Genomic DNA, 57,354 nt, shown 5'->3' on the forward strand with positions numbered 1-57,354 from the left:
CGCCTTTTCTTTGCCTTCTTTCTTTTGGCGACGCAAAAGAAAGAAGGTGCGCCGCCGGGCGCACATCCCGGCCTCCGACCTTTGCCAACGACAGAGGCAACTACCTCCCAGAAGCGATGCCTTGCGGTATTTCTCAATACCGCGTATGGCTCAACTCAGCAAACAGATCCCCATAGATCCGGTACCGGCTCTCACTGATCCCATCCTCCAGAGGACTGCGCTTCAAGGCCTCGATCACCCCACACCCCGGCTCATGCAGATGCGTGCAGTTGTAGAACTTGCAATCCGTGGCATGCGCCGCGATGTCCGGCATGCAGGCCGCCAGCTGCATGGGCGCGATGTGGTGCAGCCCGAACTCCTGAAAACCCGGTGAATCGATCAGCGCCGTGGTGCGCTCCTTGTCCATCCAGTACCAGTGCGTGCTGGTGGTGGTGTGCTTGCCCGAGTTCAGGGCCTGCGAGATCTCGCCCGTGAGCACGGTGGCGCCGGGCACCAGCAGGTTGATCAGCGTGCTTTTGCCCGAGCCCGAGGGGCCCAGCACCAGCGTGGTCTTGCCGGCCAGGTGCTGCATGAGCAGGGCCCGGTCCACCTCGCTCGACAGGCGCAGCGACAGCGGCAGCACGCCGTAGTGCTGCCCGCCACCCATGTGGCGGTAGGGCAACAGGCGCTCCCAGGCGCGGGCGAAGGGCTCGACCAGGTCGCTTTTGTTGAGCGCGATGATGGGGGTGATCTGCGCGGCCTCGGCCGCGATCAGCGCGCGCGAGAGCTGGCTTTCGGAAAACACCGGCTCGGCGGCGATCAGGATCAGCACCTGGTCCAGGTTGGCCGCGAAGGACTTGGTGCGGATCTCGTCCTGGCGGTAGAACAGGTTGCGCCGTTCTTTGATTTTCTCGATGGTGCCCTCCTCGCCCTGGCCGGGCGGGGGGGCCTGCCAGAGCACCTGGTCGCCCACGACAGCCTGGTTCTTCTTGCCCCGGGGGTGGCAGATGCGGCGCTCGCCGTCGGGCGTTTCCACCACGCAGTGGCGGCCGTGGCTGGACACCACCGTGCCTTCCATCAGGGCGCTGCGCTCAGCCATGGTGGTGTGCTCGCATCATCATCACCACCATCATGCGGTGAGCAGCGCATCGAAGCGCTTGGCGCATTCGAAGTCGGTGAGCGAGATGCCCTTCACGTCGTGCGTGTTCAGGCGCACCACGCAGCGGCCGTAGTGCACCGACAGGTCGGGGTGGTGGTCCTGCACATGGGCCACGTAGGCCACCGCGTTCACGAAGGCCATGGTCTCGTGGTAGTTCGCGAAGCGAAAGGTCTTTTCGATCGCCACGTCGGCCCCGTCGCCGGTCAGGCTCCAGCCATCGAGCTGGGCCAGCTGCGTGACGACCTCGGTCGCGGTCAGCGCGCGGCGCCGGGTGGTGGACCAGTCCTTTTTCGGAAACATGGAGGAGGCGGCAGGGGCGGTGCTCATAGGCTGGGGGCAGGGGTGGTGTGCATGCGCGCCAGCCGTTCGGTGGCGGGCGGGTGCGAGTAGTAGAACGCCACGTAGACCGGATCGGGTGTCAGCGTGGAGGCATTGTCTTCGTACAGCTTGAGCAGGGCCGAGGACAGGTCGGCACCGCTGGCCTGGGCCACGGCATAGGCGTCGGCCTGGAACTCATGGCGGCGCGACTGGCGTGCGAACAGCGGCGAGATGAAGAAGGTGAACACCGGCACGGCCAGCATGAACAGCAGCAGGGCCAGCGCGTCGTTGGGCGCGGCGGCCACGGCCGGGTCGAGCGAGAGGTTGGGCCGCACGCCCAGGCCGGTGTAGAACCAGACCTGGTTGGACAGCCAGCCCAGCAGGGCGAAGCCCACCAGGCTCATGGCGAACATGGCCACGATGCGCTGCACGATGTGGCGGTGCTTGAAATGGCCCAGCTCATGGGCCAGCACGGCCTCGACCTCGCCGGGCGCCAACTGGCGCAGCAGGGTGTCGAAGAACACCACGCGCTTGGCCGCGCCGAAACCCGTGAAGTAGGCGTTGGCGTGCGCGCTGCGGCGGCTGCCATCCATCACGAACAGGCCCTTGGCCGAGAAGCCGCAGCGCTGCATGAGCGCCGTCACGCGCTCCTTGAGCGATTCGTCTTCCAGGGGCTGGAACTTGTTGAACAAGGGGGCGATGAAGGTCGGGTAGATGACCATCAGCAGCAGGTTGAAGCCCATCCAGAAGCACCAGGCCCACAGCCACCACAGGGGGCCGGTGGCGCCCATGATCCACAGGATCAGGGCCACGATGGGCAGACCGATGGCGGCGCCCACCAGCAGGCCCTTGAGCGCGTCGGCCAGCCACAGGCGCCAGGTCATCTTGTTGAAGCCAAAACGCTCTTCCACCACAAAGGTCTGGTAGAGCGACAGTGGCAGGTCGATGAGCCCGCTGATGGCCGCAAAGGCCGTCAGCAGCGCCAGTTGCTGCCACATGCCGCCGCCCAGTGCGGACAGCAGGGCCTGGTTCAGCGCGTCCAGGCCACCGAGCAGGGTCCAGCCCATGAGCACGGCGGCACCCAGTGCCATCTCCAGCATGCCCAGACGGGCCTTGGTGATGGTGTAGTCGGCTGCCTTCTGGTGCGCCGCCAGGGGAATGCGCTCGGCAAAGGCGGGCGGCACGCCGGCACGGTGGCGCGCCACATGGCGGATCTGCCGGCTGGCCAGCCAGAACTTGAGCGCCAGGCCGATGACCAGGGCCGCGGCAAAGGCCAGCGTGAGCAGCATCGAGGGGGAAAAATCGTCGGTATTCGGCATGTACAGGGGAGTTTAGGGGATAGGAGACAATGCCGGCCATGTCAGAAGCCAACACCCCCATCCCCGAAAAGCTTGCCAAGTCGGACCAGAACCTGGTCTGGCTCGACTGCGAAATGACCGGCCTGGAGCCCGACACCGACCGCCTGCTGGAGATTGCTGTCGTCGTGACCGGCCCGAGCCTGCAACCACGCGTCGAAGGCCCGGTGTTCGCCATCCACCAGTCCGATGCACTGCTCAATGGCATGGACGCCTGGAACAAGGGCACACATGGCCGCAGTGGGCTGATCGACAAGGTCAAGGCCTCCACCATCACCGAGGAAGAGGCCGAAGCGCAGATCATCGCCTTCCTGTCCCAGTACGTGCCCAAGGGCACGGCGCCCATGTGCGGCAACAGCATCGGCCAGGACCGGCGCTTCCTGGTGCGCTACATGCCCAAGCTCGAAAAGTTCTTCCACTACCGCAACGTCGATGTCAGCACCTTGAAGGAGCTGGCCAAGCGCTGGAAGCCCGAGGCCTACACCAGCTTCAAGAAGGCGCAAAAGCACACCGCCCTGGCCGACGTGCACGAGTCCATCGACGAGCTGGCGCACTACCGCCAGCACCTGCTCTCGGTCTGAATGGCCCCAGGTTTCCCGCAGTACCCGGCAGCCGTCTCGGGTATTGCGGGGAAACCCTTATCCGTGCCATAATCGCTGGCTGCGCGGGAATGCCCTCGCAGATTGTGCATCTCCCCTCACACACCGGGCTTGCCAGCCGACTGTCTTGGACAGTGCAGGACTGGCGCATAACGCCCACCCGCATCGGCCTGATCTTCCAGAGCCAGCGCAGGTTTCGTTTGATGGTTGATGTTTTTTAACCATTTGACGAAGCCAATCACGGGCAGCGCCCGTGACCGTCTTCGTGAGAGAAAAATTCATGACCGACACCTCTTTGGTGCAGGGCGAATTCGCGCCTGCCGATACCTCCTTTGCTGCCGACGTTTCCGTGCAGCCTTCCTCCCTGGACGCCGTGGTGGCTGCTGCCGCCGCTGAAGGCGATGCCGAAGTGGCCGCCGAGCCCAATGGCTTCGTCGAGCTGGGCCTGGCCCCTGAACTCGTGCGCGCCGTGGCCGACCTGGGCTACACCCAGCCCACCAGCGTGCAGCGCAAGGCCATTCCCCTGGCCATGGGCAGCGATGCCTCCAAGTTCATCGACCTGATGGTCTCCAGCCAGACCGGCAGCGGCAAGACTGCGGCCTTCCTGCTGCCCGTGCTGCACACCCTGATCCAGCAGCAGGCCGTGGCCGAAGCCGAAGAGCGCGCCGCCTTCGAGCGTGCCGTGGCCGAAGCCGCCGAGCGTGGCGAGCCCGCCCCCAAGCGCGCCAAGCGCAAGGACCCCACCAGCTCGCGCAACTTCAAGGCCGCCACCCCCGGCGCCCTGATCCTGTGCCCCACCCGTGAACTGGCCCAGCAGGTGGCGCACGACGCCATCGACCTGGTCAAGCACTGCCGCGGCCTGCGCGTGGCCAACGTGGTGGGCGGCATGCCTTACCAACTGCAGATCGCCAAGCTGCAGAACGCCGACCTCGTGGTCGCCACGCCCGGCCGCCTGCTGGACCTGCAGCGCTCCATGCAGATCAAGCTCGACAAGGTGCAGTTCCTCGTCGTGGACGAAGCCGACCGCATGCTCGACCTGGGCTTCTCGGACGACCTGGCCGAGCTGAACCAGCTGACCAGCCAGCGCAAGCAGACCATGATGTTCAGCGCCACCTTCGCGCCCCGCATCCAGCAACTGGCCATGCGCGTGATGCACGACGGCGGCTCGTCGGTGCAGAAGGTGACCATCGACTCCCCGCAGGAGAAGCACTCCAACATCAAGCAGGTGCTGTACTGGGCCGACAACGCCCAGCACAAGCGCAAGCTGCTGGACCACTGGCTGCGTGACACCTCGATCAACCAGGCCATCGTGTTCGCCAGCACCCAGGTGGAGTGCGACGGCCTGGCCAACGACCTGCAGCAGGACGGCTTCTCGGCCGTGGCCCTGCACGGTGCCCTGAGCCAGGGCCTGCGCAACCGCCGCCTGATGGCGCTGCGCAACGGCCAGGTGCAGATCCTGGTGGCGACCGACGTGGCAGCCCGCGGCATCGACGTGCCCACCATCACCCACGTGTTCAACTTCGGCCTGCCCATGAAGGCCGAGGACTACACCCACCGCATCGGCCGCACCGGCCGTGCCGGCCGCGACGGCCTGGCCGTGACCTTCGCCGAGTTCCGCGATCGCCGCAAGATCTACGACATCGAGAGCTACAGCCGCCAGCAGTTCAAGGCGGAAGTCGTGCCCGGCATGGAGCCCACGCAACGTGCCCCCCAGGCACCCCGTGGCGACTTCGGTGGCCGTGGCGGCCAGGGCCGCTCGTACGACAACCGTGACAACCCATCGCGTGGCCGCTTCGGTGGCAACGGCCGTGGCGGCTTCGGCGGCAACGACCGCGGTGGCGACCGTGGCGGTTTCGGTGGTGGCTTCGGCGGCGGTTTTGCCGGCCGTGGCAACGACAACCGCGGCGGCTTCTCCGGCGGCCGCGACGGTGGCTACCAGGGCGGCAACGGCGGTGGCGGCTATGGCGCGCCCCGTGAAGACCGCGGCTTTGGCGGCGGCGCACCGCGCCGTGATGCCGAAGGCTATGGCCGCAAGGCGGGCTTCGGTGACAGCGGCCAGGGCCGCTTCGCCCCGCGCGGCGATGCCGGCGCACCGCGTGGCGACTTCGCCCCCCGCAAGCCCGCATTTTCCAAGCCTGCAGGCGCAGGTGGCGGCAAGCCTTTCGTGGCCCACGACGCCCGCAAGCGTCCTGCGCGCCCCGCACGCTGATCGCCGATCCCCCTGCTGAAACCCGCCCCTGGCGGGCTTCACCGAAGGGCTGGTACCGCAAGGTGCCAGCCCTTTTTTGCGTCGCCCTGCCACGCCGGCCCCGTTTTCTGCGGCTGTGTCGTCAATAATTGCCCACGGAGGAATTTGTCGTGGTGTCATCTCTATCCTCGGGGGCCGATTACGAGCACATGTTCGAGCTGGCGCCCGTGTCCTTGTGGCTTGAGGACTTCAGCGAGCTCAAACAGCTGTTCGACGGCTGGCGCGCGGAAGGGGTGACCGACATCCGCGCCCACCTGGCCCAGGACCGGGCCCGCCTGCGCCAGTGCAGCGCCGCCCTGCGCGTGCTGCAGGTCAACCGCCGCACGCTGGAGCTGTTTGCCGCCGACAGCCTGGAGCACCTGGTCGCCAACCTCGACAAGGTCTTTCGCGACGACCGGCACGACACGGCCTCGCACGAACTGGCGCAGCTGTGGGATGGGCAGCTGGAGTTCTCCAACCAGACCGTGAACTATGCGCTCGATGGCCGGCGCCTGGATGTGCAGGTGCGTGCGCGCATCCTGCCGGGCCATGAGCACGACTGGAGCCGCGTGCTGGTTTCGCTCGAAGACAACACCGCGCAGTTCAACGATGCGCGCCGCATCCAGCGCAGCGAGCAGTACGCGCGCGACCTGTTCGAGCATTCGCCGGTGTCGCTGTGGGTCGAGGACTTCAGCGCCGTCAAGAACCTGCTGGACGGCGTGCGCGCCCAGGGCATTGGCGACTTCAAGACCTTCCTCAAGGTGCACCCCGACTTCGTGGGCCGCTGCATGCAGGAGATCCGCGTCATCGACGTGAACCAGCAGACCCTGCGCATGTTCGGCGCCTCCAGCAAGGAGATGCTGCTCAACAACATCGGCCGGGTGTTCCGTGGCGAGATGCACGAATCCTTTGCCGAGCAGCTGCAGGACCTGTGGGACGGCAAGACCTTCCAGCAGCGCGAGGTGACCAACTATTCGCTCTCGGGCGACGCGGTCAACATCCACATGCAGTTCTCGGTGCTCGACAGCCACCGGCACGACTGGGGCCTGGTGCTGCTGTCGCTGGTGGACATCACCGCGCGCAAGAAGGCCGAGGCCTACCTCGAATACCTGGGCAAGCACGACGTGCTCACCCAGCTGCGCAACCGCGCCTACTATGCCGAAGAGCTCAACCGCCTCACGCGCAAGGGGCCCTGGCCGCTGTCGGTCATCGCCATCGACCTCAACGGCCTGAAGGTCGTCAACGACGAGCAGGGCCATGCGGCCGGCGACTCCATGCTGCGCCGCGTCGGCGAGGTGCTGGCCAAGGCGGTGGATGCGCCGGCCTGCGCCGCGCGCATCGGCGGCGACGAGTTCACCGTGCTCTTGCCGGGCACCGACGAGCGCGGGGCCCTGGCGCTGCAGGAGCGCATCATCTCCATGCTGGAATTGAACAACCAGTTCTACCCCGGCCAGCACCTGAGCCTGGCCATGGGCATCGCCAGCTGCCAGTCCGGCGATGCGGTGGAAGCCACCATCAACCGTGCCGACCAGGCCATGTACGCGGAAAAGAACCGCTACTACCAGCAAAAGGGCCACGACCGCCGGCAGGCCCCTGACTGAGTCCGTACGGCGCGACAAGGCGCTATACGGTTTCTGGCGCAACGGGCGTGTACCCCCACGCCAGCGCCACCGTGGAACTGGCTTTGCCAGGCCAGGGGTGGCGTCCCCTTGGGGGATGGCGCGAAGCGACTCAGGGGGGCTTACAAATTCACGGGGTTGCGGCCGATGTCGGGCCAGCGGTGGTGCAGGTAGACCCAGGCCACCAGGCCGACACCCATCATCAGCAGCGACGACAGGGCCAGCCACAGGGTGGAATGCATGACCAGCGGCGCGATCACGCCGGCCACCAGGCCGTTGGCCGTGGAGCCCACGAAGGCCTGCATGGACGAGGCCATGCCGCGGCGCTCGGGGTGCAGGTCCAGCACCAGCAGCGTCACCACGGGCACCATCAGCGCCCAGCCGAAGGCGAACACGGCAATCGGCAGCAGCGCCCACGCGGCGTGCGGTGGGAACAGCAGGTTGGCCACCAGGTTGAGCACGGCCACCGTGAACATGATCAGAAAGCCGTGGCGGATCTGGCGCTTGGGCGGAATGCGCCCGGCCAGGCGCCCGCTGAGCCAGGCGCCGCCCATGATGCCCGAGATGGTGAGGACGAAGAACCAGAAGAACTGCGTGGGCGCCAGGCCCAGGTGGTCGCCGAGGAAGGCCGGTGCCGACAGCACGTACAGGAACATGCCGTTGAAGGGCACGCCGCTGGCCAGCGCCAGCAGCACGAAGCGCGCGCTCGAACCCAGCTGCACATAGCCGCGCACCAGGTGGCGCATGTTGAAGGGCTGGCGCTGGTCCACGTGCAGCGTCTCGGGCAGCAGGCGGTAGTTGGTGGTCCACAGCGCCACGCCCACCAGGGTCAGGAACCAGAAGATGCTGTGCCAGCCGGTGTGCACGAACAGCCAGCCGCCCACGATGGGCGCGATGGCCGGCGCCACGCCGAAGTAGATGGTGACCTGGCTCATCACCTTCTGCGCCTGGGCGGGCGGGAACATGTCGCGGATCACCGCGCGCGAGACCACGATGCCGGCACCCGTGGACAGGCCCTGCAGCGCGCGGAAGAACACCAGCTGCCCGATGGTCTGCGACAGCGCGCAGCCGGCCGAGGCCAGCGTGAAGACCGCAATGCCCCAGAGGATCACAGGCCGGCGGCCGAAACTGTCGGCCAGGGCCCCGTGGAACAGGCTCATGAAGGCAAAGCCGAACAGGTAGGCCGACAGGGTCTGCTGCATCTGCACCGGCGTCGCGCCCAGGGCGGCGGCGATGCCCGAGAAGGCCGGGATGTAGGTGTCGATGGAAAACGGCCCCAGCATGCCCAGCACCGCCAGCAGCACCGCCAAGGCCCAGCGGGGCGCTTTCCAGAGCAGATGGGCTTGTGGGTGCATGCGAAGAGGGGGACCGGGTTCGTGGGGAGGGCGCCGCGCGGGGCCCAAAGAAAAGAGCGCACCGGGCAGGCCGGTGCGCCTCACTGCATTATGCGGGAACCCACCCGCTCAGGTGCCGCGCCGGCGCAATCCTTGCACCAACATGGGGCTACTTGCGCGTCTCAATAGGTGTAGGGGATCCACTCGCCATTGCCCGACTTCATCAGGTACTTGCCAGCCGCGTTGCGCATCACGATCACGTCGGCATTTTCCGAGACGAAGGGCGTGGTCTCGGGCGCCTGCAGGCGCTCGGCCAGCGGGCGTGCCGTGGGTGCAAACGGGTTGTCGGCCATCAGGTCGCCCAGCAGCGTGAACAGGCCCAGGTAGCTCATGGGCTGGTTCACCACCACCGGGGCGGTGGGCGCTGCGTCGGGGGCCTTCTTCATGCCCACCAGCTTCACGGCGGCCGGCACCAGCGTGATGCGCGGGCCCGGGATCTCGCGCATGCCCGAGATCTGGATCTTGTCGCCGCGCAGCGAGGCGCCGTGCTCGGGCACCAGCATCACCACCACCGGGCGGCCGGCGCTCTCCAGCTCCGAGATGAACTTGTCGAAGTCGGCCATCAGCTGCACCAGGCGCGGCTTGTAGGTGTCGAGGCTGCTGCGCGAGCTCATGCCCGGCACGCGGTTGCCGTCGTGCAGCGAGATGGTGTTGTAGTACAGGGCCACGGGCGCGCCGCCCTGGGCGCTGCGTTTCTTCCACCACTGCGACAGCAGGGCATGGTCGTTGTAGATCGGCGAGCCGTCGAAGTTCTGCATGTGCACCGGCGCATCCTGGTTGCGCTGCAGCTTGCCGGCCAGGCCCCCGCGCTGCTCCAGCGTGTGGGCGAACTCCTCGTACACGCCGTCGTGGTTGAGCAGGCCTGCGGTCTGGTAGCCCAGCTTCTCCAGGTTGGGGAACACGTAGCACTGCGGATCGATGCCTTCGTAGAGCTTCTTGTGCGGCGTCTGACCGCAGGAGCCGTGCAGCACGCGCAGCGAGGCCGGACCGCTGTAGCTGGCCGCGCTGTTGAAGTTGGTGAACAGCGCGTCAAAGCGCTGCAGCAGCGGGTGGTTGCGCTGGCCGACGAACTCCATGTCGTCCCAGGACAGCGAGCACACATGCAGCAGGATGATGTCGAACGGCGGCGTGCCGCCCGCCGCCGGGGTGAACTGCAGGCGCTTTTGTGCTTCGGCGGTGTAGAACTTCTGCAGCAGGGCGTCGGGGTCCGCGGCATCGGCCGCCTGGCTGCCATCGCCCTGGCTGGCCAGGGTGCCGGCGGCGTTCTCCTCGGCCTTGCGTTCCTGGATCGCGGCGACCAGCGGCACGCTCAGGATGCCGGCCAGCGCAAAGGTGGCAAAGCGCACGCGCCGCGCCAGCGCCGCGTACAGGAACAGGCCGGCAATCGCCACCACCAGGGCCGCAGGGCTCACCAGGCGCCCGGCCAGCTCCAGCCAGTAGTCGGCGCTGAAGCCCGCCAGGGCCTTGAGCTGGGACAGCACCCGCTCCAGCGTGGGCAAATAGGAGTCGTAGTACAGCAGCGCGATGGCGGCCGGCCAGGCCAGCACGGCGCGCGTGCGCCGCGCCAGCCGGTGCCCGATGGGCGGCAGCAGGGCCAGCCACAGCAGCAGGTTCAGCCACCAGTTGAAGCCGATGTAGCCGGTGAAATACAGGCCCACCTTGACCAGGAAATACAGGTTCCAGTAGCTCATGCGCGCAGCCCTTGCGGTGCGCGCTTGCGGCCCCGGGACCAGCGGGCCCGGGTGGCCTCCACCAGCGACTCCCAGAACTTGCGGTAGCCCAGCACACCGAGCTGGGCGATCTCCTGCAGGCCGTGCAGGGGGCGGTCGGTGTCGTGGCTGTCGTTCCACTCGCGCCAGGTATCGGGGCGCGCAAAGGTGCATTGCACCAGGTCGATCTGTTGTTCGCGGGTCATGGGGTCGAATTGCAGGCCCGTGGCGCCCTGGCCCCGGTGCAGCATGATGGTGGCGGGGAAGGTGCACTCGGTATCGCCGCGCCACAGGCCCACCTGGACCCTGTCGCCCACGGCCAGCGGCGTGCCATCCGGCAACTGCAGGCCCAGGCCCGTCATCGAGAAGTCGATGCACACGGCCTGCAGCACGCTGCCGTCATCGAGGTACAGCGTGGCCTGCAGCTGGGTCGCCACGCGGTGCATGCGGCGCACCTGGCGCGCCTCGGAGGCCACGCCCAGTGCGGCGCCCAGCATCAGGATGCTGTAGGTGGTCCACAAGAGGTTCAGCAGCACGGTGGCGGTCTCGTCCGTGTTCCAGAAGAACAGGCGCCCGATGCCCATGGCAAAGGCCGCGAAGTTCAGCAGCACCAGCACGGTGTAAGGGCGCGAGATCACCCAGTCGAAGTACGGCTGCTCCACCAGCCCGCCCTTGGCCGTGACGTTGAACTTGCCCAGGCGCGGGTTGATCAGCGCCACCGTGGTGGGCAGGGCCACGTACCAGGCCAGCACGGTCTCGTAGACCTCGGCCCAGAAGGTGTGGCGGTGCTCGCCCTGCACGTGGGCGTTGGCGATGTTGGACTGCAGGATGTAGGGCAGCACGTACAGCGCGATCATGATGGCGCCCGCGTTGATGATGTGCCACTCGAAGAACAGGAAGGCCATGGGCGCGGTGAGGAACACCAGCCGTGGCAACCCGAAGAAGAAGTGCACCATGGCATTGGCGTAGCAGATGCGCTGCCACAGCGTGAGGCCCTTGCCCAGGAAGGGGTTGTCCACGCGGAAGATCTGCGCCATGCCGCGCGCCCAGCGGATGCGCTGGCCCACGTGGGCCGACAGGCTCTCGGTCGCCAGGCCCGCGGCCTGCGTCTCGTTGATGTAGGCCGTGGTGTAGCCGCGCCGGTGCAGCTTGAGGGCCGTGTGCGCATCCTCGGTCACGGTCTCCACGGCGATGCCGCCCACCTCCAGCAGCGGGCCGCGGCGGATCACGGCGCAGGAGCCGCAGAAGAAGGTGGCGTTCCAGAAGTCGTTGCCGTCCTGGATCAGGCCGTAGAACAGCGCGCCCTCGTTGGGCACTCGGCGGAAGGTGCCCAGGTTGCGCTCGAACGGGTCGGGCGAGAAGAAGTGGTGCGGCGTCTGCAGCATGGCGCACTTCGGGTCGCGCTGGAACCAGCCCACGGCCGTGGTCAGGAAGGAGCGCGTGGGGATGTGGTCGCAGTCGAAGATGGCGACCAGTTCGCCGTCGGTCTTGGTCAGGGCGTGGTTCAGGTTGCCGGCCTTGGCGTGGTTGTTGTCGGGGCGCACGATGTAGCCCACGCCCATGGACTCGGCAAAGGCGCGGAATTCCTCGCGCCGGCCGTCGTCCAGGATGAAGACCTTGACCTTGTCCTCGGGCCAGTCCAGCGCCATGGCGGCCAGCACCGTGGTGCGCACCACGCTCAGCGGCTCGTTGTAGGTGGGGATGTACACGTCCACCGTGGGCCAGGAGGCCGGCATGCCCTGCAGCGCGGCGGGGCGGCGCTGCAGCGGCCAGGCGGTCTGGATGAAGCCCAGCACCACCACCAGCCAGGTGTAGGCCTCGGCCGCCAGCAGGCCGTAGCCCAGGAAGGATTCGATGACGGTGTCGAATTCGATGGACGAGGTCAGGCGCCACCAGGCATAGCGGCCCATGGCCAGCAGGCTGATGGCCGCCAGCGCCAGCGAGGGGTAGCGCCCGGGCAGGCGGCGCAGCACCAGCGACAGGCTCCAGCACAGCAGCATGAACAGGGTCTGGCCGAACCAGTTGAAGGGCGTGGTCATCACCACCAGGCCGGCGAGCATGCCCACGGCCAGCACCACCCAGCGCAGGCCCGGGATCTCCATGGCGGGCGACAGCACCTGGTCGGCCAGGCGCATGCCCTTGGCCACATTGACGTGGGTGGCCACCCGGTCCATGGCGCGCAGGAACAGCCGTACCGGCCAGAACGCGGCGAAGAGCGCCAGCAACAGGCCCTTCCAGCCCCAGCGCAGGGCCCAGCCCAGGGCGGCGAACAGCGCCTGCACCGGCCGCAGCAGCCAGGGCAGCAGGGCGCGGTCGGGCGTGGCGGGCAGCACGAGGCAGCGCCACAGCCACATCCACCAGGGTGCGCCGGGTGCCACTTCGAGCTGGCGTGCGAGCCACGCCTGCGCCAGGCGCAACCAGGCGCGGGCGTCCCGTGCCACGGGGGTGTCGGCGGGCCGGGCCACGCCGGGGGCGGACGGCTCCGTCATGGCCGGCCTGCTCCGGTGGCCAGCATCGATGAGGGGGCCAGGCGGGGGCCGGTGAGCCAGTTGCACACCCCCTGCAGGTCGCGGGCGGACTGCGCCTGGGGCGCGAAACTGCCCACGCACATCGCGCGCGCCAGGGCCCGCGGGATGTTCTCGTCTTCGTGCAGCGTGTAGGGGATCAGCCGCTCGCCCCATTGCGTGCGCAGCGTCTGCAGGGCATCGCGGTGCGAGATCCGGCGCGGGTCGAAGCGTGTCACGAGCACGCCCTGGTCGGCCGGCGCCGCTGCCGCATCGGACAGCATGGCCTGCACGGCTGAGGGGTCGGCGCAGGCGCGGGCCGAGGCTTCCAGGGTCACCAGCACGGCATCGGCGCAGCGCAGTGCGGCATGCGCCAGCGGGGACGGCCAGGCCGGTGTGTCCAGCACCACGGTGCAGGCCTCGGGCACGTCCAGCAGCTCCAGCTGGTCCTGCAACCAGCGCGGCTGCACCTGCAGTTGCCGGTGCAGGGCATCGGCCGCCTCGGGTGGCGCCTTGCCATAGGGCAGCACGCCCACGCCCTCGGTGTTCTCGAAAGCGGCATCGGCCCACCACCGGCCGGCCGCCGCCAGGGGCGCCCAGCCCAGGGCGCTGGGCTCCTGCATCCCGAGGTGCCTGGCCAGCAGGTTCTGGGCGCTCAGCTCCACCGCCAGGCAGGGCTGGCCCTGGCGCGCCAGGAGCGTGGCCAGGTGGGCGGTCAGGGTGGTGCGCCCCGATCCACCGAGCGGCGATACGACGGCAATCACACGCATGCAGGGTCTCTCTTCATTCGGTGGCTCATGGCGCAGACGGCGGGGTCGCTGCACCCGCGGGTGGCAGTGCGGGGCGGTAGGGCTGCACGCAGCGCAGCGGCCGGTGCGCGTGGCGCACGCGGCGCAGCAGCAGCCAGCAGGGCCAGGCCAGCAGGGCGCCCAGCACGATGTAGAACAACAACTCGATCAGGAACTTCATGCCATCGACCTCGGTGAGGGGCGCGGCACGGCACGCCGCGCAATGGGCCGGTGCTGCACGCCCGGTCCGTCGGCCAGGGGCTGCAGCGCGCGGGGCTCGGTGCCGGCGGCCTCGGCCGCCAGGCCGGCTGTGGCCGGCAGGGCCGGCATGCCGGCCGTGCGCGGTGGTGCCGCTGGTGCAGCCTGGGCGGGCACCGCGGTGGGCCTGGGGTTGGCCGCAAGGGCGGCGCTGTAGTCGGGCAGGCCCTTGCGCAGCGACTCCTGCAGTGGTGCCAGCATGGCGCGGATGCCGGTGTCCGTGCTGTCCGTGGCTTCGCTGGCGAACAGCTGGGTCAGGGGCAGGGTGAACAGGCGGTTGAGCGCCAGCTCGACGTCGGGCTCGCGGCAGGCGAACAGGAAGACGTAGACGCCTTCATGGTCGGCCGTGAGCAGGTCGCCGTCGCGCGCCGTGTGGCAGGCGCGCAGCGCGTCCAGGTGCGGGATCTGCGCCAGCACGTTCAGGCGCACCAGGCTGTGCGACAGGCCGATGCCGCGGGTGCGGTCCAGCATGCCGCGCACCAGGGCGCAGAACTGCGCGGGCGGCTGGTAGCCGCGCTCGCGCGCGGGCATGAAGCTGTCCAGCGCCTGTTCGTAGTCGGGGTGCACCTTGCGGGTGTGGCTCTGGGCGTTGATGTCCTGCAGCAGCTGCAGCAGGCGGGAGAAGCCCACCTCCTTGTAGACCACGGTGCTCGCGCCCAGTTGCAGCAGGGCCTGCTCGCTGTGCGTGCGCAGCTTGCCCAGGTTCTCGCGCACCACGATCTTGAGCGTGCGCGGGCGCGACAGGCGCAGCTGGTGCACCAGGCGCGCGCGCGATTCGAAGTCCGAGGCCTGGCCCGCATCGATCAGCACCGTGGCGGCCACGCTCGCGGCGGCGGCCACTTCCAGGTCGGCCAGGCTGTCGACGATGCGCCAGTGGCCGGGCACGCCGCGCTGGCCGTCGACCGAGGCGCGCGTGGCGATCACCTCCGACTGGTCCACGGCCTCGACCAGCTCGCGCACGGCACCGCGGGTGCGCGTGCCGTCGGCGGCCAGGCGGTCCGTGGCGACATCGTGCAGCAGGCCGAAGGCGGTCTGGAACAGGGCGCCGGCGTCCGTGTTCCAGCGCTCCAGGCCCAGGCTCCAGCGGTCGGCCTCGGCGCGCAGCGTGGCGATGTGCATGGACATCTGGCACAGGTTGCGCAGCGCGGGCAACAGCACCTCGGGTTCCAGCGGCGGGAAGAAGCCCAGCACCACCGGGCGCAGGCGCTCGCGGCACAGGGCGCTGAGCTGGCGGCTCACGCGCGCCAGTTCGGCCACGCTCAGGCCATTGAGCAGGCCCTGCGCATCGCAGACGTACAGCGCGTGCCCGGGCTGCAGGCCGGTGCGTTCGAGCTCTTCCAGCAGCGGGGGCAGGCCGTGGCGGCGCACCTCGGCCTGCAGGCCCGGTGCGAGCAGCCACAGCTGCAGGCGCCCGGCGCGGTAGGCGGCCTGCAGCGCCGGGCGCTGCAGCAGCGCGTCGGCCCACGGCGCGCTCGATGCAAGCAGGGCCACCGGGCCGGCGGCGACGGCATCCTCGATCAGGGCCGGGAACCACAGCGCCGCACTGCTGTCGTCGGCGGCTACCAGGGACACCGGCACATGCGGGGGCAGCAGGCCCACGCCATCGGGCAGGCCTTCGATGCCGATGCGCGTGGGCGTGGCGCTGGCGGCCGCGTCCTTGCGCAGTGCAGGCCACAGCCAGCGCGCGGCAGAGCGCAGCAGCCCGGTGGGCGCAGCACCTTTTCGCGGGGAGGAAGAAGCGGAAGACATGTCAGAAACTCGAATAGGGCTGCACCGGGCGTGGGCGGTTTTCCAGCGGCGCGAGCACCGGGTCGAAGCGGTAGCGGCCGTAGACCATGAGGTTGGTGGGCGCGTAGTAGGCCGAGCGGTCCAGCTCCAGCTGGGCACCGAGCGACAGGTTCTTGTTGACCTGGTACTCCAGCACCCCGCGGAACGAGCGGCCGAAGCCCGAGCCCGAACTGCCCGTGTACACCGGCACGCTGCCGCTTTCGGCCAGGCGCGCGCGCGCCAGCGACTGCAGCAGCGCGCTCTGCGGGAAGTAGTCGGTGTCGGCGCTGCTGCTGCGCGAGACCGAGATGGCGCCGCGCGCCAGCCAGGTGAAGGCGCCCTTGCGGCCGCTCCACTCGATGGGCAGCGCGATGGAGGCATAGCTGCGCGGGCTGTAGTAGCCGCCGTGGCCGAAGCTGTACTCCGACAGGTCCTTGCCGTAGTGCCAGGCCGAGAAGGTGATGCCCATGTTGACCACGCTGGTGGTGTCCTTCCAGACATCGCGGTCCACGGCCACGCGCAGCTGGGCGCGGGTGTTGGTTTCCACGTTCTTGCCCGTGAGGGCGGCGAGGTTCAGGCTGGCCGAGGCGCTGTAGGGGCCCAAGTCGGTGGACAGCCGGCCGGCCGCCCCGGTCGCCACCACGCCGCCCCACACCTGGCCGGTGATGGGGTCGCGCGCGCCCGCATAGGACAGCAGGCTGCCCGTGATGGGCCGGCGAAAGGCTTCGAGCTTGTAGCCGTAGCGGCCCAGCGTGCCCGTCCTGGCGACGCCCCCCACGAGGTTGGTCACCGGAAAGGCCACGCCCGTGGCACCGATGTCCCATTGGAAATCATCGCCCACGAAGCCGAAGCCCAGGTTGGTGCCCATGCCGCGCTGGCGCCGGTAGAGCAGGGGCGAGTTGGGCGGCAGCGCCGCGATTTGGCCGAAGTCGGTGAAGTCCGATCCATCGGCCGGCAGCTCGCCCGCGTCGAGCTTGACCCGGTCCACGTGCAGGAAGTAGTGGCCGTCATAGCCGCGCGGCATCCAGGCCACCACGGGCCGCTCCCAGCCGCGCAGGCTGGAGATGCCTTCGGTGGAGTTCTTGCGCAGGCCCGTGTGGGCGGCCTCGATCCAGACCTGGCGGCGTGCCTCGATGGCATCGATCTCGCCCTGGATCTTGGCCACCACGGCCGTGTCCACGGGCAGCGAGAGCGCGTAGCTCTGCTGCAGCTTCAGCGGCGCCTCGGCTTCGGTGGCGTCCTCGGAGGGGGCTGCCGCCGATGGCACGGCGCCGCGTGTCTCCAGCGTGAGTGCGCTGCGGAAAAACACCAGGGCCTGCGCGTAGTTGCGGTTGGCGCGTTCCAGGCGCGCGGCGTGCAGCAGCACATCGCTGTCCTGCGGAAAGTCCTGCAGCAGCCGGGCGGACAGCGCACGGGCTTCGTCCATGCGGCCCACGCGCTGCCAGATGCGCAGCAGCGCCAGTTGCTGGCCTGCATCGGCAGGCGGCAGGTGCTCTTGCAGCCACAGGGCATGCACGGTGGTGGCCTGCGCGTCGCCCAGGCGCGACAGCGCATCCGCCAGGCCCATGCGGATCTCCAGGCTCTCGGGCTGGCTCTGGGCCAGCGGGGCCAGCAAGCGGGCAGCATCGGCGTATTCGCCAGCGGCCAGGAGCAGGCGGGCCTGGGTCTGCGTGCGCTGCTGTGCGGTGGCCGGTGTGTCGGGCAGTTGCAGGGGCTGGCGTGCCAGGCGCAGGGCCTCGCCGAGGCGGCCGGCCTGGCGCTGCTGCTCGATGAGCCGCTCGCGGTGCGCGGTGTACAGGGCCACGAGGCGTGTCTCCTGCTCGGCACTCCAGCCGGGCGACTGCAGCAGCGCGGGCAGGCGGGCTGCCAGGCCCACGTCGTCCTGCGCACGGTTGAGCAGCAGGGCGTGGTCGAGCTGCACCTCCATCGGCAGGCTGGGGCTGCGCGCGGCCAGGCGGTCGAACACGGCCACGCCGCGCGCCGGCTGGGCACGGCGGAACCAGGTGTTGGCCACGGCGTACAGCAGCTCGGCGTCGTTGCCGGCCACTTGCTCGGCCCTGTCGAGCAGGGCCTGGGCCTCTGCCGGGCTGCGGCTGGCGCCGCCCTGGGCCACCAGCGACTTGACCGTGGAACGCTGCACCAGCGCGCGCATGGCATCGGTCTGCGCGGCCGTGGGGATCTGTGCCAGGTCGGAGAGGGCGCCCTGGTCGTCGTCCACCGCCGAGCGGATCAGCGCACGCGCATAGCGCATGGCGCTGCGGTCCTCCGCCGCCATCGATGCGCTGGCCGTGGTGCGTGCAATGCCATCGTCCATCACGCTCAGCGCCTCGCGCGGCAGGTTCAGGCGCAGGTACAGGCGCGCCAGGCGGTGGCGCAGCCAGGCATCGTCGGGCGTGAGCAGCACGGCCGACTCCAGCGTGCGCATGGCGGCGCTCAGGCGCTGGGCCGCCAGGTGCTCGTCGGCCTGGGCGCCGAGGATGTCGGCCCGCGTGCCGACCAGCTTGTCGCCCAGGGCCGCATCGCTGGCAGAGGCTTTTTCCAGCAGCGCCAGGGCTTCGCCCGCGCGGCCCGTGCGTGCATACAGCCCGGCCAATCCCTTGAAGGCCGCGCTGTTGTTGGCCTCGGCCTTGAGGGCGCTCTGGTACAGGGCTTCGGCCTGGGTGCGCTCGCCCTGCAGGTCGCGGATGCTGGCCAGCGTGGTCAGGGCTTCGGCGTTGTTCGGTTGCATGGCCAGGGCCCGGCCTGCGAGGTCGGCGGCCGTGGCCAGTTCGTTCTTCTCCAGCGCCACGTCGGCCTGGCGCAGGTAGCCCCAGAACCGGGCCGTGGCCTGCAGGTCCTTCCACTTGCCCTGGCGCGTGAGCGCGAAGGCCTGGCCGAACAGGTCCTGGGCCTCTCCATGCTGGCCCTGGCGCAGGCGGATCATGCCCAGGTTGCCCAGGCTCTCGCCATCGGAGGGGCGCAACGCCAGCACGGTCTGCAGCTGCTCTTCGGCGCGCTCGGTGTTGCCCTGGTCCAAGGCCACGCGCGCGGCATTGCGCGCGATGTTGGCGGGGTCGCGCGCCGCGCGCTCGGCACGTTCCACGGCCTGCTGCATGGCGGCCAGGCGCTCCACCATGGCCTGGTCACCGGGGTAGCGCTGCAGAAAGCTGCGCACGCGCGGCAGGTTGCCGGCGGTGTTGGGCAGCCGGTCCACGGCGCGGCGCCACAGGTCCTGCAGCTGCTGGGCGTTCACGTCGGGTTGTTTGGAGAGCGCCTCGATCTCCTGCACCACGGCCGTGGGGTTCTCACCGCTGTACATGCGCATCTCCAGCTGGGCCAGGCGGTAGCGCGACTCGCCCGTGTCCTGGTAGAGCTTGCCCAGCTGGCGCACGGACTCGCTGCCCTTGCCGCCCGAGCCGCCCATGATCTGGTGGTATTCGAGCGCCAGGCCGCCGAGTTCGGGCGGGCCCTGCGGGAACAGTTCGCGCGCCAGGTCGGCGGCCTCGGCCTTGCGGCCGGCGCGCGCCATCAGGCGCATCTGCGAGAGTTTTTCGCGCTCGGGGCCGTACACGCGCACCAGGGTTTCGAGTTCCTGCGTGACCTTGTGCTGGGGGTGGCGGGTGCGCAGTGTCTCCAGGATGCGCTTGGCCTCGTCGGTCTTCTTCTCGCGCAGGGCCAGATCACCGAGGGTGCCCAGGCCCTGGGGCGAGTAGGGGTCCATGGCCAGCAGCTTGTCCACCAGCTGGCGCGCCATGTCGGGCCGGTTCTTCGATGCCCACAGGCGCGCGCCGCTGAGCAGCTCGGCCTCGATGGCGGGCGGCGCGCTGGCCAGCACGCCGTGGCCGGCCGGTAGGCAGGCGGCGGCCAGCAGGGTGAGCGAGGGCAGCCATTGGCGGGTGCGGCGGGGCATCCGGGTCACGGTTTCCACCGCACGATGAGCTGGCCGGTGGCCGTGAAGCGGTACTGCCCGTCGAAGGCGCCCTGGCCGAACAGGGCCAGGGTCTGCTCGTAGTAGGCCGTGGGGCGCAGGGGACGGGCCTCCAGGCGCATGCGCTGCGATTGCAGGGCCTTGTCGTCGCCGACGGCGCGCAGAAAGGGCAGCATCGCGGCCGAGAAGCCGGAGGGCGCCGGGCCCGAGGCCTGGCCGGTCAGGATGTCGATGGATTCGGGCGGGTAGCCCTGGTCGCGCACGTAGCGCGCCATGGGCGCCAGGGTGTCGAGCAAGGCCTTGCGGCCCTGCGCGTCGGGGTGCATCACGCCGGCCCAGAGGTAGACGCGGATGGCGTTGTAGGTGCCCTGGCCCTTTTCCTTGCCATCGGTGTCGACCAGGAAACCCTGCTTGGCGTCGTACACCGTCCAGTCGGGCGTGAAGCCCTTGGGCGAGGAGCCGCGGATGACCTTGAGCGAGCTGTCCACCAGGGGCTTCCACTGCGGGTCCAGGTCGCTGGCGGCCAGCCAGTGCATCAGGTGCATGGGCAGGTAGCTGGGGTTCAGGCGCCAGCGGCCATTGGCCTGCACGAAGCCCTTGGGCGCGGGCAGCAGCGTCGGGCCCAGGCCCGGGATGTCGGCGGTTTCCTCGCGCAGCACGCGCGCTGCGAGCAGGGCCGACAGGGCGCGGTAGCTGCGCTCGTTCCACAGCCGGCCGGCCTCGCCCAGGGCGTAGGCGATCCACAGGTCGGCGTCGGAAGCGGCGTTGCTGTCGATCACGCCCCAGGTGCCGTCGGGGCGCTTGCCCCAGAGCCAGGCGGGCAGGCGTGCCGTCATGTCGCCGGCGCACAGGTTGTTCTCGGTCCAGCGCAGCAGCTTGTCGAACATCGGCCGGTCGTTGGCCACCAACGCGAAGAACAGGGCGTAGGCCTGGCCTTCGGAATAGGTCTGGCCGCCGCCATCGTCATCGGAGACCACGCGGCCGCCTTCGTTGATGAACTGGGCCTTGAAGGCGTCCCAGGCGGGCCAGGCCAGGCGGCCGGCGGCTGGCGCCTGCTGGGCCCGTGCCGTGGGCAGGCTGGCCAGCAGGGCGGCACCGGCGCCGGCCTGCAGTGCCGTGCGGCGCGACAGGAACTCAGTCATTGCGGGCCGCCAGTCGGCGCCGTGCCATGCTGCGCAGCGCGGCATAGACGATGAAGGTCAGCAGCAGGCCGGTGCCGATGCCCACCAGGGCCAGCAGCAGCGGGTGGCTGTGCATGTGGAACCACAGGCGCTGCCACCAGGGCAGGTCGCCCACGTAGTACACGGGCTTGATGCGGAAGCTCTCGATGGCGTCGCCGCGCATCAGGCCCAGGTCGCCGCGCAGGCTCTTGATCTTGCCCGCATCGTTCAGGCCCAGGCTCAGCAGGGCCATGGCCTCCTTGTCGGTGGCCGTGAGGGCGACCACGCTGCGCCCGCCCGACAGAGGGGACTCGAAGCCCGTGACGGCCGCCAGCGGGCCGTTGCCCTGCAGGATGGCCTGGCCGCCCGAGGCCGACAGGCGTTGGTTGGATTCGAGGTTGAACAGGTCGATGAAGGAGCCCATGGCACGCTCCAGCGGCTGCACCGAGCGTGCGCCCGCGGCCAGCAGGGCCGGCAGGTGGCTGTGCCACTTCTGCAGCAGGCCATCGCTGTCGGCCTGCGAGATCACCAGGATGTCCGTGTCGGCGGCCTTGTCGGCCTCGGAGGCGCGCAGCAGCTTGAAGCGCGTGCCGGGGTAGCCGGTGGAGGCGCTCATGCGGCCCACGGCGGTGAGGAAGACCTCCACGTCCGAGGTGGTGGGCTGGTTGGGCAGGATGATGGAGGTCTGCGCCAGGTCGGGCACCCGCGTGAAGGGGAAGCCGCTGTTGGCATAGGCCGCCAGGTTGGGCATGGCCAGGTAGTGGCGGAAGGCCGTGAGGTCGATCGTGGACTGCGGGTCGATGGCGGCGTACAGCTCGGTCGGCGGTGCGGACTTGCAGCGGCCCAGGTCGTTGGGCGGGATCTGGAAGGCGAACTGCAGCTGGTTGTCGCCGCCGATCATGAAGGCCGGGATCTTCAGGTCCGAGCGCGTCTGGGCGTTGCCGTCGTCGAACAGCGGCAGCATCACCGTGCTCTTGCCGCTGGTGCGGTCCTCGCGCGACTGCAGCGGGTAGGACTGGATGAACTGGTTGTTGATCGAGATGTTCAGCGCGCCGTGGTCCGACACGCTGTTGGGCGTGTAGCGGTAGGTCAGGTCCAGCGGCACGCCCTTGGCGTTCCAGGTGAACAGGTCGGGCGCCATGCGCGTGTAGACGTTTACCGTGTCGTTGAGCACCGAGCCGCGCAGCTGCAGGTCGGCTGCGCTCTGCACCAGTTCGGCCAGGCGCACCGGGCGCTTGGTGGTGATCCAGCGCGGCGCATCGTAGGGCTTGGCGAGTTCGGGGTAGTCGAGCGACTTGACGGCGATGGTCTGGCCCGAGAGCACGGCCTTGCCCAGGGCCAGCGCGTCGGCGGCCAGTTGCACCTGCGCGTCGTCCTTGCCCAGCACCAGCAGCAGCTTGGCGCCGGGGACCTCGGGGTGGGGCACCACGGACAGCGTGGGCTCGGTGACCGGCGCCATCGCCTGCAGGAAGGCGGGGCGGTTGTCGTTGGTGGCCAGCACCACGGCGTGCTGGCGCGGCAGCTGGTTCTCGAACGCCGGGAACTGGTTGCCGCGGTAGCCGGCGAGCATGCCGATCCAGCTGGCGATCGAGCCCGAGGCCTTGAGCGTGCCCGTGCTGGGCTTGCTGCCGTAGACGAAGGGCAGGTTCACCGGCCGGTTGTCGCGCGGATCGAAGAAGGGCGCGGGCAGCAGCGCCAGGTCATCGCGCAGCGGGATCTGGCGCAGCGACAGGTCGAGCTGGCTCTCGTTGCTGATGGTGGCCCACAGGCTCGAATGGTTGGGCGCCTCGCATTCCATCGTGTAGTGGCCGATGAACTGGAAGCGAAAGCGGTTGTAGTCGGTGAAGTAGCGCGGGTCGATAGTGAGCTCGACCGTCTGCGGCGTGCCCAGGCGCTCCTTGTCGAGCACGATGGTCTGCAGCGTCTCGTCGTTGAGGATCACCTTGAGGTGCGACAGGTTGGGGATCAGCGCGGGCGAGAGCGTGAAGGTCAGGCGCAGCCGGGCGGCTTCCACCACCTCGTCGCGCCGCACGCCCACGCCGATGCTGGCTTCGCTCTCCACGCCGCGCAGGGAGACGGGGCGCGCCAGGCCCAGGTCCTTGAGGCTGGTCTTCCACTGGCGCAGGGGCAGGGCTGGCGCGGCAGGCGCTGTGGCTGCTGCTGCGGTGGCGCCTGCCGCCGGGGCGGGGCTCGCGGCCACGGCCGGGGTCGCCGCAGCAGCGGCGGCGGCCGCCGCGCGGGCTGCACGCGCCCGGGCGCGCTCCTTGGCCGGCGATTCCTGGGCCGAGGTCGCCTGGGCATGGGCGAGGGGAAGCGGGGCGGCGGTCCACCCCAGGGCCATCAACGCAGCCAGCAGGGGAACTGTTCGGGTGGTTTTTCGACGAGAGATCACGGTGCTTTGGAAGGTGTTCTGGCGTGGTGGTGCAAAGGGCGCCCGCGACATATCGGCCCACGATGTCATTGGCGTGACAAAGTGTATTGATAAATTTTGACTATGGAATGCAGAAAGACACTAGTTTGCAATCTTCTCGTCCGGGGAGGGGTCGCGTACCTGCCGGTACGCAGGAAAAAGCCGGTTGGATGCGCAGGCAGAAAAGGTATTCCTGTCGCGCAAAATTCACGCTGACTTTGGTCGGAAAAAGCAGGCCGCGCCTGATCGATGGCGGGCGTGGCAGAGGCGGGGTGAGAGGGCGCCTGGCTGGCGCTGGAAACAGGAAAGCCGATGTTTCTGTTCAGGGCACGCTATGGTGGGGGGCATGGCTGCGAAATGGCCAGAACTCGTCTGTTCCGGTCACTCTCCCACCCCGGGGTATTCCTGGCGGGTCACTCCGCGGACATGTATTGCGCGATGGCTTGATCAAATCGTTCGAAGTCCAGCGACTCGGGAAACACGAGCTGTCAATGTCACCGGGCTTTGTCTTACACCCGACGACCGTTCACGAGGGCCAACACCTCCCGGCTCAACCATCCTTCCTCTGGCCCGCTTCGTGCGGGCTCTTTTTTTGCCCCGAGCCTCGATTGCAGAGCAGTTACATGTCAGTGCTGCCGTTTGAACCCGACGATGACCGTCATGGCCTTGCGTAGATCGTCCCCGCTCTGTCCAGGGCCGACGACGTGCCGCGTTATCCCGTTGTGCACAACAGCTGTGCGACCGCCGATCATCTGCGCCTCAAAGGCGTGCCGGTCCTCAGCGGTTCCACCCGTCACGGTAACAACCAGCCGGCCATCGTCTCGCACGCGCCACGATGCGATCTTCAGTTCTTTGCGTGTGGCCAGCCACGGGATGGCCAATGATTCTCCGGTCATGGTTCCCTCCTGCGCGGAATTTAGCAGCAGCGTAGGGGCATCTCAAGCGAAGAATGGCCGCGGGTGCGGGCGGCTACTCCCAAAAGATGAGCGGGATAACCATCCCCAGGAATATTGCCTGGAGAATGGCCAGGGCAGTGGAGCTGGGCGAGCTGAGAGTCGCCCAAATGAGCGACACCACCGGGACCGCGACAGCGGCCACGAATACGAGGAAAAGTCCCACGGTCTTCCAAGTGTTGTGCCTCGCTTCATCTTCGGTGTGTCCAGGCTGTTGCTCCTCGCCCGGCTGGAGGCTTGTGGGCTTTCTCAAGGGGTCAGCGCCGGCCATGGACGAAATCTAGCACCAGGTTGCGCGAGCGACCATTGAATTGCCGCGCACCAAGAGAGGTGTAATTTAGCGCTTGGAAGCCCTGGGTTTGGCATGCAGAATGCCGCCTTTTCCAGCCTGCTTCATCAATCGCCTGCCCATCACATCGAGCGCCAGCGTCTTACACCTGCGGCACGTGAATGCCGGAATGATTGGGTTGATTGGAAGCTACTAGTTGAGAAGCGCCGTGCACGAAGATGTCAAAAAGAGCCTGGATCTGATGCTTGGCCGCCTCAGCGCGCTGCAGGTGGGGCTTTGGGTGATTGCCGCTTCTCTGCCGCCGAGCGCAAAGCAGATTGCAGCGAGCAAGATGCAGGAAGCCATGGAGCGGGTGCACGCTGATGCGCTTGCGTTGCCCTTGCCGGACACTCAGGTCGAAGAGATGCGCAGTCTGATGCTTGAACTTGCGATGATCCTCAATACTCCGGCGCAAGAACGGGGGTAGATCAGTCCTGCAAGCTTGCCGGCCAGTTCGGCGGCTGTCATGCCCCGGCGGCCGGCGGCGCCTGCGGGGGTATCTGCACACCGTTGACATCGTCCGTGACGCCCGGCGTGTTTGGGTCGTGCCCGATCAGCACCTCCATGAACTTCTCCCCGGCCACGGCCTTGGGATGCCGGACTTATCCATCTCGCCAGTTGGGGGGGGGCAAGTGATGCCAGTCGTTCATGCCCTGGTGCTGGGGCGGCGTCAGGAGCACGCGCTGCGGGTACTTCCCGTGGTGGGCCTTCCAGTGCTCACGCAGACGCCCGATGATCAAAAAATGGAGTGGAGTGACCAGGGCGGGATTGCCGCAGGACCGCAACGCCGGGCATGAGACGCATCACATAAACCGTCTCATGCCGGGAAAAACAAAAAGGCCGGCGCTATGTTGTTTATAGCGTCGGCCTAGTGTGCCTTGCGGCTGAGATTTGGTGGGTCCTGAGTGACTCGAACACTCGACCTACGGATTAAGAGTCCGCTGCTCTACCAACTGAGCTAAGAACCCAAATCTTTTGTTGATCTGTCTGCATCGCTGCAGAGCCTCGAATTATGCACTAATTTTTGGGGCGTTGGCAAATCCGGTCAAAATTTCTTCACTTTTTTCGCTCACGGCATCGCATTGCGGCTGGCCAGCTCCACGAACAGGCCGCTGTGGTCCAGCTCGCCCAGGCCGTGCTCCACCCCCTGGGCGTACAACGCCTCGAACAGTTCGGTGATGGGCGCATCGAAGCCGATCTCGCTGGCCGTGGCCAGGGCGTTGCGCATGTCCTTGAGCTGCACCGTCATGCGGCCCTGGGGGGCGAAGTTGCGCTCCACCATGCGCTGGCCGTGCAACTGCAGGATGCGGCTGTCGGCAAAGCCGCCGCTGATGGCCTCGCGCACCTTGGCCATGTCGGCCCCGCCCTTGGCGGCGAACAGCAGCGCCTCGGCCACGGCGCCGATGGTGATGCCCACGATCATCTGGTTGGCCAGCTTGGCGAGCTGGCCTGCGCCGTGCGGCCCCACGTGCGTGGCCCGGCCGAATACGGCGAAGAGGGGCAGGGCGCGCGCATAGTCCTCGGGCCGGCCGCCGGCCATGATGGCCAGGGTGCCGTTCTCGGCCCCCACGGTACCGCCGGAGACCGGGGCATCGAGGTGGGCGATGCCCATCTCGCCCAGGCGGGCCGCGTGGTCGCGCGCCTCGCGCGGCTGGATCGAGGCCATGTCGATGAACAGCGCATCGCGGCGCAGGGCCTGGGCCGCGCCCAGCCCGAACAGCACCTCGCCCACCACGGGGCCGTTGGCGAGCAGGCTGATCACCACGTCCGCGCCGGCCACGGCATCGCGCACATCGGAGTGCACGGTGATGCCCTCGGCCGCGAGCGGCTCGGCCGCCTCGCGCGTGCGGTTCCAGGCATGCACCTCGTGGCCGGCCGCGTGCAGCCGGCGCGCCATGGGCGCGCCCATCATGCCGATGCCCAGGACGGCGGTGCGCAGGCGAGGGGTGTTGTTGTTGTTCATGGTCTGTCTCCGGGTGTGCTTGCTGGTCTCTGCCGCCATCATCGGCGCTTTTTGCCGCGCCAGCCTGTCAGCGGGCTTGCAGTCGGCGCCGCTTGCCGGGATGATGTTGCGCCAGAGGAGAACACACCGATGGCCCTGGACACGAAAACGCCGCACGACCCCTCCTGGCTGGAGCTGATGTACAACAACCGGGCCCTGGTGCCCGAGCATGTGAACTACTTCGCGCGCTGGGCCAAGGAGTCGGCCCAGGTGCGGGCCGAGCACCCCTGCGTGCCCGACCTGGCCTATGGCAAGGGCGTGCGCGAGACCCTGGACGTGTTTCCCACCACCCAGCTGCCGCCCGGCTCCGGCAAGGGGGCGCCGGTGCTGGTCTTCATCCATGGCGGCTACTGGCGCGCGCTCGACAAGTCGGACCACTCCTTCATCGCGCCGGCCTTCAACCGCGAGGGCGTCTGCGTGGTGGTGGTCAACTACGCGCTGTGCCCGGGCACGCCCGAGGCGCCGGTGGGCATTCCCCAGATCATGCGGCAGATGGAAAAGGCCATTGCCTGGATCTGGCAGAACATTGGGCGCTATGGCGGCGATCCGCACCGCATCACGGTGGCGGGCCATTCGGCGGGTGGGCAACTGGCGGCCATGCTGCTCACCAGCGTCTGGCCCCTGATCGGCAACCTGCCCGATGGCGCGGTGCGCAGTGCGCTGTCGGTCTCGGGCCTGCACGACCTCGATCCGCTGATGCACACGCCCTTTTTGCAGGAGACGCTCAAGCTCACCGAGCAACAGGTGCTGCAGTACAGCCCGGCCCGCCTGCAGGCGCCTGGCCAGGGCATGCTGTACTGCGCCGTGGGCGGCGACGAAAGCCCGGAGTTCCTGCGCCAGGCGCGCCTGGTGCAGGACGCCTGGGGCTCGGCCGCCGTGCCGCGCTGCCAGGTGCAGGAGGGGCTGAACCACTTCAGCATCGTCGATGCCCTGGCCAAGCCCGGGCACGACGTGCACCATATGGCCTTGATTCTTCTCAGGGCCTGAGGTCGCCCCAGGCCCTGGCAGGGCCGGGCGCGATTACATCAGCAGGTGCTCGCCCGCGTTGTCGCCGCCCAGGATCACGTAGTTCACCTTGCGGATGTCCATGAGCTTCTTGCCGCCGGCGTAGCTGATGGAGCTTTGCACGTCCTGCTCCATCTCGACCAGGGTGTTGGCCAGCTTGCCCTTGATGGGTTCGAGGATGCGCTTGCCCTCGACGTGCTTGTACTCGCCCTTGTTGAAGTCGCTGGCCGAGCCGTAGTACTCCTTGAACAGCGCACCGTCCACCTCCACGGTGTTGCCGGGCGACTCTTCATGGCCGGCGAACAGCGAGCCGATCATGACCATGCTGGCGCCGAAGCGGATGCTCTTGGCGATGTCGCCATGGCTGCGGATGCCGCCGTCGGCAATGATGGGCTTGGTGGCCACGCGCGCGCACCACTTGAGCGCCGACAGCTGCCAGCCGCCCGTGCCGAAACCGGTCTTGAGCTTGGTGATGCAGACCTTGCCCGGGCCCACGCCCACCTTGGTGGCGTCGGCGCCCCAGTTCTCCAGGTCGATCACCGCCTCGGGCGTGGCCACGTTGCCGGCGATCACGAAGGTGGCGGGCAGCTTGGACTTGAGGTAGCCGATCATGTTCTTCACGCTGTCGGCATGGCCGTGCGCGATGTCGATGGTCACGTACTCGGGCGTGATGCCCGCCGCGGCCAGCTGGTCCACGGTGTCGTAGTCAGGTTGCTTCACCCCCAGCGAGATGGACGCGAAGCAGCCCTTGGCGTGCATGTCCTTGACGAACTGCACGTTGTCCAGGTCGAAGCGGTGCATGACGTAGAAGTAGCCGTTTAGCGCCATCCAGGTGCAGATGCTCTCGTCCACCACCGTCTTCATGTTGGCGGGTACGACCGGCAGGCGGAAGGTGCGCCCGCCCAGCTCCACGCCGGCATCGCATTCCGAGCGGCTTTCCACCCGGCACTTGCGCGGCAGCAAGAGGATATTGTCGTAGTCGAAGATTTCCATGAGATTTCCAAGCTCCATAAAAGGACACAGCAAACCAATTTCTGCTGTGGTGGGCGCTTGGCCTGGAGACCGGCTCTGCGGTCGCGTTCGAGAAGAGCGCAACGAACCCTGCTGTGCGCAGGCGCAAAAAAACCGGGCTGCAAGAAACTTGGGCCCGGTGATTGATTCTACCCGCGCCAGCGCGCGCCGGTATATCCCTACTCGTATCTACCCCATCGGCATCGGGTTCTAGGGCACGCAGCGCGACTGCGCCGCGTCGATGATGCGGCCGTCCTTGTCCTGCACCCAGCCCACCAGGTGCAGGCGGTCGGTCTTGGTGCCTTCGGGGATGTAGATCGGGCGCGAATCGCGCCAGCCCGAGCGCTCGCCCCGGGACAGGGTGTGCGGGTTGTCGAGGGAGCGCTGGTAGACATTGCGCACCAGGTGGCGCGCCACGGGCGAGCCCTCGGTGCCCGCGGGGATGGATTCGACCAGCAGCAGGTAGAAACCGCCTGCATCGGGGCCTGCTGCAGGGGGCGTTCCCCGCGTGGCCACCGGCGAGAAGGCGATGGAGGCGCCCACATAGTCGTTGAAGGCCGGCCCGTGCGACACGCGCAGCCGGCTGCCCGGCACGCCCTGCACGGGGGCGGTGTTCACGTCCGTGGCGCTGGGGGCCGTGCGGCCCAGGGCCGCCAGGCGGGCCAGGGCGTCGCGCGTGGCGGCGGCCGACAGCGGGGCATCGTCGCCCTGGGTGCCAGGCACGATCCAGTCCAGCACCACGGTGCCGGGCGCCTTGGGGGCCGGCGTGGCCTTGTCGGCCCAGCAGCTGTCGCAGTCGGCGCTCACGAAGCGCTCGAACAGGGCGGCGGGGCGGGGCACGCCGTCGCTGCTGCAGCTCGACTGGGCCGCGAGGTGGGGGGCGTGCAGGGCCAGCAGCAGGGCTGCGGCAAGGGCAATGTTTTTCATGGAAGGTGCTGGCGCTTTCTACAATGCCCCCATGTTCCCACAAGACCTGTTTCCGGGTGCGCCCGAGCCCCTGGAGCCCTCCACGCCTGCGGCCCCCTCTGCCACGCCCCCCCTGCTGGCCAACCTGAACCCCGAGCAGCTGGCCGCCGTGACCCTGCCGGCGGGGCATGCGCTCATCCTGGCCGGCGCCGGCTCGGGCAAGACCCGGGTGCTCACCACCCGCATCGCCTGGCTGCTGCAGAACGGCTATGCCACGCCCGGCGGCATCCTGGCCGTGACCTTCACCAACAAGGCCGCCAAGGAAATGGTGGCCCGCCTGTCGGCCATGCTGCCCGTGAACGTGCGCGGCATGTGGATAGGCACCTTCCACGGCCTGTGCAACCGCCTGCTGCGCGCCCACCACAAGCCGGCCGGCCTGCCGCAGTCGTTCCAGATCCTGGACACGCAGGACCAGCTCTCGGCCGTCAAGCGCCTGTGCAAGCAGCACAACGTCGATGAAGAGCGCTTTCCGCCCAAGCAGCTGGTCTACTTCATCGCCGGCTGCAAGGAAGAGGGCATGCGCCCGGGCGATGTGCAGGCGCACGACAGCGATGGCCGCAGGAAGGTCGAGATCTACCAGCTCTACGAAGAGCAGTGCCAGCGCGAGGGCGTGGTCGACTTCGGCGAGCTCATGCTGCGCAGCTACGAGCTGCTGCGCGACAACGACGCCATCCGCGAGCACTACCAGCGCCGCTTTGCGCACATCCTGGTGGACGAGTTCCAGGACACCAACAAGCTGCAGTACGCCTGGCTCAAGCAGCTGGCGGGCAACGAGGCGGGCGGGCGCTACGAGGCGCGCGGCAGCGTGATCGCCGTGGGCGACGACGACCAGAGCATCTACGCCTTCCGCGGTGCGCGCGTGGGCAACATGGCCGACTTCGTGCGCGAGTTCGACGTGCAGCAGCAGATCAAGCTGGAGCAGAACTACCGCAGCTACAGCAACATCCTCGACTCGGCCAACGCCCTCATCAGCCACAACAGCCGCCGCCTGGGCAAGAACCTGCGCACCACGCAGGGCCCGGGCGAGCCGGTGCGCGTGTACGAGGCCACCACCGACCTGGCCGAGGCGCAGTGGATGGTGGACGAGATCAAGCAACTGGTGCGCAGCGACGGCTTCGAGCGCAAGGAGATCGCCGTGCTCTACCGCAGCAATGCGCAGAGCCGGGTGATCGAATCGGCCCTGTTCAATGCCAGCGTGCCCTACCGCGTGTACGGTGGCCTGCGCTTCTTCGAGCGCGCCGAAATCAAGCACGCGCTGGCCTACCTGCGCCTCTTGGAGAACCCGCACGACGACACGAGCTTTCTGCGCGTGGTCAACTTCCCGCCGCGCGGCATCGGCGCGCGCAGCATCGAGGTGCTGCAGGACGCCGCGCGCGCGGCCGGCTGCTCGCTGCACGACGGCGTGAGCGCCGTGCCCGGCAAGGCCGGTGCCAACCTCTCGGCCTTTGTCGCCATGGTCGACGTGCTGCGCGAGCAGACCGAGGGCATGAACCTGCGCAAGATCATCGAGACCATGCTGCAGTCCACGGGCCTGGTGGAGCATTTCCGCACCGAGAAGGAAGGCGCCGACCGCATCGAGAACCTGGAGGAACTGGTCAATGCGGCGGAGAGCTTCGTCACGCAGGAAGGCTTTGGCCGCGACGCTGTGGCCCTGCCCGTGGATGAGCTGCGCAACGACCGCCTGAGCCAGAGCCCGGCCAGCCAGGGCCTGGACCCGAATGCCCCGGTGACCGACGAGGCACTGCCCGCCGTGGCCGGCATCGTCGATGCCGACACGGGCGAGACGCTCTCGCCCCTGGCCGCCTTTTTGACCCATGCGGCGCTGGAGGCCGGCGACAACCAGGCCCAGGCCGGGCAGGACGCCGTGCAGCTGATGACGGTGCACGCCAGCAAGGGCCTGGAGTTCGATGGCGTCTTCATCGGCGGCATGGAGGAAGGCCTGTTCCCGCACGAGAACTCGGCCAACGAGCGCGAAGGCCTGGAGGAAGAGCGCCGCCTGATGTACGTGGCCATCACGCGGGCGCGCAAGCGCCTGTACCTGAGCCATTCTCAGACCCGCCTGCTGCACGGCCAGACGCGCTACAACATCAAGAGCCGCTTCTTCGACGAGCTGCCCGAGGCCGCGCTCAAGTGGATCACGCCCAAGCAGCAGGGCTTTGGCAGCTATGCGCCCAACGCGGGCGGCGGCAACCCCTTTGCCCAGCGCGACCGCAGCGGCTATGGCGCCGTGCGCAGCGAGCACTTCGCCAGCCCGCCGGTGCCGGTGCAGAAGGCGGCGCCCTCGCATGGCCTGCGCGTGGGGCTGGCGGTGTTCCACACCAAGTTCGGCGAGGGCAAGGTGCTGGCGCTCGAAGGCACGGGCGACGATGCGCGCGCGCAGATCAGCTTTCCGCGCCATGGCACCAAGTGGCTGGCGCTGTCGGTGGCCAAGCTCACCATCGTCGATTGACCGGCGCGCCTTTTTGGCGCCCTTTCTTACAGACAGCGCAGTCCCGTGAGCGCAAGAATGGAGGTCCGAAAGGGCTGCGCCCGCGCCGTCCGGCGCACGCCCTGTCTCACGACGGCCAGGGAGGTTGCGCCCATGCTGTTCCATCCATCTGCCCTGTCCCGCGCTGCCGTGGCCGGCGCCTGTGCGCTGGCCCTTGCCTTGGCTGGCTGCGACAAGGTGCCCAAGCCCAAGGCCCAGGAGGCGCCGCCTCCTGCTGTGGCCCCTGCCCCTGCGCCAGCCCGATAGCCAAGCAGCGGATCAATCGACCTTGATATTGCGCGCCTTGACCACGCGGCTGTAGATCTCCGCATCGCGGCGCACCATGGCGGCCATCTCGGTGCGCGTCGCGCCCAGGGGTTCGCTGTGCAGCTCCCGGATGCGGCGCGAGAGGTCAGGGTCCTTGCTCGCCTCCACCATCAGCGCGTTGAAGCGCGTCAGGATGGGCTGCGGCGTGGCCGCGGGCGCCCAGATGCCGTGCCAGGACATCATGGAGAAGCCGGGCATCACCTCCGACAGCGTGGGCACGTCGGGCAGGGCGGGGTGGCGCGTGGGGCCCGAATAGGCGAGCGCCTGCACCTTGCCGCTGCTGATGAGCTGGTAGCCCGTGGCGATGGGTTCCATCAGCGTGTCCACCTGGCCGCCCACCAGATCGGCGATGGGGCTGGCGCGGTAGGGCACGTGCAGCATGTCGATGCCGACCTCGTCCTTGAGCGACTCCACGATCAGCTGCGAAGGGCTGCCTGCGCCGTAGGAGGCATGCGAGTAGGTGCCCGGCTTGGCCTTGGCGGCGGCCACCATGTCCTTGACGGTCTTGGCCGGGAACTTGTTGGTCGCTATCAGCACCAGGCCCTGGCGCATGGTGGTGGCCACGGGCACCAGGTCCTTGTCGGGGTCGAAGGGCAGCTTGCTGTAGATGTAGGGGTTGATGGTGAAGGCCGTGGACAGGTTGTACACGAAGGTGTAGCCGTCCGCCGGCGACTTGGCCACCGCGTCCGAGGCCAGGTTGCCCGCCGTGCCGGGCCGGTTGTCGATCACCAGCGGCACGCCGAGCTTCTTGCCCACGTAGTCGCCGTACATGCGGGCAAAGATGTCCGGCGGCGTGCCGGGCGCAAAGCCCACCACGATCTTGATGGGCTTGTTCGGCCACTCGGCCCCCTGGGCCAGGGCGGTGCCGCCCAGCAGTGCGCCGGTGGCCAGCACCAGCATCGTCTTCATCAGCATTTTTCTGCGCATGGCTTGTCTCCTGTTGCGGGTCATTCATGCCCGCTTGTGTGGTTGGCTTGCTTGCTTGGAATACCTGCGGTGCCTCGCCGCCATGGCGCGCGCCGCGTCGTGTGGATCGCTCCGTCCCTCGGTCAATCGATGGCGTCACTCCTTTCGGACCGGGCATGGCTGCGCCAGAGCCGCCGCCGATCCGCGCGGGCTGTGGGGTGGGGGATTCATGGCTGGTTGCGGGGTCTAGTCCACCTGGGCGCCGGAGCGTTTCACGGCCTCGCCCCATTTGGCGATTTCGGCCGTGCCGAAGGCAGCCATCTCGGCGGCATTCATCGCAGCCGGCTCGATCCCCTGGGCTGCGAGCTTGTCGCGCACCTCGGCCTGGGCCAGCACGGCCTGCGTGGCATCGCGCAGCGGGTCGCGCTGCGCGGCCGGCATGGAGGCGGGCGCATACAGCATGAACCAGGCGACCAGGTCGAAATCGGCCACGCCCTGCTCGGCCAGCGTGGGCACGTCGGGGGCAGCCGCGCTGCGCCTGGCGCTCGATGCACCCAGCGCGCGCAGCTTGCCCGCGCGGATGTGCGGCAGCACGGCGGCCGGGTGGTAGAACATGAACTGCACGTTGCCGCCCATCAGCTCGGTGAGCGCCTGCGCGCCGTCGCGGTAGGGCACGTGCACGAAGTCCTTGGCCAGGCGGATGTTCAGCGTTTCGCCCGCCAGGTGGCCCGAGGTTCCGTTGCCCGCCGAGGCAAAGCTCACGGCCTTGCCGCTGGCCTGGCGCAGGTCGGCCACACTTTTCCAGGGCGCGCTGGCCGGCACCACCAGCAGGGTGGGCGTGGCGCCCGCAAAGCCCAGCGGCACGAAGTCGCGCACGGGCTGGTAGGGCAGCTTCTTGTACAGCGTGGGGTTGATGGCGTGCGTGCCCACGGTGCCCATGAGCAGGGTGTTCGCATCGGCGCCGGCGCGCGCCACCATCTCGCTGCCGATGGTGCCGCCCGCGCCGGGCTTGTTCTCCACCACCACCGTCTGCCCGAGCTGGCGGCCCAGGGCCTCCGCCAGCACGCGGCCCACGATGTCGGTCGAGGTGCCGGCCGCAAAGGGCACGACGAGCTTCAAGGGGCGGCCATTGCCCTGGGCGCTGGCACCGGCGGCCAGCAGGGCCAGGGTGGTGGCGGCGAGGATCTGGCGGCGCTTCATGGCGCCTCCCCAAAGCCTGCGGGCACCTCACCCTCGTACTGCAGCTCGCGCGTGGCCTGGTAGGACAAGGCGAAGCCGCTGGGCGTCTCGGCCTCCTCGGCCAGGTGGGCGATCAGCCCTGCCGTGCGCGCCAGGATGGGCACGCCGCGCAGCGAGGCCACGGGGAAGCCCACGCCCATCAGCACCGCCGGGATGGCGGCCGAGACGTTCAGGCGCAGCTCCTTGCCCACGATGCCCGGGATCACCTTTTCCAGCGCCTGGGCGATCTGCACGTAGCGCAGGTCGGCGCCGGCCTCGGTGGCCACGGCGATGAGCCGGCCCACGCGCGGGTCCACCTCCTTGTGCAAGGGGTGGCCGTAGCCCGGGATGGCGCGGCGCGCGGCCTTGAGTTCGGTGACGACCGCGGTGGCGGCCTCGTCGAGCGTGGCACCGGCATCGACGCGCGCCGCCACGTCGGCGAACATGCGGCCCGCCGTTTCCGAGGCGCCCAGGATCACCGAGCCACAGCCCAGGATGCCGGCCGCCACTGCGCCCTGCAGCGCATCGGGCGCCGCCGCGAAGGTCATGCGGCTGGCCTGCACGCTGGGCACCAGGCCGTGCTCGGCAATCGCCACCAGGGTGGCGTTGAGCACCGCGCTGCAGGCCGCATCGGGCTTGCGGCCGGTGAGCAGCAGAAAGAAATAGTCGGCAAACGACAGGTGGCCGATCAGGTCCTGGCACAGGTCCTCGCCGCGCACGACGATGGTGTGCTCGTCCGAGGTGCAGATGGCGGTGCGCGGGACGGTGGATTTTCCGATTTTCATGGGGCGGGTCTCAGTGTTGGGGTTCGAGGCGGAAGTCGTAGTGCGCCGACCAGTACGGAGCGGCCTGGGCCGTGCCGTCGGGCGCCTGGCCCGCGGCGTGCTGCTCGAAGTCCACGATCAGGCTGGGCCGCACGCCGAACACCGCGTCCGAATCGATGTAGGGGCTGTTCGCGACGAACAGGTGGGTGGTCACCCGCGCATGCCCCGGGGCCGAGACCATCATGTGGATATGGCCCGGCCGGTTGGGGTGGCGGCCCATGCCGTCGAGCATGCGGCCCACCGGGCCGTCCACCGGCACGGGGTAGAAGCTCGGGCGGATGGACCAGAACCAGTAGCGGCCTTGGGCATCCGTGCGGATGCGGGCGCGTGCCGCCATGCCCGAGCCTTCGACCTGCATGTCGTACACGCCCTCGCCATCGCCCGACCAGATGTCGAGCAGCGCGCCGGCCAGGGGCTGGCCGTGCGTGTCGGTCACGCGGCCGCTATAGAAGGTGGGCTCGCCCTTCACGCCTTCGGACAGGTTGGCGCCCAGCGGCAACTCGGGCGCACCCTCCCAGTAGTAGGGGCCCTGCACCGTGGCCTCGGTGGCTTCGGTCATGCGCTGGCTGCCCTTGGCGTGGGCCGTGGCGCGCAACTGGTCGAGCATCACCACCATCATCGAGGCGCCCAGCGTGTCCGACAGCAAAATGAATTCCTGCCGCTGGCCCGTGCAGGCCTTGCCCACGGCGGTGAGGAATTCGATGCCCTGCATCCATTCCTCGGGCTTCAGGTCCACCTCGCGGATGAAGGCGTGCAGGTGCGTGACCAGGGAGCGCATGATCTCGGCAAAGCGCGGGTCGCCCGCACCCTCCAGGCGCTGCAGCACGGCCTGGGTCAACTCGTTCTCGTTCGATGGGGTCATTGTTCTTGTCTCCGGATGGTTGTTGTGCAGTGATCGTCAGGTGGGCTGCCCGAGCCGCTCGCGTATCGGCCCGAGGATGGCCGCGTTGTCGGCCCCCAGCGTGGGCGGCGCCGTGACTTCCAGTGCGCGTTCGCCGTCGAAGCTCACGGGCGAGCGGATGGTGCGCCAAGTGCCGCCCTCGGGGTGGGTGGTGCTCACTTCCAGCTGCAGGTGGCGGGCCTGCGGGTCCTGCATGGCCTCGCGGGTGTCGTACATGGGGGCGTGGGGCACGTCCTCGGCTTCGAGCCGGGCGCACCAGGTGGCGCGCGGCTGCGTGCGGAACAGGCCGCCCAGCAAATCGATCAGGTCCTCCTGGTGCACGATGCGCGCCTCGCGCGTGGCAAAGCGCGGGTCGTCGAACAGGCGCGGGCGCTCGATGGCGTTGGCCAGGCCCTGCCAGAACTTCTCGGGCGAGGACATGTGCAGCGCGATCCACAGCCCGTCGGCGCATTCGAGCACGTAGGACTGCGAGACGCTGGGCCGGCTGTAGGGGCCCATGACCTCGTCTTCCGAGAAGTAGTGCGTGAACGCGTCGAGGTTGAAGTGGCACATGGCTTCGAGCATGGACACCTCGACCTTGCGGCCCACACCCGTGCGCCCGCGCTCCACGATGGCGCCCAGCACGCCGTAGGCGGCGTAGAAGCCGGTCATCGCATCGGCCAGCGCCGGGCCCACCACGCGCGGGTTGGCGGGGTTCACCAGCAGCTTGAGGAAGGCGCTCGCGGCCTGGGCCACGGTGTCGTAGGCGGGGCGCCCCGAGGCCGGGCCGGTCTGGCCGAAGCCGCTGATCGCGCAGTACACCAGGCGCGGGTTCAGGCCACGCAGCCGGGCCTCGCCCGCGCCCAGCCGGTCGGCCGCGCCGGGGCGAAAGTTCTGGATGTAGACGTCCGCGTCCTTCACCAGCTCGTCGAACACGGCCGCGTCCTCGGGCAGCTTGGGGTTGAGCGTGATGCTGCGCTTGTTACGGTTGTAGGTCTGAAAGTGCGGGCTGTAGAGCCCGCCGCGGAAGGCGCGGAACGGGTCGCCCGCGCCGGGCTGCTCGATCTTGATGACCTCGGCGCCCAGGTCGGCCAGGAACATGCCTGCCGCCGGGCCCGTGATGAACGTGCCTTGTTCCAGCACCTTGATGCCACTGAGGACTTTGTGCACCTCGTTGTCTCCTGTCGTTGTGTGGGGCCCCGCAGGGGGGCTGTGAGCGAATGTAGGGTGCACGCAGGATTCCTGGAAATGATTGTTTTTCATGGTTACCATCGATGGCATCGATCAACTAGGAACGTCAACACGTTCTCGGACCTCCATGGAACTGAGGCATCTGCGCTACTTCATCGCCCTGGCCGGCTCGCTCAACTTCACGCGCGCGGCCGAGCGGCTGCACGTGACGCAGTCCACGCTGTCGCACCAGATCAAGCAGTTGGAGGACGAGATCGGCGCCGCGCTGTTCGACCGCGCGGGCAAGCGCGTGGCGCTGACCGAGGCGGGCGACGAGTTCCTGCACCATTGCACCAAGGCGCTGCGCGAGATCGACCTGGGCCTGGGGGCCCTGCGCCAGAACAGCTCCGAGGCCGTGGGCGAGCTGCACATCGGCTCCACCCACACCTTCAACCTGGGCTTCATCCCGGGCTGCATCGCGGCCTTCCACGAGCGCCACCCGCGCGTGAAGGTGGTGGTGGAAGAACTCCCGGCCGACCAGATCGCCACGCGCCTGCAGCAGGGCACGCTGGACCTGGGCATCGCCTACCGGCCCGCCGCGCCCGGGCCGCTGCAGTTCGAGCCGCTCTACAACGAGGAGATGGTGCTGGTGGTGGCGCGCGGCCACCCGCTCGCGCGGCGCAAGCGCGTGCGCATGGTGGAGCTGCACCGCATGCCCATGGCGCTGCTGCCCGCAAGCTTTGCCACACGGCAGATGCTCGATGAGTGCTTTCGCTCCTGCGGCGCCGAGCCGCAGGTGGTGGCCGAGATCAACACCCTGGCCCCCATGATGGAGCTGGTGGGCAAGACGCAGCTCGCTTCCATCGTCGCGGCCAATGTGGTGGCTCCGAACTCGGGCCTGGTGGTGGTGCGCCTTGAAAGCCCCACGCCCGTGCGCACGCCGGGCATGCTGTGGTCACCGGGGGCGCGTGAGTCGGTGCCCACGCGCGCCTTTTCCACCATCGTGCGCAAGCTGGCGCTGCATGGCAGCCTGCGGGATGTGGCCAAGCGGCAGGGGCAGGCGGCATGAGGCCTGCCGTTCAATCAACACTTCAGTGGTTCGGCGCGCTGCGCACGCAACTGGCACAGGCCAAGGCCAGTGCCCCCGCGCAAGGGCCGCCCCGCCGCGAAGGCGGCGTATCCAGCGCTTGCGCTGGGGGCGTCCCCCTCCCAGATTGCGAAGCAATATGAGAGAGGGGTGAAGGCGCGAAGCGCCTCAGGGGGGGGTCAGCCAAACTTCACCCAGTGGTTGTCCATGCGTGCGCCGGTGAGTTCCTTGGCGTGTGCATGGGTGAGTGGTGTGGATGCGCGCGCATCTTCCAGCGAGTGCGAGACTCCGGCGGCCCACAAGCGTCCATGGCTGCCCACGGCCAGCGCGCACACTTCTTCCAGCCCCACCAAGCCGCGCCATTGGCCCTCGGGCGTGAAGGTGGCCACGCCCTGGCTGCGCGGGCAGCTCACGGCCCAGCCCTCGGCGGTGCTGGCAATGCTGCCGCCGTAGCCGGCCATGGACTGGCCGGCCGGGCACAGGCGCAAGGCCTTGCCATCGAACAGCGCGAGGATGGGCGCAGCCGCCTTGTCCGCCGCCTCGTCGTGCTCGGCCTGCAGGGCGATGCCCAGCACCGTGCGCTCGGCATTCCAGGCCAGGTGGCGCAGGCTCAGCCGTGGGTCGGGCAGGCGCCACTGGCCTTGCAGCTCGCCGCTCTCGCCGTGCAGCCGCACGATGCTCGAATCCATGGTGTGCAGGTTGCGCTTGACCCGGCCCGTTTCAGGCGCCGTGGGCACGCCGCCGTTGGCCACGATCAGCGTGGGCTTTTCTCCCCGGGCCGCGGGGGCCCAGATCAGCTCGTGCGCATCGATGCCGTGCGTGGCCCACTCGTCCTCGGTCTCCAGGCTGCGCGCATCGCGCTTGGCCACCAGGCTGGCGCCGGTGTCCACATCGGTCTCGGTGGTGTAGAGGTGGCGGCCATCGGCGCTGGCGAGCACATGGCCGTTGAAGGAGCGCGTGGCATCCACCCAGTGCCATTGGGCCTTGGCGGCCGGCTGGCCCGGATGCCAGCGCACCAGCCAGTCGCCGGGACGGCGTGCGGTGGCAAGCAGGCTGCCATCGGGCAACTGGCTGATGCCGTGGGCGCGCGTGGGCACTTCCAGCACATGGCGCGCGCGCAGGGGCGAGGGGCTGCCGGCCTGGGCCGCGAGCACGCCGATGCGGTAGCTCCCATCGGCCTGCTGCCAGGCCCCCAGCAGCTGCATTTCCGTGCCTTGGGGTGCGGCATGCGCGGCCAGGGGCACGGCCGCCAGGCCGCCCATGAACACCAGGGCCTGGCGGCGGCTCAGTGCTGTGCGCACCTCAGTCTCCATCCGCATCTGAAAAACCGATGCTCACCTGCAGCGCAGGGGCGATCTCGGCTTCGGCCAGGCGCTTGAGCGCGGCCAGCTCCTTGGAGGCCTGCAGCACCCGTTCGCCACCGGCCTTGCCCGTGGCACCCGATTGGTCGATGGCCTGCAGGGCCTTGTCCACACGCTGCGTGGTGGCCAGCAGCTGGTCGGCCAGCGGGTTCAGGCCGCGGCCGCGCAAATAGGTTTCCAGCGGCACCAGGGCCTCGCCGGGCGTGGGCGTGGCCGCGCTTTCGGGCAGAACGGCCAGGGTGCGCAGGGCGCTCCATTCGGCCTTCCAGGCGGCAGATGCCTGGCCACTCGCGGCGCGCGGGTACTCGGGCGTGCGCGTGCCCTGGGCGGCGCGCAGCGGTTTTTCCATGTGGGCCCAGCGCAGGCGCTCGATGCCGCCCACCCACTGGTTGATGAATTCGCCCATAGCCGCGGTGGATCGCTCCTGCTCGTCCTCGGCCGCCCAGTCGGTGCCGGCAGCAGCGTCGAAGGCGCCGGCCACGGCCACGGCCTCGCGCTCGATGTCCAGGGCCACTTCCACCGCATAGCTGCAGGCCGGCGATGCCGGCGCGACGGGTTGCGTCCACAGCAGCCATTCGAGCGCCGGCAGGCCCTTGGCGGGCGTGCCCACGCGCTCGAAGGCCTTGGCGCCCTGGGGCTGGGTCTTGACGGCGCGCTCGATCAGGGCGGGGCGCGTGGGCGCAAAGTCCATCTGGCGCTGCGTGCGGCGCGCGATCACGGGGCCCACGGCCACGGCGCCCAGGGTCTCCCAGGCCATCATGCTGCGCTGCCAGGCGCCGCGGGCGTTGGTCAGTGCGGCCTGCGACTGGCCGGCCGGCGCCTCGCACAGCGCACGCACGGCCGGCGCCAGGGCCTGCGCGGCGGCGGCGAACTCCTGCGCACGCGGCTTGCCCCAGTGGCCGTACAGGCTCTGCAGCGCATGCGTGGTGTCGTAGAAGGGCACGGCATTGAGCTTCCAGCCGGTCTGGGCCTGGGCGGGCAGCAGCAGGGCGGCGAGGGCCAGGGCGGCGGCCGTTGCACGAAGGGGGTGGTGTTTCATAGCGACTCCACGAACTTGACCAGCGCATCGCGCTCGGCCTTGTTCATCTTCAGGACCTGGTTCTTTGCCGCTTCGGCCTCGCCGCCATGCCACAGCACGGCCTCGAGCACGCCGCGTGCGCGGCCGTCGTGCAGCAGCCGGGTGTGGCCGTTCACATCCTTGATCAGGCCCGTGCCCCACAGCGGCGGGGTCTTCCACTGCCGGCCATTGGCGGCGAAGTCGGGCCGGTTGTCGGCCAGGCGTTCGCCCATGTCGTGCAGCAGCATGTCGGTGTAGGGCCAGATGCGCTGGCCCGAGAGCGCCTTGCTCGTCAGGTGCGGGAAGGGGCCTTCCTGGGTGACATAGCTCGGCCGGTGGCAGGTGGCGCACTGGGCCTGGGCGAACAGCGCCTGGCCGCGCAGCACCTGGGCGTCCTTGGGGTTGCGGCGCGCGGGCGGCGCCAGCGTGGCCTGGTAGAAGACCACGTCGTCGAAGGTCTTGTCGTCGATCTCCACGCCGGGCTGGCCCTGTGCCGCGGCACTCTTGCCGCTGGGGGCGGCCAGGCAGTCCTTCTGCGTGGGCGTGCAGGTCTCGTTGGCGAAGTGCCTGGAGGTGATGCCCATGTCGCCCTGGAAGGCGCCGCCGGTCTGGTGCGCGATGGTCGCGACATTGCCCTTCCAGCCGAAGCGGCCCAGCATCATCTGGCCCGAGGGCGCGTCCCACACGCGGTTGGGAACGCCCTTGATCGGGCCACCCGCCGCGGCCTGGTCGGCCGCATTGGCAAGGATATCGGCTTCGGCAATGGCTTCGAGCAGGCCCACGCCGATGATCTGCGGCGCGATGCGCGGGCTCGCCATGATCTCGGGGTGCATGGGGCCGTAGCCCAGGTCGGCAAAGCCGTAGCTCGGGTCCAGCAGCTCGTAGGGCGTGCCGTCGGCGAACTTGCCCTTGATGGTCTTGTAGCGCAGGGTCACGCGGCCCTCGGGCTTGACGCCCTGCACGCCCGCGTTGTTGAACTGGTCGCCATAGACCGGGTCGTGCTTGGGGCCGCCATGCGCATCCGTGCCGGGAATGGACAGGCGGATCAGCAGCGCCACCGTGGGGTCCTTGGTGTCACCCAGGCGGTTGAAGATGGCCGGCGGCTCGCCCCGGCCGTCCTGCACGTGGCAGCCGCCGCACGAGCGCGCGATGAAGTGCGGGCCCAGGCCGTCGCGCGCCTTGGTCGAGGCCGGTGCCTCCACCCAGTTGCGGCGGAAGAACGAATTGCCGATCACGAAGCGTGTGCGCTCGGCATCGTCCAGGTTGGCGGCGGGAAAGGAGAAGGCATTGCGGCCCGTGGCGAACACCGTGGTGTTGCCACCGACCTTCTCGCCGAGCGGGTCGGCGGGGGTGTCGGCCATGAGGCCGCCCAGGGCCGCGAGGCCGATGCTGGCAACCGCCAGGCGCAGGGCGCGCCGGCGGTAAGGGGCTTGCAAAGGGAACATGGAACGAAAGGAAAGCGCAGGGAGCCTCAGGGTTGCACCAGCGTGAGCTTGGTGATGCCGATGGCGTTGGCGGCTTCCACGAGGTCCTTGGATTGCTGGGTCAGGCTGTCGATGGTCTTCTGGATGCGCTGGCGGCCCGGCGCATCCTTGCCGCCGATGATCTCACGGTCGAACGGCGCCTGGATGCCTTCGGCGGCCGCCACCGAGGCGGCGATCTGCTGGCTGGTCTTGTCGGCCAGGGCCGGGTTCTTGGCGGCGACCAGGTCGCGCAGCGAAGCGCCCTTGACCAGGCTGCCGTCGGCGCGCTTGTACTCGCCCAGCCAGACGTTCTGGATGCCCTTGGCATTGGTCACGGCGTCGCGGTGCGTGTTGTCGGAGAAGCAGGAGTGCTCGTCTTCCTGGTCCTGGCTATTCAGGGCCACTTCCAGGCGCTCGCCCGCCAGTTCGCCGCGCGAGAGCGAGCCCAGGCCCACGAGCATCTTGCGCACCGACTCCATGTTGCCCTTGGTGAACTTGGCGCGGTAGTTGGACTTGCCCTCGGGCGCCCAGGACTTCACCAGGAAGGACAGGTCGTCGATCAGCAGCTCGGTCACCACGTTCAGGTACTGGCGGCGGCGGTCGGCATTGGGCTTCTTGCCGTCCACGAAGTCCTCGAAGCTGCGGTTGCCCGGGCCGGTTTCCGACAGGTCCTGGCCCCACAGCAGGAACTCGATGGCGTGCCAGCCGGTGGCGATGTTCTCCTCGCCGCCGCGCTCGTTCTGCGCCGCCAGCGCCTTCTTGGTGATGGCGATCTTGCGGTTGTTGATCAGGCCGGCCTTGGGCTTGCCTTCCACGCTGTCCACGTAGGACTCGTCCATGGGCCAGGCGTTCATCCGGCCCTCGGGGCCCTTGTCGTCGTCGATGGGGCCGCCATAGAAGCGAAAGGCCTCGGTCTGGCCATAGAACTCGCGTGCGGCGAGCCAGGTCTTGCGCGCCTCGGCCAGGGCCTCGGCCGATGGCTGGGCCGTGAAGGCCTTGATGGCCGCCTGCATGGCCTTGGCGCTGGTCAGCGTGTCTTCGTAGTTGGCATGCACCAGCGTGGCGTACTGCGCTGCCACCGCCGCAGCCGTCACGGCCTGCTGGGCCTGGGCGGCCGTGCCCTGTGCCTGCGCCACACCCACCAGGCCCAGGGGGCTCGCAGCGATCAGGGCCGCGGCCAGGGTGGTGGTGTGCAACAGCTTGGTTTTCATGCGTTTCTCCTCAAACAACGAAGACGGGTGACAAGGCAGACCTGCCGGGAACGGTCCGGTCCGGCAAGGCGCCAGGCCGTGGGAAGTCCGGTGGAAAGTCCAGTGGGTATCGGTGGGGCGCAAGCCCGCAGGGAAAGGCGGCGCCACGGTGCAGCCCGCCCTTGATCGCAGTGATTATAAGAATGGGTTTTATTTGCATTGGTGCGGGAAGGGAATTTTCCGCTACCCCGGGGCGCGGCGGCCTGCGGCCCACGAAAAAGGGCGGGGCCCTGCATCACTGCAGGGCCCCGCCCAGCCGCGCCAGGCGCGGCATCCCATGACTTGTTTCCCTGCGGCGTTGCCGGTCAGCCCAGGCGTGGCTGCTTGGGGGTGGCCGTGAGGTAGCCCACGGCAGCGCCCGACTTGTTCTTGTAGTTGGCGATGATCAGCGGATCCAGCGTGGGCTTGACCACGTTGTGGATGCTGCCCCAGTCACCGGCGTGCTGGAAGTTGCTCATGATGTAGGTCCAGCCGTTGATCTCGTCCACGGCATGCAGGCCGGTGGATTCGCCGCCCGCGGGGATGGACATCAGGCGCGACAGCTTCTTGGTGTCCACGTTGTAGGCCCACAGGAAGTTGTTCACGTGCTGGCCGCTGTCCTCGCCGATGAACAGGGTGCGCATCTTTTCCGAGAACTTGAGGTTGTCGGGGTTGCCGATGGTGTCGGGGTTGGCCGTGTTGCCCAGCGCGTCGGCCGTGATGTCCTCGCCCACCAGCAGGGCCTTGGTGTCCACGGGCATCCAGTCGCTGTTGATGGCGGCGCCGGCCGTGTCCTTCTGGCCGCCGCGCAGGTTCAGCGCCATCACGGCACCGGCGTTGATGGCCTTGGGCACCGAGACGCCGTTGCCCGCCACGTTCAGCGCGTTGCCGGCCACCATCGAGGTCTGCACGTTCTGCAGCGCCGAGTAGGCGATCTTGTCCTTGGCGTTGACGGTCGTGCCTTCCATCTTGGTGAAGCCCATGCTCGCGCCCACGAAGGCGGCGTAGCGGTGGGTTTCGAGGAAGGCAGCGGCCTTCTCCATGCCGGGCTTGATCTTGATCCACTCTTCCTTGCCGTTGGCCACGATGCGGGTGTAGGTGGCATCGTTCGGGTTGGCCGTGGCCACGGCCATGATGTCCGTGGCCTTGAGCGTGTTGGCCAGGGCTTCGATCTCGGCGCTGTTGGCCGAGCCGAGCTTGATCCAGGTCAGCGGCGCGCCGGCGGTGGCCTTGGCGTCCACCGTGAAGCCGGCGCCGACCTTGGCGGCGTACAGCGTGCCCGAGGACAGGTCCTTCTCGCGGTCGGCCACGAACACGAAGTAGGCACTGTTGGTGGCGTCGTCACCCATCAGCGCGGTGCGCTGGTCGGGCATGACCTGCACCAGCTCGTGCGAGATGCGGCCCATGCAGAAATGCTTCTTGATGCTGGCGGTGCCGTCGGCGTTCACCGTCACTTCGGGCATGTGGCCGTAGTGGTAGGGGTTGGCGCGGCTCGCGTCGCCGTACAGGTTCTTGCTGTAGGCCTGGAACTGGGTGTTGCTGGCGATGGTGAAGGCGTCGGGCTCGTACTCTTCGCTCGACAGGTGCGTGCCCCAGGGCGAGAGGCTGGCGCCGCAGGTGATCCACAGGCCGTGCACCTTGGAGGTGTCCACGTTGTGGTACTTCACCAGGCTCAGTTTGCCGGTGTTGGGGTCCTGGTCCAGCGTGAGCACGGCGATGGGCGAGGGCAGCTTGCCGTACATGTCGGTCTTGCCGTCCTGGGCCCAGGTGGTGTACTCGAACTGCACCACGGCGAACACGTGGTTGCCCTTGACGCCGTCGACCTTGGCGTTGGGCACCGTCAGCAGCGAAGTGCCATCGGGTGCGTCCGAGAAGAACTGGCGCTCCTTGCCGGCCACCGTGGTGTCGATGATGGGCTGGTTGTTGATGTCGTAGTAGCTGCCGGCAACGATGTTGCCACCCTTGACGTTGGCCACCGTGTCGCCGGTGATGAAGAAAGGCTGGTAGGCCAGCGCGTAGCTTTGCACCGAGTTGTCGCTCAGCGTGACCTGCATGGTCGAGCCCACGGTGTTGGTGGCCATGGCGGCCGGGTTGGCTAGCGTGGGGGCGGCCATCGAGGTGAAGGCCGTGGAGACGTAGCTGGCGCCATCGCCGCCGCCGCCACAGGCGGTCAGCAGCGCGGCGGCAGCGCCGCCCGTGGTCAGGGGAAGCAGGGGAATGCCGGCCAGGAATTGGAGGGCCTGGCGGCGCGAAGGGGTGGACGCAGAGGTCATGGTGGAGTGCAGCTTCCGTGGTTTGTTATATGGGTTTTTATAGAGAGCGCTCCGGTGCCCTTGCGCCCTGCGGGCAGGGCCAGGCAGCCAGGCTGCTCTCTTGGTGGCGGATGCTAAGAACACTGTGTGACAACCATTTGACGGTGCTGTGGCGGCTGCTCCACAGGCCCCCGAATCGCCCTGCGCGCCGAGTGCTCTTGCGTCACGGATCGGTCATATCCGATTCCTAGACTGCGCTCTCCCATGACCAACCAATACCACGAGGAGTGCGGCTCTCATGAGCAAAACTATTTCTGACAAGGTCGTTCGCAACGACGCGGGCAACACCCCCTTCAGTGCCATCCTGGAGGTTCAGCTGTCACGCCGCACTGTCACGCGCGGCGGCCTGAGCGCGGCGCTGGCCTTGCTGACGGGCACCAGCCTGTCCGCCTGTGGCGGCAGCGACGACGAGCCGCTCAAGCTGGGCTTCACCTCGCTGGCCAACTCCATGACCGACGCCTGCGTGGTGCCACCGGGCTACGTGGCCCAGGTGCTGGGTGCCTGGGGCACGCCGCTCAACGACAGCGCCGCCGAATGGGACCGTGACGGCAAGAACACCTCCAAGGACCTGCTCAACTCCACCGGCATGCACCACGACGGCATGCACTACTTCCCGCTCGACGGCAGCTCCAGCGAAGGCCTGCTGGTGGTCAACCACGAGTACATCGACGAGAAGGCCCTGCACCCCGCCGGCCCGACCACGGTGAACAACAAGCGCCCTGCGGAAGAAGTGCGCAAGGAAGTCAACGCCCACGGCGTGGCCGTGATGCACATCCGCAAGACGGGCAATGCCTGGGCCATCGTCAAGAACTCGCGCTACAACCGCCGCTTCACCTCGGCCACGCCGATGGCGCTGGCCGGCCCGGTCGGCGGCACCGACTGGGTCAAGACCCCGTACTCGCCCACGGGCACCACGGTGCGCGGCACCAACAACAACTGCGGCAACGGCACCACGCCCTGGGGCACCTACATCACCGCCGAAGAAAACTGGGCGGCCTGCTTCGTCAACACCAATGCATCGGGCCTGCCCGCCCACCAGGTGCGCGTGGGCGTGCCCACCTCGGCCGGCCGCTACAAGTGGGAAACCGCTGCCGGCGACGCCACCGAAGTGCAAGGCGAGTTCGCCCGCTTCAACGTGACCCCGAGCGGCAGCAGCGCCCTGAACGACTGGCGCAACGAAGTCAATGGCTTTGGCTACCTGGTCGAGATCGACCCCTACGACCCCGGCAGCGTGGCGACCAAGCGCACCGCCATGGGCCGCTTCGCGCACGAAGGCGCGGCCTACGGCAAGCCCGAAGCCGGCAAGCCGCTGGCCTTCTACAGCGGTGACGATTCGCGCTTCGAGTACATCTACCGCTTCGTCTCCGACGCCAACTGGGATCCGGCCGATGCGCGCCGCAGCGACCGCCTGGCCGTGGGCGCCAAGTACCTGGACAAGGGCACGCTGTACGTCGCGCGCTTCAACGAAGACGGCTCGGGCACCTGGCTGCCGCTGACGCTGGCCGCCGTGGGCAAGGACGGTACCAAGCTCGGCGACAAGTACAAGACCATCGATGAGATCCTGATCAACACGCGCGCCGCGGCCGACTTCGTGGGCGCCACGCCCATGGACCGCCCCGAGTGGACGGCCGTGCACCCCTCCAACGGCGACGTGTACGTGACGCTGACCAACAACACCAGCCGCAACGCCACCACCGGCACCAACGCTGCCAACCCGCGCCTGAACAACGCCAACGGCCACATCGTGCGCTGGCACGACACGCCCAATGCGAACACCTTCAAGTGGGAAATCTTCGTGTTCGGCTCCGAAGCCGGTGCCGCCGCCGACACCAACCGCTCCGGCCTGACCACGCTGAACCAGCTGGCCAGCCCCGACGGCCTGGCCTTCGACGACCGCGGCATCATGTGGATCCAGACCGACAACGGCATCGATGGTGGCCGCAACAACGCCGTGGCCCGTGCCACCAACGACCAGATGCTGGCCGTGATCCCTGGCGCCATGACCACCGACAGCAAGGGCACGGGCCCGGTCATCAACGCCCAGAACCAGGGCGACCTGCGCCGCTTCTTCGTCGGCCCGAACGAGGCCGAGATCACCGGTTTTGCCTACACGCCGGACTACAAGACCATCTTCCTGAACATCCAGCACCCGGTGAACTGGCCGGCCTACGGCACCAGCGACGCCACGACCGCCCCGACGGGCACCGTGCGCCCCCGCTCGTCCACCGTGGTCATCCAGAAGGCGGACGGCGGCCCCATCGGGGTGTGAGGTTTTTGCTGGGCAGTCAGTTGCCTCTTTGCAGGCTGTCACGCGCAGGCGTGGCAGCCTTTTTTCATGGGCGCAGCCCCGGGGCGGCAGGCGGCTCGCAAGCCGCGGGGATTCAGTAGTCGGAGCCGTAGGGCGACGGTGGCCGCGCGCGTGACGTGGGCCCGGGGGCCGGTGCGGCGGGTGCGCCGCCACCGCTGCCACCAGGTGCTGCGGGGTAGCCGATCTGGCCGCTGCCATCCTTGCTGCCCTTGCGCCCCGCAATCTGCCAGGCCGTGCGCTGGTCCACCAGGCGGGCCAGGAATTCGAGTTCCTCGTCCGTGTGGTTGATGGCACCGGCCGGCGTCAGCATGCGGCCATTGCGTGGCGCCACCTCGGCCCAGAAGGCCTGGTGGTAGGAGGCCTGGCTGACGACGGATTCGCCGCCGGCCGCAATGTCCACCGTGCCGTAGCAGTTGCAGAAGTAGCTGCGGAAATCCTGCTCGGGGAACACCTCGGCATACACCCCCGTGCCGCGGATGCCGGCCGTGGCCGTGGGCATGACCACCTGGCGCTCGCTGCCGCGCCCCCAGACGCTGGCCACCGCGCCGGAGAGCACGCGCAGCACCTTCACCGCCGCGGGGGTCTCGCCTTCGAGGGCGATGCGGGTGTTCTGGCGCACCATGAAGGCGTCCTTGCCCACGGTGAAGACCACACTGGAGCCCGGCCCGGTCTCGACCCGGTCGCCGGGCGCGATGGTCTCGCCCGCGGCCAGGGCCTGGCCATTGCGCAGCACGTCGCCGCGCATCTCCACCACGTTGCGGCCCTGCTGCGCGTGGGCCGCGGTGAACCCGCCAGCGGCGGCCCAGGCTGCGGCTGCCTGCAGCAGGCTGCGCCGCTGGTACCAGGTAACTTCGTCCTCAGTGCGGCCCTGGAGCTGGTGCTGGCTGTTCGTCATGGGGTTCTTCCGAGGAGGGGTTGGCTGGCGGGAGAAAGCAGTCGCGGAACGTGAACACGATGGAGGTCAGGAACATGGCAGTCACCAGAAGCTGCAAGCCCGAAAGCATTCCCTTGGCGACCTCCTGGGGCATGCCCAGCAGGATCAGGATGGCGGCCAGGATCAAGCTCAGCAGCAGGCCTGTCATCAGGACGAAGAGCCAGCCCAGGCCGAACATCAAAAATGCCTTCATATTGCGGCCGCAGGCCACAAAACTGAAAAACAAGGCCTTGACGGGGGAAATGCCGTGCCAATAGACCAAGCCTGGAGCGTGCCAGAAGGTCATGGACAAGAGGACGGACAGCAAGGCATGCAGCAATGCGGCTTGCTGGACCGCTGCCGTTTCCATGATCTCACGGGACAGACTGCCTTCGCCCAGGTAAAAGCCCGCCAGCACGCCGCCATCTATCAAGGTCGGGACGCCAAGAATGGCCAGAAAGCCCGCGACATAGAGGCCGCCCAGTACCAGGATGCGGCGCGAGCATTCACTTCCACTGAGAAAGGCGACCAGCAGGACCGAAGGCTTGGGGAATCGTCCTTGCACGGCCTCGGCGGAGGCGACCATCATGGCCAGGGTCGCAGCGGGCGCCAGCCAGAGTGCCAGCGCCCTGCCCACGACCGGGACCATCCCGACCAGATACATGATGGCGATCAACAGCATCGACACGCCGGCCAGTGCCATGGGTTGCTGGCGGAACGTCCTGAGCCCGAGCTTGACCCAGTCGAGTCCAGTGCGGGCAGGGACGATGTTGAGTTTCATGGGGACGAGGCCGGTTCAAAAAGTCAGCCCCTGTTCATGGGCTTGACGCACTTGTGGGAGGAGATTGCGCCGAATTTACTCCAGCGCACCATGGCCGTGGCTCCATGGGGGCATGAACCAACGCGGCGTTGTGTGACATTCCTCGCGGAATGGGCTGGGCAAATGGGGTCTTGTTCAGCCCGCGTGCACCGGCTGCGCCACGCGGCCGCGCAGCACGCGCTCGAAGTGCGTCGGGTCGTGCGGCTTGAGCATGGAGGCCTCGCGCGGCAGGTAGAAATCCCACAGGCGCGAGATCCAGAAGCGCAAGGCGCCGGCGCGCAGCATGGCCGGCAGCAGCTCGCGCTCGGCCGCGGTGAGGGGGCGCACGGCCTGGTAGGCGTCCAGCATCGCCCGTGCGCGCTCGGGGTCGTGGGCGCCCGTGGGCAGGTCGATGCACCAGTCGTTCAGACACACGGACAGGTCGAACAGCCAGGTGTCGACGCCGGCAAAGTAGAAATCGAAGAAGCCCGTGAGCTCCTCGCCGTCGAACATCACGTTGTCGCGGAACAGGTCGGCATGCACCGGCCCGGTGGGCAGGGCGGCGTAGGCGGACGAGGCCGCCACATGGTTCTGGTAGGCCAGTTCCGCGCGCAGCAGCGCCGCCTGGCTGGCGTCGATGTGGGGCAGCACCACGGGCACGGTCTCGTTCCACCAGAGCAGGCCACGCAGGTTGGGCTGGTGGCGGTCGTAGTTGCGCCCGGCCAGGTGCATGCGCGCCAGCATGGCGCCCACGGCGGCGCAGTGCACCGGGCCGGGGGCCAGCTGGCTCTTGCCGCGCAGCTTGCTCACCACGGCGGCCGGCTTGCCGCACACCTTGTGCAGGATGTCGCCGCTTTTGTCGCCGCGCGGGTCGGGCACGGGCACGCCACCGTGCGCCAGGTGCTTCATCAGGTGCAGGTAAAAGGGCAGCTGCTCGGCCGTGAGGCGCTCGAACAGCGTGAGCACGAACTCGCCCTGGTCGCTGGTCAGGAAGTAATTGGTGTTCTCGATCCCGCCTTCGATGCCGCGCAGCGCGACCAGCTCGCCGAGGTTCAGGCGGCGCAGCAGGGCGCGCGCCTCTTCATTGGAGACTTCAGTGAAAACGGCCATCGCTCAGCGGGGAAAGTGCGGGAAGGAGAAAGAAGAAGAGGCGGAACAGGACGTGCGGCGCGCAGGCGCGCGCGGACACGGAGCGGGGCTCAGAACTTCAGGACGTTCCAGACCCGGGGGGCGGTGTTGGTCTCGGCGCCGTTGAGGGCACCGGTGCGGCCGCGCGCGCCGTCGGGCGACTGCACTTCGTAGCTGGGCATGTTGCCCGCCTTGGGCTGCACGTTGATGCTCTGCGTCTGGCCGCCCACGCGCAGTTCGTCGACACGGCTGCCCGCGTCCTCGATCTGGATGCGTTCGGTGCGCTGGTTGGTGCGCCCGGACAGGGGCTCGGGCGTGGTCAGCGCCTCGGCGGGCCGGGGGGTGCCCGCGGGGGCATTCTGGCCCGGGGTCTGGGCCAGGACGGGGCCGCCGGCCAGGGCCAGCAGCAGGGAGAGGTGAACAGCGCGCATGGGCCGATTGTAGAGCGCGCCGCGCCAGGGTGCTGCGGGTGCCCTGGCCGTGCACAATGGCTCCCCATGAGCAATAAAAAGACCCTGGTGCTGGTAGACGGCTCCAGCTACCTGTACCGCGCCTTCCACGCCATGCCCGACCTGCGGGCCGTGCCGGGCGACCCCACGAGCGCGGCCACGGGCGCCATCCGCGGCATGATCAACATGATGCAGGCCCTGCGCAAGGAAGTGCACGCCGACTATGCGGCCTGCATCTTCGACGCCAGCGGCCCGACCTTCCGCGACGCGATCTACCCCGAGTACAAGGCCCAGCGCGCGCCCATGCCCGACGACCTGCGCACCCAGATCGACCCCATCCACGAGGTGGTGCGCATGCTGGGCTGGACGGTGCTGGCGATTCCCGGCGTGGAGGCCGACGACGTGATCGGCACCCTGGCCGTGACGGCCGCCAAGCAGGGCGTCGAGGTCATCGTGAGCAGCGGCGACAAGGACCTGTCGCAGCTGGTGGACGAGCACATCACCATCATCGACACCATGAACGGCAAGCGCCGCGATGTGGCCGGCGTGACGGCCGAGTTTGGCGTGCCCCCGCACCTGATGGTGGACTACCAGACCCTGGTGGGTGATGCCGTGGACAACGTGCCCGGCGTGCCCAAGGTGGGCCCCAAGACGGCCGCCAAGTGGCTCATGGAATACGGCTCGCTGGCCGAACTGGTCGCACGCGCCGGCGAGATCAAGGGCGTGGCCGGCGAAAACCTGCGCAACACGCTGGACTGGCTGCCCACGGGACGCCAGCTGGTCACCATCAAGACCGACTGCGACCTGGTCGAGCACATCGTGGGCCTGCCCGCGCTAGACGCCATGGCCATGGGCGAGCAGCAGGTCGACGGCCTGCGCGTCTTCTACGAAAAGTACGGCTTCAAGGGCCTGGCGCGCGCGCTGGGCGGCGCAGCCGAGCCGGCTGCCGCTGCAGAAGCCGCCCCGGCCGCTCGCAAGAAGACCGGCGACACCGACACCGCCGACCTGTTCGCCGAGCCCGCGGCGGCGCAAGAGGGCGACGCTGCCGAAGCGCCTGCGCGCAAGGGGCGCTACGACACCATCCTGACCTGGGACGCATTCGACCGCTGGCTGGCCACCCTGCACGTGGCGCCGCTCACGGCGCTGGACACCGAGACCACCTCGCTCGACGAGATGCGCGCCGAGATCGTGGGCATCAGTTTCAGCGTGGAGCCCGGTGCGGCGGCCTATGTGCCACTGCGCCACGAAGGGCCCGAGGCCCCGGCGCAACTGCCCATCGACGAAGTGCTGGCGCGCCTCAAGCCCTGGCTCGAAGACCCGCGCCATGCCAAGCTGGGCCAGCACATCAAGTACGACCGCCATGTGTTCGCCAACCACGGCATCGAGGTACAGGGCTATGTGCACGACACCATGCTGCAAAGCTATGTGCTCGAAGTGCACAAGCCGCACGGCCTGGCCAGCCTGGCCGACCGCCACCTGGGGCGCAGCGGCATCAGCTACGAAGACCTGTGCGGCAAGGGCGCGCACCAGATCCCGTTTGCCCAGGTCGATGTGGCCAAGGCCGCCGAATACTCGTGCGAGGACTCCGACCAGACCCTGGACGTGCACAAGGCCCTGTGGCCGCTGCTCGAAGCCAACGACAAGCTGCGCGCCATCTACGAACTGGAGATGGCCAGCAGCGAGGCCCTGTACCGCATCGAGCGCAATGGCGTGCTGATCGATGCGCCCACGCTGGCCAACCAGAGCCACGAGCTGGGCCAGCGCATCCTGCAGCTCGAAACCGAGGCCTACGAGATCGCCGGCCAGCCCTTCAACCTGAGCAGCCCCAAGCAATTGGGCGAAATCTTCTTCGACAAGCTCGGCATGCCCGTGGTCAAGAAGACCGCCACCGGCGCGCGCAGCACCGACGAAGAGGTGCTCGAAAAACTGGCCGAGGACTACCCGCTGCCCGCCAAGCTGCTGGAGCACCGCAGCCTGGTCAAGCTCAAGGGCACCTACACCGACAAGCTGGCGCTGCTGGCGCTGCCGCGCACCGGCCGGGTGCACACCCACTACGCGCAGGCCGTGGCCGTCACGGGCCGGCTGTCGAGCAACGACCCCAACCTGCAGAACATCCCCATCCGCACGCCCGAGGGCCGGCGCGTGCGCGAGGCCTTCGTGGCGCCTGCGGGCAGTGTGATCGCGAGTGCCGACTACTCGCAGATCGAGCTGCGCATCATGGCCCACATCAGCGGCGACCAGTCGCTGCTACACGCCTTCCATGCGGGCCTGGACGTGCACCGCGCCACCGCGGCCGAGGTCTTCGGCGTGGCGGTGGACCAGGTCACGAGCGAGCAGCGCCGCTATGCCAAGGTCATCAACTTCGGGCTGATCTACGGCATGAGCAGCTTCGGCCTGGCCAAGAACCTGGGCATCGAGACCAAGGCCGCGGCCGCCTACATCGACAAGTACTTCCAGCGCTACCCCGGCGTCAAGCAGTACATGGACGAGACCAAGGCCGCCGCCAAGTCCATGGGCTATGTGGAGACCGTGTTCGGCCGGCGCCTGTACCTGCCCGAGATCAACTCGCCCAACGGCCCGCGCCGCAGCGGCGCCGAGCGCGCGGCCATCAACGCCCCCATGCAGGGCACGGCGGCCGACCTGATCAAGATGGCCATGGTGGCGGTGCAAAAGGAGCTCGACGCGCACAAGCCGGCCGTCAAGATGATCATGCAGGTGCACGACGAACTGGTGTTCGAGCTGCCCGAGGGCGAGGTGGAGTGGGTGCGCAGCCACATCCCGCGCCTGATGGCTGAAGTCGCCTCGCTCAAGGTTCCGCTGCTGGCCGAGGTCGGCGTCGGCCCCAACTGGGACAAGGCACATTGAGGGACGGTGGCGCTGGCGCGTTCCTTGCACGGTAGATCAGCATGCGCCTGCGCCATATCGAAGTCTTCAACGCCGTGATGCTCACCGGCAGCGTGAGCGCTGCCGCGCGGCTCATCAACGTCACCCAGCCGGCCGTGAGCCGCATCCTGGCGCATGCGGAGCTGCAGCTCGGCTTTGCGCTGTTCCACAGGCTCAAGGGCCGGCTGGTGCCGACCACCGAGGCGCAGACCCTGTACCCGCACATCGAGCGCCTGTTCGCCCAGCTCGACGATGTGCAGCGCCTGGCGGCCAGCCTCAAGGGCGACCGGCGCGAAGGCTCGCTGCACATCCTGACCGTGCTGGCGCTGAGCTACGAGGTGCTGCCGCGCGCGCTGCGCAGCTTCCGCGCGCTGCACCCCGATGTGGACGTGACCATCGACGCGCTGCACTCGCCGCAGATCATCTCGGCCCTGGTGCTGCAGGAGGCGGACGTGGGCTTCGTGTTCAGCTCCATCGCCCACCCTTCGCTGAGCCAAGAGCTGATTGCCGACGGCTACATGGTCTGCGTGGCGCCCAAGGGCCTGCTGGCGCCGCCACTGGTGCAGGCCGGCTGCGTGCACCTCGCCGACCTGGCGGACACGCCCGTGGTGCGCCTGGATGTGCGCGACCCCATCGGCACCGTGATGGGCCATGCCTGCCGCGAGGCCGGCGTGGGCCTGCGCACGGCCATCACGGTGCAGACCTACCACGCCGCGCTGGCCCTGGCGCAGCACGGCCATGGCGTGGCGCTGGTGGATGCCTGCACGGCCGCCTCGGCCGACCGCAGCCAGGTGGACGTGCTGGCCCTGGCGCCCCACATCCCGGTCCCCATCCAGTCGCTGCGCACCGTCAACCGCCCGGCCTCGCTGCTGGCCAGTGCCATGGCCACCTGCATGCGCCAGGCCGTGGCCGAGACCATGGCCAGCAAGGCACTGCCGGCTCCCCGGCCCTGAGCGGAGGGGGCTGGCGGCTCCCATAACTTTCCGGCATGGCCCACCCGGAGAAATGAATTGTTCAAGGCGGCGCTGAATTTCTACAGTGCACCCACGCCTTTCCATTCCATTTCTTTTCTCCGTCGCAAAGGGAACCCCATGCCAACCTCCGCCGCCGCCCGTGCCACCCTGCTGGCCGCCTGCCTGCTCGCCTGCTGCGCCGCCCAGGCCGATACGCTCAAGAAGATCGCCGACACCGGCAAGATCACCCTGGCCTACCGCGAATCGTCCGTGCCCTTCAGCTACCTGGCCGGCCCCGGCCAGCCCGTGGGCTTTGCGGTGGACATCGCGAGCGCCGTGGCCGACGCCGTCAAGAAGCGCCTGAACAACCCGGCCATCAAGGTCGAGCTGCAGCCCGTGACCTCGCTCAACCGCATTCCCCTGGTGCAGAACGGCACGGTGGACCTGGAATGCGGCTCCACCACCAACAACACGGTGCGCGGCAAGGACGTGCAGTTCGCCACCAACTACTTCTATACCGGCACGCGCCTGCTGGCCAAGAAGAGCTCGGGCATCAAGGGCTTTGGCGACATGGCCAAGCGCAAGCTGTCCACCACCTCGGGCACCACCAACGCCCAGGTGGTGCGCAAGTACGACCGCGACAACAAGCTGGAGATGGAGATGCTCATGGGCAAGGACCATGAGGACTCGATGCTGCTGGTCGAGACCGGCCGGGCCGAGGCCTTCGCCATGGACGACATCCTGCTCTACGGGCTCATGGCCAATGCGCGCAACCCGGCCGAGTGGGAAGTGGTGGGCGAAGCCCTGCAGGTCGAGCCCTATGCCTGCATGCTGCGCAAGGACGACCCGCAGTTCCAGGCGCTGGTCAATGGCGTCATCGGCGGCATGATGAAGTCCGGCAAGTTCGAGAAGCTCTACACCAAGTGGTTCATGTCGCCCATTGCGCCGCGCGGCCAGAACCTCAGGCTGCCCATGGGCAAGGAGCTGCGCGACAACCTCACGGCCCAGAGCGACAAGCCGGCCGTCTGAGAGGAGCCCCCGAGCATGTTGATGGCACAGCTTCGCCCCGCCACGCAGACCGTGGGCATCCTGGGCGGCATGGGGCCCGCGGCGGGCGCGGACTTCGCGCGCCTGTTCGTCGAGGCCTGCAGCGAGCGCATGGTGCAGCTGGGCATTCCCGTGCACGACCAGGCCTACCCCGAGCACTGGCTGGCCCAGGTGCCCATTCCGGACCGCACGGCCGCGCTGGACGACACCCGGGCGGGCGCGCACCAGCCCGCCGAGCCGCTGCTGCAGGCCACCGGCCGGCTTGCCGCGCTGGGCGCCCGTGCCGTGGCCATTGCCTGCAACACGGCCCATGCCTGGCACGGCCTGCTGCAGCAGCGCTTTCCGCAACTGGTCGTGCTGCACGGCGTGCAGGAGGTGGTGGCCCGCCTGGCCGCACGGCAGGTGGGCAGCGTGGGCCTGCTGGCCACGCGCGGCGCCTACGATGCCGGCCTGTACCAGGGCGAACTCGAGCGCGCGGGCATCGCCTGCCACCTGCCCACCGAGGACGAACGCGAGCGCCTCATGCAGGGCATCTACGACGGCGTGAAAGCCGGCAACTATGTGCTGGCGCGCCAGCGCTTCGAGTCGGTGGCGCTGGCGCTGCAGCAGCGCCATGGCACGGACACCCTGGTCATGGGCTGCACGGAGATCCCGCTGGCGCTGTCCGAGGGCGGCCGTCTGCCCGGCATGGCGCTGGTCAATCCGTCTGCGGTGCTGGCCGCTGCGCTGGCGCGGCAGGCCTATCTGGACGCGGTTCCCGCGGCCGCGTGATGGTTGTTGACGCGCGTCCCGTGGCCGCGTGATCGGCTGCGGGCCATGCGCCTGCAGCGCTTTTCATCCAAGGAGTTCGACCATGGCTTGCGTGTCTGCCCGTGGGTGGCGCCCCGGTACCTGCGTTCTTGCCGCACTGCTCGCCGGGTGCGGGCTGCTGGCCGCCGGCCCCGCCCTGGCCCAGCCGGCGGCCACCGAAGCGCCTGCCGCGGGCACCTTGCAGCGCATCCAGGCGCGCGGGGCCGTGGTCATCGGCCACCGGGAGTCGTCCCTGCCCCTGTCCTATGTGGCCGATGGCCGGCCCATGGGCTACAGCGTCGATGTCTGCCTGCAGATCGCCCAGGCCCTGGGCCGGCACCTGCGCCTGCGCGAGACCCGGGTGGA

General features: G+C 68.6%; 43 protein-coding genes and 1 tRNA gene (1 of these 44 only partly in view). 13 read left to right on the forward strand and 31 right to left on the reverse strand.

Annotated elements, in window-relative coordinates; genetic code table 11:
* Positions 1-133: 133 nt before the first annotated feature.
* From rsgA to AC3WOH_RS10195, 3 genes are read right to left on the reverse strand one after another with little or no spacing between them, the layout of a single operon-like run.
* On the reverse strand, positions 134-1,078 hold the full coding sequence (rsgA, locus tag AC3WOH_RS10185) for a ribosome small subunit-dependent GTPase A (protein WP_492229240.1): 945 nt from the start codon (positions 1,076-1,078) through the stop codon (positions 134-136).
* A gap of 30 nt (positions 1,079-1,108) precedes the next feature.
* Positions 1,109-1,465 (reverse strand): 4a-hydroxytetrahydrobiopterin dehydratase, encoded by a 357-nt coding sequence (locus tag AC3WOH_RS10190; RefSeq protein WP_492229241.1) that lies wholly within the window; start codon positions 1,463-1,465, stop codon positions 1,109-1,111.
* Positions 1,462-2,775, reverse strand: a complete 1,314-nt coding sequence (locus tag AC3WOH_RS10195; protein ID WP_492229242.1) for a M48 family metallopeptidase — start codon at positions 2,773-2,775, stop codon at positions 1,462-1,464. Before AC3WOH_RS10195 ends, AC3WOH_RS10190 begins: the two co-directional genes overlap by 4 nt.
* Positions 2,776-2,813: 38 nt before the next feature.
* Here AC3WOH_RS10195 and orn point away from each other — a divergent pair, with 38 nt between their 5' ends.
* The 3 genes from orn (at position 2,814) to AC3WOH_RS10210 (ending at position 7,238) form a co-directional block, all read left to right on the forward strand.
* The gene (orn, locus tag AC3WOH_RS10200) at positions 2,814-3,392 is read left to right on the forward strand and encodes an oligoribonuclease (protein WP_492229243.1); all 579 of its coding nucleotides are present in this window, start codon (positions 2,814-2,816) and stop codon (positions 3,390-3,392) included.
* Between the two features lie 298 nt (positions 3,393-3,690).
* Positions 3,691-5,619, forward strand: coding sequence for a DEAD/DEAH box helicase (locus AC3WOH_RS10205; protein ID WP_492229244.1), 1,929 nt, complete (start codon positions 3,691-3,693; stop codon positions 5,617-5,619).
* A 149-nt stretch (positions 5,620-5,768) separates the two neighbouring features.
* Complete coding sequence (locus AC3WOH_RS10210) at positions 5,769-7,238, forward strand: sensor domain-containing diguanylate cyclase (RefSeq protein ID WP_492229245.1); 1,470 nt, start codon at positions 5,769-5,771, stop codon at positions 7,236-7,238.
* Between the two features lie 140 nt (positions 7,239-7,378).
* Here the strand turns inward: AC3WOH_RS10210 and AC3WOH_RS10215 are convergent, their stop codons facing one another.
* The 10 genes from AC3WOH_RS10215 to AC3WOH_RS10260 all read right to left on the reverse strand — a co-directional run bounded on the left by AC3WOH_RS10215 (position 7,379) and on the right by AC3WOH_RS10260 (position 24,049).
* Positions 7,379-8,611: a multidrug effflux MFS transporter gene (locus AC3WOH_RS10215; protein ID WP_492229246.1), complete on the reverse strand. Its 1,233-nt coding sequence runs from the start codon at positions 8,609-8,611 to the stop codon at positions 7,379-7,381.
* Between the two features lie 161 nt (positions 8,612-8,772).
* On the reverse strand, positions 8,773-10,341 hold the full coding sequence (gene bcsG, locus AC3WOH_RS10220) for a cellulose biosynthesis protein BcsG (protein ID WP_492229247.1): 1,569 nt from the start codon (positions 10,339-10,341) through the stop codon (positions 8,773-8,775).
* Complete coding sequence (gene bcsA, locus AC3WOH_RS10225) at positions 10,338-12,848, reverse strand: UDP-forming cellulose synthase catalytic subunit (protein ID WP_492229248.1); 2,511 nt, start codon at positions 12,846-12,848, stop codon at positions 10,338-10,340. The genes bcsG and bcsA overlap by 4 nt, the downstream gene beginning before the upstream one ends.
* Positions 12,845-13,633, reverse strand: coding sequence for a cellulose biosynthesis protein BcsQ (gene bcsQ / locus AC3WOH_RS10230; RefSeq protein ID WP_492229249.1), 789 nt, complete (start codon positions 13,631-13,633; stop codon positions 12,845-12,847). Before bcsQ ends, bcsA begins: the two co-directional genes overlap by 4 nt.
* 25 nt (positions 13,634-13,658) lie before the next feature.
* Positions 13,659-13,832 carry a hypothetical protein gene (locus AC3WOH_RS10235; RefSeq protein WP_492229250.1) on the reverse strand — a complete coding sequence of 58 codons (174 nt, stop codon included), beginning with the start codon at positions 13,830-13,832 and terminating at the stop codon, positions 13,659-13,661.
* Positions 13,829-15,658, reverse strand: coding sequence for a cellulose biosynthesis protein BcsE (gene bcsE / locus AC3WOH_RS10240; RefSeq protein ID WP_492229251.1), 1,830 nt, complete (start codon positions 15,656-15,658; stop codon positions 13,829-13,831). Before bcsE ends, AC3WOH_RS10235 begins: the two co-directional genes overlap by 4 nt.
* Position 15,659: 1 nt before the next feature.
* On the reverse strand, positions 15,660-19,565 hold the full coding sequence (locus AC3WOH_RS10245; RefSeq protein WP_492229252.1) for a cellulose synthase subunit BcsC-related outer membrane protein: 3,906 nt from the start codon (positions 19,563-19,565) through the stop codon (positions 15,660-15,662).
* A 5-nt stretch (positions 19,566-19,570) separates the two neighbouring features.
* Positions 19,571-20,725 carry a cellulose synthase complex periplasmic endoglucanase BcsZ gene (gene bcsZ, locus AC3WOH_RS10250; protein ID WP_492229253.1) on the reverse strand — a complete coding sequence of 385 codons (1,155 nt, stop codon included), beginning with the start codon at positions 20,723-20,725 and terminating at the stop codon, positions 19,571-19,573.
* A complete protein-coding gene (gene bcsB / locus AC3WOH_RS10255; RefSeq protein WP_492229254.1) occupies positions 20,718-23,084 on the reverse strand; it encodes a cellulose biosynthesis cyclic di-GMP-binding regulatory protein BcsB in 2,367 nt (788 codons plus the stop codon). Before bcsB ends, bcsZ begins: the two co-directional genes overlap by 8 nt.
* Before the next feature lie 695 nt (positions 23,085-23,779).
* Positions 23,780-24,049 carry a hypothetical protein gene (locus tag AC3WOH_RS10260; RefSeq protein ID WP_492229255.1) on the reverse strand — a complete coding sequence of 90 codons (270 nt, stop codon included), beginning with the start codon at positions 24,047-24,049 and terminating at the stop codon, positions 23,780-23,782.
* Positions 24,050-24,603: 554 nt separating this feature from the next.
* Here AC3WOH_RS10260 and AC3WOH_RS10265 point away from each other — a divergent pair.
* Positions 24,604-24,861 carry a hypothetical protein gene (locus tag AC3WOH_RS10265; protein ID WP_492229256.1) on the forward strand — a complete coding sequence of 86 codons (258 nt, stop codon included), beginning with the start codon at positions 24,604-24,606 and terminating at the stop codon, positions 24,859-24,861.
* 465 nt (positions 24,862-25,326) lie between these two features.
* Here AC3WOH_RS10265 and AC3WOH_RS10270 read toward each other — a convergent pair.
* Both AC3WOH_RS10270 and AC3WOH_RS10275 read right to left on the reverse strand, forming a co-directional pair.
* Positions 25,327-25,402 (reverse strand) — tRNA-Lys (locus tag AC3WOH_RS10270).
* Between the two features lie 101 nt (positions 25,403-25,503).
* Positions 25,504-26,436: an NAD(P)-dependent oxidoreductase gene (locus tag AC3WOH_RS10275; protein ID WP_492229257.1), complete on the reverse strand. Its 933-nt coding sequence runs from the start codon at positions 26,434-26,436 to the stop codon at positions 25,504-25,506.
* Positions 26,437-26,526: 90 nt separating this feature from the next.
* Here AC3WOH_RS10275 and AC3WOH_RS10280 point away from each other — a divergent pair, with 90 nt between their 5' ends.
* Positions 26,527-27,423 carry an alpha/beta hydrolase gene (locus tag AC3WOH_RS10280; RefSeq protein ID WP_492229258.1) on the forward strand — a complete coding sequence of 299 codons (897 nt, stop codon included), beginning with the start codon at positions 26,527-26,529 and terminating at the stop codon, positions 27,421-27,423.
* A gap of 33 nt (positions 27,424-27,456) precedes the next feature.
* Here the strand turns inward: AC3WOH_RS10280 and AC3WOH_RS10285 are convergent, their stop codons facing one another.
* Together AC3WOH_RS10285 and AC3WOH_RS10290 are read right to left on the reverse strand one after the other, a co-directional pair.
* Positions 27,457-28,434 carry a GMP reductase gene (locus AC3WOH_RS10285; protein WP_492229259.1) on the reverse strand — a complete coding sequence of 326 codons (978 nt, stop codon included), beginning with the start codon at positions 28,432-28,434 and terminating at the stop codon, positions 27,457-27,459.
* A 228-nt stretch (positions 28,435-28,662) separates the two neighbouring features.
* Positions 28,663-29,379: a hypothetical protein gene (locus tag AC3WOH_RS10290; RefSeq protein ID WP_492229260.1), complete on the reverse strand. Its 717-nt coding sequence runs from the start codon at positions 29,377-29,379 to the stop codon at positions 28,663-28,665.
* A gap of 31 nt (positions 29,380-29,410) precedes the next feature.
* On the opposite strand from AC3WOH_RS10290, the gene AC3WOH_RS10295 reads away from it, so the two are divergent.
* The gene (locus AC3WOH_RS10295; protein ID WP_492229261.1) at positions 29,411-31,867 is read left to right on the forward strand and encodes a UvrD-helicase domain-containing protein; all 2,457 of its coding nucleotides are present in this window, start codon (positions 29,411-29,413) and stop codon (positions 31,865-31,867) included.
* A 297-nt stretch (positions 31,868-32,164) separates the two neighbouring features.
* On the opposite strand, the gene AC3WOH_RS10300 is transcribed toward AC3WOH_RS10295, so the two are convergent.
* The 5 genes from AC3WOH_RS10300 to AC3WOH_RS10320 form a co-directional block, all read right to left on the reverse strand.
* Entirely contained in the window at positions 32,165-33,139 is a 975-nt protein-coding gene (locus tag AC3WOH_RS10300; protein WP_492229262.1) for a Bug family tripartite tricarboxylate transporter substrate binding protein, read from the reverse strand.
* Positions 33,140-33,364: 225 nt separating this feature from the next.
* Entirely contained in the window at positions 33,365-34,318 is a 954-nt protein-coding gene (locus tag AC3WOH_RS10305; protein ID WP_492229263.1) for a Bug family tripartite tricarboxylate transporter substrate binding protein, read from the reverse strand.
* Complete coding sequence (locus tag AC3WOH_RS10310; RefSeq protein WP_492229264.1) at positions 34,315-35,121, reverse strand: citryl-CoA lyase; 807 nt, start codon at positions 35,119-35,121, stop codon at positions 34,315-34,317. Before AC3WOH_RS10310 ends, AC3WOH_RS10305 begins: the two co-directional genes overlap by 4 nt.
* A 10-nt stretch (positions 35,122-35,131) precedes the next feature.
* Positions 35,132-36,022 carry a dioxygenase family protein gene (locus AC3WOH_RS10315; RefSeq protein WP_492229265.1) on the reverse strand — a complete coding sequence of 297 codons (891 nt, stop codon included), beginning with the start codon at positions 36,020-36,022 and terminating at the stop codon, positions 35,132-35,134.
* A 36-nt stretch (positions 36,023-36,058) separates the two neighbouring features.
* On the reverse strand, positions 36,059-37,210 hold the full coding sequence (locus AC3WOH_RS10320; RefSeq protein WP_492229266.1) for a CaiB/BaiF CoA transferase family protein: 1,152 nt from the start codon (positions 37,208-37,210) through the stop codon (positions 36,059-36,061).
* Between the two features lie 148 nt (positions 37,211-37,358).
* On the opposite strand from AC3WOH_RS10320, the gene AC3WOH_RS10325 reads away from it, so the two are divergent.
* Positions 37,359-38,279 carry a LysR substrate-binding domain-containing protein gene (locus AC3WOH_RS10325; RefSeq protein ID WP_492229267.1) on the forward strand — a complete coding sequence of 307 codons (921 nt, stop codon included), beginning with the start codon at positions 37,359-37,361 and terminating at the stop codon, positions 38,277-38,279.
* Positions 38,280-38,476: 197 nt separating this feature from the next.
* Here AC3WOH_RS10325 and AC3WOH_RS10330 read toward each other — a convergent pair whose 3' ends face one another.
* The 5 genes from AC3WOH_RS10330 to AC3WOH_RS10350 all read right to left on the reverse strand — a co-directional run bounded on the left by AC3WOH_RS10330 (position 38,477) and on the right by AC3WOH_RS10350 (position 45,680).
* Positions 38,477-39,598, reverse strand: coding sequence for a DUF1513 domain-containing protein (locus AC3WOH_RS10330; protein WP_492229268.1), 1,122 nt, complete (start codon positions 39,596-39,598; stop codon positions 38,477-38,479).
* A 1-nt stretch (position 39,599) separates the two neighbouring features.
* A complete protein-coding gene (locus AC3WOH_RS10335) occupies positions 39,600-40,697 on the reverse strand; it encodes an imelysin family protein (protein WP_492229269.1) in 1,098 nt (365 codons plus the stop codon).
* Positions 40,694-42,160, reverse strand: a complete 1,467-nt coding sequence (locus AC3WOH_RS10340) for a di-heme oxidoreductase family protein (protein ID WP_492229270.1) — start codon at positions 42,158-42,160, stop codon at positions 40,694-40,696. Before AC3WOH_RS10340 ends, AC3WOH_RS10335 begins: the two co-directional genes overlap by 4 nt.
* A 26-nt stretch (positions 42,161-42,186) precedes the next feature.
* Positions 42,187-43,389, reverse strand: coding sequence for an imelysin family protein (locus AC3WOH_RS10345; protein WP_492229271.1), 1,203 nt, complete (start codon positions 43,387-43,389; stop codon positions 42,187-42,189).
* A 344-nt stretch (positions 43,390-43,733) separates the two neighbouring features.
* Positions 43,734-45,680: a PhoX family protein gene (locus AC3WOH_RS10350; protein ID WP_492229272.1), complete on the reverse strand. Its 1,947-nt coding sequence runs from the start codon at positions 45,678-45,680 to the stop codon at positions 43,734-43,736.
* Between the two features lie 277 nt (positions 45,681-45,957).
* Between AC3WOH_RS10350 and AC3WOH_RS10355 the strand changes: the two genes are divergently transcribed.
* Positions 45,958-47,988, forward strand: a complete 2,031-nt coding sequence (locus AC3WOH_RS10355; RefSeq protein WP_492229273.1) for a PhoX family protein — start codon at positions 45,958-45,960, stop codon at positions 47,986-47,988.
* A 112-nt stretch (positions 47,989-48,100) separates the two neighbouring features.
* Here the strand turns inward: AC3WOH_RS10355 and AC3WOH_RS10360 are convergent, their stop codons facing one another.
* From AC3WOH_RS10360 to AC3WOH_RS10375, 4 genes are all read right to left on the reverse strand, one after another.
* Positions 48,101-48,922: a FecR family protein gene (locus tag AC3WOH_RS10360; protein WP_492229274.1), complete on the reverse strand. Its 822-nt coding sequence runs from the start codon at positions 48,920-48,922 to the stop codon at positions 48,101-48,103.
* Entirely contained in the window at positions 48,885-49,721 is an 837-nt protein-coding gene (locus AC3WOH_RS10365; protein ID WP_492229275.1) for a BPSS1780 family membrane protein, read from the reverse strand. Before AC3WOH_RS10365 ends, AC3WOH_RS10360 begins: the two co-directional genes overlap by 38 nt.
* Before the next feature lie 174 nt (positions 49,722-49,895).
* A complete protein-coding gene (locus tag AC3WOH_RS10370; protein WP_492229276.1) occupies positions 49,896-50,849 on the reverse strand; it encodes a homoserine kinase in 954 nt (317 codons plus the stop codon).
* A gap of 89 nt (positions 50,850-50,938) precedes the next feature.
* Positions 50,939-51,298: a hypothetical protein gene (locus AC3WOH_RS10375; RefSeq protein ID WP_184857967.1), complete on the reverse strand. Its 360-nt coding sequence runs from the start codon at positions 51,296-51,298 to the stop codon at positions 50,939-50,941.
* A gap of 66 nt (positions 51,299-51,364) precedes the next feature.
* On the opposite strand from AC3WOH_RS10375, the gene polA reads away from it, so the two are divergent.
* The 5 genes from polA to AC3WOH_RS10400 form a co-directional block, all read left to right on the forward strand.
* Complete coding sequence (polA, locus tag AC3WOH_RS10380) at positions 51,365-54,181, forward strand: DNA polymerase I (protein ID WP_492229277.1); 2,817 nt, start codon at positions 51,365-51,367, stop codon at positions 54,179-54,181.
* 41 nt (positions 54,182-54,222) lie between these two features.
* A complete protein-coding gene (locus AC3WOH_RS10385) occupies positions 54,223-55,152 on the forward strand; it encodes a LysR substrate-binding domain-containing protein (RefSeq protein WP_492229278.1) in 930 nt (309 codons plus the stop codon).
* A 138-nt stretch (positions 55,153-55,290) separates the two neighbouring features.
* Entirely contained in the window at positions 55,291-56,181 is an 891-nt protein-coding gene (locus AC3WOH_RS10390; RefSeq protein ID WP_492229279.1) for an amino acid ABC transporter substrate-binding protein, read from the forward strand.
* Between the two features lie 21 nt (positions 56,182-56,202).
* Complete coding sequence (locus tag AC3WOH_RS10395; protein ID WP_492229280.1) at positions 56,203-56,970, forward strand: aspartate/glutamate racemase family protein; 768 nt, start codon at positions 56,203-56,205, stop codon at positions 56,968-56,970.
* 82 nt (positions 56,971-57,052) lie between these two features.
* Positions 57,053-57,354: the 5' end (the start) of an amino acid ABC transporter substrate-binding protein gene (locus AC3WOH_RS10400; RefSeq protein WP_492229281.1), read on the forward strand. The gene runs 643 nt beyond the window's last position; only the first 302 of its 945 coding nucleotides appear in the window; it begins with the start codon at positions 57,053-57,055; its stop codon lies off the right edge, out of view.

The sequence above is a fragment of the Acidovorax sp. FW305-C-20-28 genome (assembly GCF_058783375.1).

Excerpts from the sequence above, each read along its gene's own strand:
- AC3WOH_RS10235 (WP_492229250.1), bottom strand. The coding sequence starts at position 13,832 with ATGAAGTTCCTGATCGAGTTGTTGTTCTACATCGTGCTGGGCGCCCTG.
- AC3WOH_RS10350 (WP_492229272.1), bottom strand. The coding sequence starts at position 45,680 with ATGACCTCTGCGTCCACCCCTTCGCGCCGCCAGGCCCTCCAATTCCTG.
- AC3WOH_RS10370 (WP_492229276.1), bottom strand. The coding sequence starts at position 50,849 with ATGGCCGTTTTCACTGAAGTCTCCAATGAAGAGGCGCGCGCCCTGCTG.
- AC3WOH_RS10195 (WP_492229242.1), bottom strand. The coding sequence starts at position 2,775 with ATGCCGAATACCGACGATTTTTCCCCCTCGATGCTGCTCACGCTGGCC.
- bcsE (WP_492229251.1), bottom strand. The coding sequence starts at position 15,658 with ATGTCTTCCGCTTCTTCCTCCCCGCGAAAAGGTGCTGCGCCCACCGGG.
- AC3WOH_RS10310 (WP_492229264.1), bottom strand. The coding sequence starts at position 35,121 with ATGAAAATCGGAAAATCCACCGTCCCGCGCACCGCCATCTGCACCTCG.
- AC3WOH_RS10290 (WP_492229260.1), bottom strand. The coding sequence starts at position 29,379 with ATGAAAAACATTGCCCTTGCCGCAGCCCTGCTGCTGGCCCTGCACGCC.
- AC3WOH_RS10340 (WP_492229270.1), bottom strand. The coding sequence starts at position 42,160 with ATGTTCCCTTTGCAAGCCCCTTACCGCCGGCGCGCCCTGCGCCTGGCG.
- AC3WOH_RS10375 (WP_184857967.1), bottom strand. The coding sequence starts at position 51,298 with ATGCGCGCTGTTCACCTCTCCCTGCTGCTGGCCCTGGCCGGCGGCCCC.
- AC3WOH_RS10260 (WP_492229255.1), bottom strand. The coding sequence starts at position 24,049 with ATGACCGGAGAATCATTGGCCATCCCGTGGCTGGCCACACGCAAAGAA.
- AC3WOH_RS10305 (WP_492229263.1), bottom strand. The coding sequence starts at position 34,318 with ATGAAGCGCCGCCAGATCCTCGCCGCCACCACCCTGGCCCTGCTGGCC.
- bcsB (WP_492229254.1), bottom strand. The coding sequence starts at position 23,084 with ATGGCCCTGGGGTGGACCGCCGCCCCGCTTCCCCTCGCCCATGCCCAG.
- bcsQ (WP_492229249.1), bottom strand. The coding sequence starts at position 13,633 with ATGCGTGTGATTGCCGTCGTATCGCCGCTCGGTGGATCGGGGCGCACC.
- bcsA (WP_492229248.1), bottom strand. The coding sequence starts at position 12,848 with ATGACGGAGCCGTCCGCCCCCGGCGTGGCCCGGCCCGCCGACACCCCC.
- AC3WOH_RS10190 (WP_492229241.1), bottom strand. The coding sequence starts at position 1,465 with ATGAGCACCGCCCCTGCCGCCTCCTCCATGTTTCCGAAAAAGGACTGG.
- AC3WOH_RS10275 (WP_492229257.1), bottom strand. The coding sequence starts at position 26,436 with ATGGCGGCAGAGACCAGCAAGCACACCCGGAGACAGACCATGAACAAC.
- rsgA (WP_492229240.1), bottom strand. The coding sequence starts at position 1,078 with ATGGCTGAGCGCAGCGCCCTGATGGAAGGCACGGTGGTGTCCAGCCAC.
- AC3WOH_RS10335 (WP_492229269.1), bottom strand. The coding sequence starts at position 40,697 with ATGAAACACCACCCCCTTCGTGCAACGGCCGCCGCCCTGGCCCTCGCC.
- bcsG (WP_492229247.1), bottom strand. The coding sequence starts at position 10,341 with ATGAGCTACTGGAACCTGTATTTCCTGGTCAAGGTGGGCCTGTATTTC.
- AC3WOH_RS10355 (WP_492229273.1), top strand. The coding sequence starts at position 45,958 with ATGAGCAAAACTATTTCTGACAAGGTCGTTCGCAACGACGCGGGCAAC.
- AC3WOH_RS10395 (WP_492229280.1), top strand. The coding sequence starts at position 56,203 with ATGGCACAGCTTCGCCCCGCCACGCAGACCGTGGGCATCCTGGGCGGC.
- AC3WOH_RS10365 (WP_492229275.1), bottom strand. The coding sequence starts at position 49,721 with ATGAAACTCAACATCGTCCCTGCCCGCACTGGACTCGACTGGGTCAAG.
- AC3WOH_RS10360 (WP_492229274.1), bottom strand. The coding sequence starts at position 48,922 with ATGACGAACAGCCAGCACCAGCTCCAGGGCCGCACTGAGGACGAAGTT.
- orn (WP_492229243.1), top strand. The coding sequence starts at position 2,814 with ATGTCAGAAGCCAACACCCCCATCCCCGAAAAGCTTGCCAAGTCGGAC.
- AC3WOH_RS10215 (WP_492229246.1), bottom strand. The coding sequence starts at position 8,611 with ATGCACCCACAAGCCCATCTGCTCTGGAAAGCGCCCCGCTGGGCCTTG.
- AC3WOH_RS10205 (WP_492229244.1), top strand. The coding sequence starts at position 3,691 with ATGACCGACACCTCTTTGGTGCAGGGCGAATTCGCGCCTGCCGATACC.
- AC3WOH_RS10280 (WP_492229258.1), top strand. The coding sequence starts at position 26,527 with ATGGCCCTGGACACGAAAACGCCGCACGACCCCTCCTGGCTGGAGCTG.
- AC3WOH_RS10295 (WP_492229261.1), top strand. The coding sequence starts at position 29,411 with ATGTTCCCACAAGACCTGTTTCCGGGTGCGCCCGAGCCCCTGGAGCCC.
- bcsZ (WP_492229253.1), bottom strand. The coding sequence starts at position 20,725 with ATGACTGAGTTCCTGTCGCGCCGCACGGCACTGCAGGCCGGCGCCGGT.
- polA (WP_492229277.1), top strand. The coding sequence starts at position 51,365 with ATGAGCAATAAAAAGACCCTGGTGCTGGTAGACGGCTCCAGCTACCTG.
- AC3WOH_RS10300 (WP_492229262.1), bottom strand. The coding sequence starts at position 33,139 with ATGCGCAGAAAAATGCTGATGAAGACGATGCTGGTGCTGGCCACCGGC.
- AC3WOH_RS10315 (WP_492229265.1), bottom strand. The coding sequence starts at position 36,022 with ATGACCCCATCGAACGAGAACGAGTTGACCCAGGCCGTGCTGCAGCGC.
- AC3WOH_RS10325 (WP_492229267.1), top strand. The coding sequence starts at position 37,359 with ATGGAACTGAGGCATCTGCGCTACTTCATCGCCCTGGCCGGCTCGCTC.
- AC3WOH_RS10385 (WP_492229278.1), top strand. The coding sequence starts at position 54,223 with ATGCGCCTGCGCCATATCGAAGTCTTCAACGCCGTGATGCTCACCGGC.
- AC3WOH_RS10345 (WP_492229271.1), bottom strand. The coding sequence starts at position 43,389 with ATGAAAACCAAGCTGTTGCACACCACCACCCTGGCCGCGGCCCTGATC.
- AC3WOH_RS10245 (WP_492229252.1), bottom strand. The coding sequence starts at position 19,565 with ATGCCCCGCCGCACCCGCCAATGGCTGCCCTCGCTCACCCTGCTGGCC.
- AC3WOH_RS10390 (WP_492229279.1), top strand. The coding sequence starts at position 55,291 with ATGCCAACCTCCGCCGCCGCCCGTGCCACCCTGCTGGCCGCCTGCCTG.
- AC3WOH_RS10285 (WP_492229259.1), bottom strand. The coding sequence starts at position 28,434 with ATGGAAATCTTCGACTACGACAATATCCTCTTGCTGCCGCGCAAGTGC.